At 34.4% G+C, this 57,671-nt stretch carries 50 protein-coding genes (2 of these 50 only partly in view); 7 read left to right on the plus strand and 43 right to left on the minus strand.

All coding sequences use genetic code 11. The features are described from left to right. Together lpxD and DRF67_RS03705 are read right to left on the minus strand one after the other, a co-directional pair. Positions 1–336, minus strand: partial view of a UDP-3-O-(3-hydroxymyristoyl)glucosamine N-acyltransferase gene (lpxD, locus tag DRF67_RS03700; RefSeq protein WP_115926764.1) — the 5' end (the start) only. The gene continues 696 nt to the left of window position 1, outside the view; 336 of the gene's 1,032 nt are visible here — the first part of the coding sequence; the start codon lies at positions 334–336; its stop codon lies beyond the left edge, outside the window. 83 nt (positions 337–419) lie between these two features. Beyond that, a complete protein-coding gene (locus DRF67_RS03705) occupies positions 420–1,634 on the minus strand; it encodes an HD domain-containing protein (RefSeq protein WP_115926766.1) in 1,215 nt (404 codons plus the stop codon). Positions 1,635–1,876: 242 nt separating this feature from the next. Between DRF67_RS03705 and DRF67_RS21705 the strand changes: the two genes are divergently transcribed. The 4 genes from DRF67_RS21705 to DRF67_RS03725 all read left to right on the plus strand — a co-directional run bounded on the left by DRF67_RS21705 (position 1,877) and on the right by DRF67_RS03725 (position 6,360). Beyond that, positions 1,877–3,517, plus strand: a complete 1,641-nt coding sequence (locus DRF67_RS21705; protein WP_115926768.1) for a S41 family peptidase — start codon at positions 1,877–1,879, stop codon at positions 3,515–3,517. Between the two features lie 131 nt (positions 3,518–3,648). Further along, complete coding sequence (porX, locus tag DRF67_RS03715) at positions 3,649–5,193, plus strand: T9SS response regulator signal transducer PorX (protein WP_115926770.1); 1,545 nt, start codon at positions 3,649–3,651, stop codon at positions 5,191–5,193. Between the two features lie 112 nt (positions 5,194–5,305). Further along, the gene (locus DRF67_RS03720; RefSeq protein ID WP_115926772.1) at positions 5,306–5,599 is read left to right on the plus strand and encodes a YciI family protein; all 294 of its coding nucleotides are present in this window, start codon (positions 5,306–5,308) and stop codon (positions 5,597–5,599) included. Further along, positions 5,596–6,360 (plus strand): exodeoxyribonuclease III, encoded by a 765-nt coding sequence (locus tag DRF67_RS03725; protein WP_115926774.1) that lies wholly within the window; start codon positions 5,596–5,598, stop codon positions 6,358–6,360. The genes DRF67_RS03720 and DRF67_RS03725 overlap by 4 nt, the downstream gene beginning before the upstream one ends. Positions 6,361–6,423: 63 nt before the next feature. Here the strand turns inward: DRF67_RS03725 and DRF67_RS03730 are convergent, their stop codons facing one another. The 40 genes from DRF67_RS03730 to DRF67_RS03925 all read right to left on the minus strand — a co-directional run bounded on the left by DRF67_RS03730 (position 6,424) and on the right by DRF67_RS03925 (position 53,494). Further along, the gene (locus DRF67_RS03730; protein ID WP_115926776.1) at positions 6,424–6,795 is read right to left on the minus strand and encodes a septal ring lytic transglycosylase RlpA family protein; all 372 of its coding nucleotides are present in this window, start codon (positions 6,793–6,795) and stop codon (positions 6,424–6,426) included. 950 nt (positions 6,796–7,745) lie between these two features. Then, a complete protein-coding gene (locus DRF67_RS03735) occupies positions 7,746–8,504 on the minus strand; it encodes a hypothetical protein (RefSeq protein WP_115926778.1) in 759 nt (252 codons plus the stop codon). Between the two features lie 25 nt (positions 8,505–8,529). Continuing rightward, entirely contained in the window at positions 8,530–9,147 is a 618-nt protein-coding gene (locus DRF67_RS03740; RefSeq protein ID WP_123912703.1) for a hypothetical protein, read from the minus strand. 388 nt (positions 9,148–9,535) lie between these two features. Further along, entirely contained in the window at positions 9,536–10,837 is a 1,302-nt protein-coding gene (gene rimO / locus DRF67_RS03745) for a 30S ribosomal protein S12 methylthiotransferase RimO (RefSeq protein WP_115926782.1), read from the minus strand. Between the two features lie 94 nt (positions 10,838–10,931). After that, on the minus strand, positions 10,932–11,477 hold the full coding sequence (gene rfbC, locus DRF67_RS03750; RefSeq protein WP_115926784.1) for a dTDP-4-dehydrorhamnose 3,5-epimerase: 546 nt from the start codon (positions 11,475–11,477) through the stop codon (positions 10,932–10,934). Positions 11,478–11,515: 38 nt separating this feature from the next. After that, positions 11,516–12,700: a hypothetical protein gene (locus DRF67_RS03755; protein WP_123912704.1), complete on the minus strand. Its 1,185-nt coding sequence runs from the start codon at positions 12,698–12,700 to the stop codon at positions 11,516–11,518. Between the two features lie 9 nt (positions 12,701–12,709). Next, entirely contained in the window at positions 12,710–13,651 is a 942-nt protein-coding gene (locus tag DRF67_RS03760) for a sugar transferase (RefSeq protein ID WP_115926788.1), read from the minus strand. Between the two features lie 68 nt (positions 13,652–13,719). Then, positions 13,720–14,487, minus strand: a complete 768-nt coding sequence (locus tag DRF67_RS03765) for a glycosyltransferase (protein ID WP_228435728.1) — start codon at positions 14,485–14,487, stop codon at positions 13,720–13,722. A 2-nt stretch (positions 14,488–14,489) separates the two neighbouring features. Beyond that, positions 14,490–15,389 (minus strand): hypothetical protein, encoded by a 900-nt coding sequence (locus DRF67_RS03770; protein WP_115926792.1) that lies wholly within the window; start codon positions 15,387–15,389, stop codon positions 14,490–14,492. 11 nt (positions 15,390–15,400) lie between these two features. Beyond that, the gene (locus DRF67_RS03775) at positions 15,401–16,249 is read right to left on the minus strand and encodes a glycosyltransferase (RefSeq protein WP_115926794.1); all 849 of its coding nucleotides are present in this window, start codon (positions 16,247–16,249) and stop codon (positions 15,401–15,403) included. A gap of 9 nt (positions 16,250–16,258) precedes the next feature. After that, positions 16,259–17,422, minus strand: a complete 1,164-nt coding sequence (locus DRF67_RS03780; RefSeq protein ID WP_115926796.1) for an EpsG family protein — start codon at positions 17,420–17,422, stop codon at positions 16,259–16,261. After that, positions 17,419–18,882 (minus strand): flippase, encoded by a 1,464-nt coding sequence (locus DRF67_RS03785; RefSeq protein WP_115926798.1) that lies wholly within the window; start codon positions 18,880–18,882, stop codon positions 17,419–17,421. The genes DRF67_RS03780 and DRF67_RS03785 overlap by 4 nt, the downstream gene beginning before the upstream one ends. Further along, positions 18,882–21,233: a GumC family protein gene (locus DRF67_RS03790; protein WP_115926800.1), complete on the minus strand. Its 2,352-nt coding sequence runs from the start codon at positions 21,231–21,233 to the stop codon at positions 18,882–18,884. Before DRF67_RS03790 ends, DRF67_RS03785 begins: the two co-directional genes overlap by 1 nt. Before the next feature lie 185 nt (positions 21,234–21,418). Continuing rightward, positions 21,419–21,958 (minus strand): sugar transferase, encoded by a 540-nt coding sequence (locus DRF67_RS03795; RefSeq protein WP_115927088.1) that lies wholly within the window; start codon positions 21,956–21,958, stop codon positions 21,419–21,421. A 170-nt stretch (positions 21,959–22,128) separates the two neighbouring features. Continuing rightward, positions 22,129–23,265 (minus strand): aminotransferase class I/II-fold pyridoxal phosphate-dependent enzyme, encoded by a 1,137-nt coding sequence (locus DRF67_RS03800; protein ID WP_115926802.1) that lies wholly within the window; start codon positions 23,263–23,265, stop codon positions 22,129–22,131. A gap of 11 nt (positions 23,266–23,276) precedes the next feature. Further along, positions 23,277–23,918, minus strand: coding sequence for an acetyltransferase (locus DRF67_RS03805; protein ID WP_115926804.1), 642 nt, complete (start codon positions 23,916–23,918; stop codon positions 23,277–23,279). A 3-nt stretch (positions 23,919–23,921) separates the two neighbouring features. Continuing rightward, on the minus strand, positions 23,922–24,527 hold the full coding sequence (locus DRF67_RS03810; protein ID WP_115926806.1) for a sugar transferase: 606 nt from the start codon (positions 24,525–24,527) through the stop codon (positions 23,922–23,924). A 2-nt stretch (positions 24,528–24,529) separates the two neighbouring features. Then, entirely contained in the window at positions 24,530–25,696 is a 1,167-nt protein-coding gene (locus DRF67_RS03815) for a glycosyltransferase family 4 protein (protein WP_228435732.1), read from the minus strand. Positions 25,697–25,704: 8 nt separating this feature from the next. Next, positions 25,705–27,261, minus strand: coding sequence for a pectate lyase family protein (locus DRF67_RS03820; RefSeq protein ID WP_115926808.1), 1,557 nt, complete (start codon positions 27,259–27,261; stop codon positions 25,705–25,707). After that, entirely contained in the window at positions 27,251–28,336 is a 1,086-nt protein-coding gene (locus DRF67_RS03825; protein ID WP_115926810.1) for a glycosyltransferase, read from the minus strand. Before DRF67_RS03825 ends, DRF67_RS03820 begins: the two co-directional genes overlap by 11 nt. Then, positions 28,336–29,418 (minus strand): glycosyltransferase family 4 protein, encoded by a 1,083-nt coding sequence (locus DRF67_RS03830; protein ID WP_115926812.1) that lies wholly within the window; start codon positions 29,416–29,418, stop codon positions 28,336–28,338. The genes DRF67_RS03825 and DRF67_RS03830 overlap by 1 nt, the downstream gene beginning before the upstream one ends. After that, positions 29,415–30,824, minus strand: coding sequence for an oligosaccharide repeat unit polymerase (locus DRF67_RS03835; RefSeq protein WP_123912705.1), 1,410 nt, complete (start codon positions 30,822–30,824; stop codon positions 29,415–29,417). The genes DRF67_RS03830 and DRF67_RS03835 overlap by 4 nt, the downstream gene beginning before the upstream one ends. 147 nt (positions 30,825–30,971) lie before the next feature. Further along, positions 30,972–31,841 carry a glycosyltransferase gene (locus DRF67_RS03840; RefSeq protein WP_115926816.1) on the minus strand — a complete coding sequence of 290 codons (870 nt, stop codon included), beginning with the start codon at positions 31,839–31,841 and terminating at the stop codon, positions 30,972–30,974. Beyond that, positions 31,838–32,827, minus strand: a complete 990-nt coding sequence (locus tag DRF67_RS03845) for a polysaccharide pyruvyl transferase family protein (protein ID WP_115926819.1) — start codon at positions 32,825–32,827, stop codon at positions 31,838–31,840. Before DRF67_RS03845 ends, DRF67_RS03840 begins: the two co-directional genes overlap by 4 nt. 4 nt (positions 32,828–32,831) lie before the next feature. Beyond that, positions 32,832–34,370, minus strand: coding sequence for an MATE family efflux transporter (locus tag DRF67_RS03850; protein WP_115926821.1), 1,539 nt, complete (start codon positions 34,368–34,370; stop codon positions 32,832–32,834). 42 nt (positions 34,371–34,412) lie between these two features. Continuing rightward, entirely contained in the window at positions 34,413–35,708 is a 1,296-nt protein-coding gene (locus DRF67_RS03855; RefSeq protein WP_115926823.1) for a nucleotide sugar dehydrogenase, read from the minus strand. Positions 35,709–35,736: 28 nt separating this feature from the next. Further along, positions 35,737–36,705 carry an SDR family oxidoreductase gene (locus DRF67_RS03860; RefSeq protein WP_185142045.1) on the minus strand — a complete coding sequence of 323 codons (969 nt, stop codon included), beginning with the start codon at positions 36,703–36,705 and terminating at the stop codon, positions 35,737–35,739. Between the two features lie 2 nt (positions 36,706–36,707). Next, positions 36,708–39,050 carry a GumC family protein gene (locus tag DRF67_RS03865; RefSeq protein WP_115926827.1) on the minus strand — a complete coding sequence of 781 codons (2,343 nt, stop codon included), beginning with the start codon at positions 39,048–39,050 and terminating at the stop codon, positions 36,708–36,710. Between the two features lie 8 nt (positions 39,051–39,058). Then, complete coding sequence (locus DRF67_RS03870) at positions 39,059–39,766, minus strand: polysaccharide biosynthesis/export family protein (protein ID WP_228435729.1); 708 nt, start codon at positions 39,764–39,766, stop codon at positions 39,059–39,061. Positions 39,767–39,981: 215 nt separating this feature from the next. Continuing rightward, positions 39,982–40,788: a polysaccharide biosynthesis/export family protein gene (locus DRF67_RS03875; protein ID WP_115926831.1), complete on the minus strand. Its 807-nt coding sequence runs from the start codon at positions 40,786–40,788 to the stop codon at positions 39,982–39,984. A 128-nt stretch (positions 40,789–40,916) separates the two neighbouring features. Continuing rightward, positions 40,917–42,857 (minus strand): polysaccharide biosynthesis protein, encoded by a 1,941-nt coding sequence (locus tag DRF67_RS03880; protein ID WP_115926833.1) that lies wholly within the window; start codon positions 42,855–42,857, stop codon positions 40,917–40,919. Between the two features lie 406 nt (positions 42,858–43,263). Then, a complete protein-coding gene (locus DRF67_RS03885) occupies positions 43,264–43,725 on the minus strand; it encodes a regulatory protein RecX (RefSeq protein WP_115927092.1) in 462 nt (153 codons plus the stop codon). Positions 43,726–43,781: 56 nt separating this feature from the next. After that, entirely contained in the window at positions 43,782–45,047 is a 1,266-nt protein-coding gene (gene glyA, locus DRF67_RS03890; RefSeq protein WP_115927094.1) for a serine hydroxymethyltransferase, read from the minus strand. Between the two features lie 462 nt (positions 45,048–45,509). Next, positions 45,510–46,415 carry an NAD(P)/FAD-dependent oxidoreductase gene (locus DRF67_RS03895; protein ID WP_115926835.1) on the minus strand — a complete coding sequence of 302 codons (906 nt, stop codon included), beginning with the start codon at positions 46,413–46,415 and terminating at the stop codon, positions 45,510–45,512. Between the two features lie 209 nt (positions 46,416–46,624). Beyond that, complete coding sequence (locus tag DRF67_RS03900) at positions 46,625–48,151, minus strand: glycosyltransferase family 39 protein (protein WP_115926837.1); 1,527 nt, start codon at positions 48,149–48,151, stop codon at positions 46,625–46,627. Between the two features lie 150 nt (positions 48,152–48,301). Then, a complete protein-coding gene (locus DRF67_RS03905) occupies positions 48,302–49,513 on the minus strand; it encodes an efflux RND transporter periplasmic adaptor subunit (protein WP_185142047.1) in 1,212 nt (403 codons plus the stop codon). Positions 49,514–49,635: 122 nt separating this feature from the next. Then, positions 49,636–50,907 (minus strand): ABC transporter permease, encoded by a 1,272-nt coding sequence (locus DRF67_RS03910; protein ID WP_115926841.1) that lies wholly within the window; start codon positions 50,905–50,907, stop codon positions 49,636–49,638. An 82-nt stretch (positions 50,908–50,989) separates the two neighbouring features. Next, the gene (locus tag DRF67_RS03915; protein WP_115926843.1) at positions 50,990–52,219 is read right to left on the minus strand and encodes an ABC transporter permease; all 1,230 of its coding nucleotides are present in this window, start codon (positions 52,217–52,219) and stop codon (positions 50,990–50,992) included. Between the two features lie 132 nt (positions 52,220–52,351). Next, complete coding sequence (locus DRF67_RS03920) at positions 52,352–52,708, minus strand: four helix bundle protein (protein WP_115926845.1); 357 nt, start codon at positions 52,706–52,708, stop codon at positions 52,352–52,354. Between the two features lie 96 nt (positions 52,709–52,804). Then, positions 52,805–53,494 (minus strand): ABC transporter ATP-binding protein, encoded by a 690-nt coding sequence (locus DRF67_RS03925; protein ID WP_115926847.1) that lies wholly within the window; start codon positions 53,492–53,494, stop codon positions 52,805–52,807. Positions 53,495–53,918: 424 nt separating this feature from the next. Between DRF67_RS03925 and DRF67_RS03930 the strand changes: the two genes are divergently transcribed. The 3 genes from DRF67_RS03930 to DRF67_RS03940 all read left to right on the plus strand — a co-directional run bounded on the left by DRF67_RS03930 (position 53,919) and on the right by DRF67_RS03940 (position 57,004). Next, a complete protein-coding gene (locus DRF67_RS03930; RefSeq protein WP_115926849.1) occupies positions 53,919–54,893 on the plus strand; it encodes a ribonucleotide-diphosphate reductase subunit beta in 975 nt (324 codons plus the stop codon). 106 nt (positions 54,894–54,999) lie between these two features. Then, on the plus strand, positions 55,000–55,290 hold the full coding sequence (locus DRF67_RS03935; protein ID WP_115926851.1) for a hypothetical protein: 291 nt from the start codon (positions 55,000–55,002) through the stop codon (positions 55,288–55,290). Between the two features lie 46 nt (positions 55,291–55,336). Next, a complete protein-coding gene (locus DRF67_RS03940; RefSeq protein ID WP_262511398.1) occupies positions 55,337–57,004 on the plus strand; it encodes a ribonucleoside-diphosphate reductase subunit alpha in 1,668 nt (555 codons plus the stop codon). 191 nt (positions 57,005–57,195) lie between these two features. Here DRF67_RS03940 and DRF67_RS03945 read toward each other — a convergent pair whose 3' ends face one another. Continuing rightward, on the minus strand, positions 57,196–57,671 hold the 3' end of the coding sequence (locus tag DRF67_RS03945; protein WP_115926855.1) for a TonB-dependent receptor. It continues 2,710 nt past the right edge of the window; 476 of the gene's 3,186 nt are visible here — the last part of the coding sequence; its start codon lies beyond the right edge, outside the window — the gene reads right to left on this strand; its stop codon occupies positions 57,196–57,198.

Consider the following 57,671-nt stretch of genomic DNA (forward strand, 5'->3'; position numbering starts at 1 on the left):
TACCGCCGTATCATGAATAGATGAGCCATCTTCAATCCCCTCTTTTCTTCCCCGCATTTCCTGATAAAGATTCATCAGGATCTGAAAAGAAAGATAAGCATCCTTTACAACGATTAAAGTAGTGTTATAATTATTTTTTTCCAGAAGTTTTTCCGAAACGATGATTACGGAGCATTTTGAGGTATCCAAAAAATGAGAAAATCTATCTTGTGCTATAAAAGAAAGATGTCCTGATTCCCCATTTTCAATAGGTGAAACCCCTGTAATAAGCGCATTTTCGTCACCTATTATTTTTCCGTCAATAAAACTTGCAATTTGCGAAGCTGTGAATTCCATATTCTGCAAAGATAAGAAATTCTATAATTTGCAAACATTTTTTGATTTGAGATCGTAAATTTTAATATTATTTAAGAATCTTATTACTCGATATCTCTTGGAAACATAAGGATATAGCGGGTGGTTTTATTCACCATTAATTCTGATAAAAGCTGATCTTCGGACTCATGAAGCCTGGTTCTATTCCCATTTTTATGCAACAGATAGATGGGTTGTTTTTCAGCGTGATAAGGCAAAAGTTTTCTTTTAATCTCATATACCAGCGCATCTCCATTGCTGATTCCAAAAAATTCATTGGTCTTTTTTATTTTTTCTTCAATTATTTCGGCACCGAAAGGATGTGATGAGATAATCGTTTTGGGAAGATTTCTCTGGATGACACATTTACACCAGTAGGACATTACAAAATCGTCTGAATTCTGCCATTCTTTCATTGCCTGAATGACATCATTATCGTCGAGCTGTGTAAACCGTTCTATATCTTCATCCGTTGCCATACTTTTTCCGCGGTATAAAAAATACTTGAGGTGATCAGTTGCCGGAAGGTCGGTCCCCTGTGAAATCAGGTATTTTGCTCTTTCGAGTATTTTAACCAACAGAAATTCTGCAAGGGCAGACGTTTTATGGTAATATACCTGCCAATACATAAACATTCTGGCCGTCAGGAAATTTTCAATAGAATAGATTCCTTTGGCATCAATCACCAGTTCACCTTCTTCGCAGACATTCATCATGGAAATAATTCTTTGTGTATTAATATTTCCTTCTGATACTCCGGTAAAAAAACTGTCCCGCTTAAGATAATCCAGTCTGTCGACATCAAGCTGGGATGAAATCAGCTGGTTGAAAAATTTTCTATGGTATTTTCCCTGAAACATTTCAATAGCTACAGATAGCTGTCCGCCAAATTCCTCGTTCAGTTTATTCATCAGTAACAGGGAAAGGTTTTCATGGTGCCAGTCATCCATCAGCATGCTTTCCAATGCATGGGAAAATGGTCCATGACCAATATCGTGCATAAGAATTGCCAGCATAGCTCCTTTTTCTTCTTCCTCCGAAATTTTAACTCCTTTCTGCTTCAGGGTCTCCAGGGCCGTAAACATAAGATGCATTGCCCCCAGGGCATGATGAAATCTCGTGTGGGTAGCTCCAGGAAAAATAAGATTCAAAAGACCCGTCTGCCCGATTCTTCTTAATCTTTGAAAGTAGGGATGTTCAATGATGTCAAATAAAATTTCATGTGGAATTTTGATAAATCCGTGAACAGGATCGTTAATGATTTTTAGCTTATTCTGCATTGAAATGTCAGTATTAGTAAACAAAGTTAGGCATTTTAAATTTTAGACTTTTATTAATTTACCATTAAAAAATAAGGCTGAATTTATATCCTATGAAAATTTTTCACCAATCTCAATTCAATCCGGGCCCAAAATGATTCCGGTTCTGTTGCAGATTTTCCCCCTAATTGATCGATTTACGCTAACTTTTTTGCATCTGTCGCATTAAAAAATTATCTTTGAGAGAAAACACAATAACCTTAATGACAAAGCCCCTTCTTTTTATTCTTTTACTGTTTAGTTTACCTTTTTCCACACAAGTTTTATCTGAAACTCAAAAGCTGGAATCTTTATGCAGAATATGGGGGTTCCTGAAATATTATCATCCACAGGTAGCCAATGGATCTCTTGATTGGGACGGACAGCTTTTTAAGAAGATCAGCGAACTTAAAAGCATTGAAGACAAGGCTGACTTAAACCGTTTATATTCCGACTGGATTGACGATTTGGGAAAGATAGACCAATGTAAAGACTGTTCCGGAACGGATCAGAAGATCTATTTCCTTAAAAACTTTGATCTGAGCTGGATCGATGATTCGGATCTGCTGAATAATAAGGTATCCAGAAAGCTTCGGTATATTGAAGATAACCGGCATGTAGGAGCCCATCATTATTTTGGGATAAGCGGAAGAAAAATATATTTCAGGAACGAGAACCCGTATGGGTATAAGTTTTCATCCAAAGAGATCGCATTGCTGGAATTATTCAGATACTGGAATTATGTCGAATATTTTTTTCCTTATAAATATCAGACAGATCAAAAGTGGAACGATGTTCTGTCTGAGATGATTCCCAAGTTTATGGTGATCAACAATGATGAAACGTATCACCTTAGTCTGGCAGAGCTGGTGGCAAAAACTGATGATTCCCACGCCTATCTTAATTCACCACACATCACTAAAAGTCTATATGGTAACAGAAGGCTTCCGGCAGAATATCTGTATGCAGAAGGTAAACTTGTGATTACCAAAACTCTCCGCAACCGGCTTCATGAAAAATCAGCTTTAAAAACCGGAGATGTCATTTATGACATCAACGGAAAAACCATCTCACAAATCATCAATGGTCTGGGGAAATACATTCCTGCCTCTAATTCGTGGGGCAAAGTAAATAAACTTAAAGCGAAGCTGCTCTTTACCAACAACGATTCCATTTCGGTGAAAGTAGAACGGGACGGACAAAATATAGAAATTAAAGCCAGAACTTATCTCGCCAAAGATATTATCTCAAAAAAAATACCGGCTTCTTCTAAATGGAAATTTATTGATGGTGGAAAGAAAATCGGCTACGTCAATATGGGAAGCATAGAGAAGGAAGATCTGGATGCGATGTACAAGGAACTAAAGTCAACGGAATCTATAATTTTTGATCTCAGGAATTATCCCAGACAAACAATTGTACCACTGAGCAGGCTGCTACTTCCGGCTCCGACTGTTTATTATCAGTTTATTTTTCCTGCCCCCGAATACCCAGGCAGATTTTACAGCAGAAAAAACAGCATAGGAAGAAAGAATCCTGAATACTATAAAGGAAATGTCATCGTTTTAGTGAATGAGAATACCCAGAGCCAGGCAGAAACTACTGTTATGATGCTCAAACAACATCCTAAATCAAAAGTGATAGGTAGTCATACTTCCGGGGCCAACGGTGATGTCATTAGTTTTAAACTCGCAGGACTTGATACCCGGTTCACGGGCCTGGGGGCCTACTATCCGGAAGGTAAAGAGACTCAAAGGATTGGTATTATACCTGATATCCTTGTAAAACCTACAGTGGAGGGAATTAAAGCAGAACGCGATGAACTTCTGGAAAGGGCTTTAGACTATATCCATACAGGCAACTGATGGGTACAAAAATGAAAGAACCACACCGTATTTTCATTTAACTAATATTTAACTTTTAATCTTTCGATTTTGTGAGATTTTAAAAGGATTTGGTCAACATTTTGATACAATAATCATGTAAAAAATAAATTATGTCAGAAAAGATATTATGGATCGATGATGAAATAGATTTACTCAAACCTCATATCGTATTTTTAGAAAAAAAAGGTTACCAGGTGACCCCTGTGAATAACGTGAACGAGGCTTTGGAGCTTATGGATTCGGAGAAATTTGCATTAACATTAATTGATGAAAATATGCCCGGCATTTCGGGGTTGGAGGCAATTCCTATGATCAAGGAAAAAGATAATTCCCTGAAAATAGTGATGGTCACCAAAAGTGAAGAAGAACATATCATGGAGGAAGCGATCGGTTCTCAGATTGCTGACTACATCTTAAAACCTGTAAATCCCAACCAGATACTGCTTTCATTAAAGAAAAATCTTCAGGAAGATAATTTGGTGGAGCAAAAAACGATTTTACAATACCAGCAGGAATTCAGAAACCTTTCGATGGAGCTTTCTTATTTGAGAACCTACCAGGAATGGGCCGAATACTACAAAAAGATCCTGAGCTGGGAAATTAAGTTCGATAAGGTAGCTGATAATGAATTTGCGGATCTTTTACAGTCTCAAAAAGAAGAAGCCAATATTCAGTTTGCCAAGTTTATTGAAAAAAATTATGCAGACTGGCTTACTGATTCGGACAAGCCTTTAATGAGCCACACGCTTTTCAAAGAGAAGGTAAAGCCTGAAGTGGAAAAGGAAAAGGTTCTTTTGCTGATGGTGGACAACCTTCGTTTTGACCAATGGAAAGTGATAGAACCATTGTTTACAAAATATTACAATAAAATATCGGAAGATTATTATTACAGTATTCTGCCTACTGCTACACAGTACGCAAGAAATTCTTTTTTTGCCGGATTAATGCCTTCTGAGATCGAGAAACGTTTTCCGGATAAATGGTTCAATGATAATGAAGAGGGAAACAAAAATGAATTTGAACGTGACTTCCTGGAAGACCAAATGAAGAGAATAGGTTTAGGTTCAAAATCTATGAAGTATCTTAAAGTACTGAATGCCGATTTTGAAAGAAAGATCTATGATGATTTCAACCAGCATAAAAACAATGACCTACTGGTGATCGTCTACAACTTCATTGATATTCTTTCCCACGCGAAAACAGACAACCATATCGTAGATCAGCTGATCCGTGATGACAAAACCTTCCGATCTCTTACTTTCAACTGGTTTGAAAACTCGTCTTTGCTGAAGATTATAAAAACAGCGGCAGAAAACGGCTATAAACTGGTGATTACCACAGACCATGGAACGGTGTACGTTAAAAAACCAAGCAAAGTGGTTGGTGACAGGGAAACTTCCACCAATATCCGATATAAAACAGGGAAAAGCTTAACTTATGACGACAGTGATGTATGGGCAATTACCAATCCGGAAAAACTTTTCCTTCCTAAGGGGAATCTGAGTTCGAAATATATTTTTGCTAAAAACAATATTTTCCTGGCTTATCCGAAGAACTATAATCACTTCGTAAATTACTATAAAGAAACTTACCAGCATGGAGGAATATCACTGGAAGAGTGTATTATTCCTATCAGTATTTTAGAACCCAAGTAGTTTTTTTCATAGTTTATTTAATTTTGGGTTTAAAGCGGAAAAAATCAATTGATTTTTTCCGCTTCCTTTTTTTATAGTGTGTAAGAGTTCATATCTTCGTAAAAAATAAAACATGTTTATTGTTTCACTTACCTACAAGGTTCCTCTTGACGCCATAGAACAGCACCTTTCAAAGCATAATGATTTTCTGAATACATATTACAATTCAGGATACTTTATCGCTTCAGGGAGGAAAGAACCCAGAACAGGAGGAATCATTCTCTGTAATGCAATGTCCCGGAATGAAGTGAAGCGGATCATAAAAGAAGATCCTTTTTACATCCACGGGATAGCAGATTATGATATTACAGAATTCTTACCTTCAAAATACAACGACAATTTTAAATTCTTTATAAAAGACTCATGAGATTAATTACATACAACGTCAACGGAATCAGGGCTGCTTTCACAAAGGATTTCTTAGGCTGGCTCAAAACGGCTGACCCGGATATTATCTGCATTCAGGAAAGCAAGGCCGGAAACGACCAGATTGACATTGAAAGTCTGGAGAAACTGGGATACCATAGCTTTTGGCATTCAGCGGTAAGAAAAGGCTACAGTGGTGTAGGAATTGCCTCCAAAATAAAACCTAATCATGTAGAGTACGGCTGCGGTATTGAGAGCTATGATAATGAAGGACGAATCATCCGTGCCGATTTTGATGGCTATTCGGTCATTTCCGTCTATGTACCTTCGGCTTCTAATATTGAGCGACTGGAGTTTAAAATGCAGTTCTGTCATGATTTTTTAGCGTACATCAGAACGCTTAAAAGTGAAATTCCAAATCTAGTCATCTCCGGTGACTTTAATATCTGCCATGAGGCTATTGATATTCATGATCCAGTACGCTTAAAAAATGTTTCAGGCTTCCTTCCTATGGAGAGGGAATGGATGACCAACTTCATTAATGAATGTGAGCTGATTGACAGTTTCAGATTTTTCAATAATGAACCGGACAATTATACCTGGTGGAGCTACCGGCAAAATTCAAGGGCTAAAAATAAGGGCTGGAGATTGGATTATAATTTCACCTCTTATGGTCTGAAAGAAAAGCTCACCCGAGCAGTTATTTTAAAGGAAGCGGTTCACTCGGACCACTGTCCTGCTTTAGTGGAACTGGATGTGTAAAATGATATCACAGAAACAAAAAGCCAGCTGAATCAGCTGGCTTTTTTAATTTAAATCATAAGATTAATCGACAATTTCATATTCAACCGGAATAGTACCATGACTAATTTCTCCGATCTCATCGAACGCTGCTTTAGACATGTCTAAAGATCTTGATGAATGGAAAGGCCCTCTGTCATTAATTCTCACTATTACTTCTTTACCATTCTTAAGGTTTGTTACCTTAACGTTTGTTCCAAAAGGAAGCGTTCTATTTGCTGCAGTGAACTTTGAATTATCAAAGATCTCTCCGCTGGCTGTTTTTCTACCATTAAACTTATCGTGGTAGTACGATGCATAACTTGTTTTTTTCGCATCTATGGCATTGTTCTTGAAAGAATAAATACCAAGTGTTGAAATCATCATTATGATTACGAGAATGAATCTTTTCATCATTTTGAACTTTTATTGGTTTTGACGGAGCAAAAGTATCAGGATTCTTTATAACTCCCTACTGGATATGTTAAAAACAGTTATCAAAAACTTAACAATATGTTAAAATACAGCGTAAGTGCTTATGGATAGGCTTTTTAACTCACACCGTTAAAAAACGTTAAAAAAAGAAATTAAAAGTTAATTTTTTTAACAAATCTATACATAATTCTTTGAAAACAATTATATACAAAACTAACAATCAATAAATTACGCAAAAGAACAAATTCGGGATATACACTAAAAATCAAAGGAGTTTAGTTCAAAGCTTTAAGAGATTCGACTAATGCAAAACACTTACCACAAAGGGTTTAGGCCGATTTAATATTCACTTTTCAATTATTTTAACATCATTTTTGAGTATTAAAAATGATGATTATGGAGACCACACCATAAATAATATATATTCTTGGTCAAATATCAGGAAGGCATGTATCAATTTTGTCTGGTTGCTCCACAACAACTTGCACAAATTTCTACCGTCTGTACCATTAAATTCTTAATTCTCTACCTTTTGCTCATCTTATATTTTAAATAGTTAACCTTCGCTTTTCCTCAATTCATTCAGATTTAATACAATTGACAGTACCTTCTGGCCTTTTGGTTCATAGGGTATTCATCGCTATTGACTGCAATGGCTCTGATGAATAAAAACCTCCGACCCTATTGAATATGAATAATGCGAATGAATTTCAAAGAACGTGGTTAAAGTATGGGACCCTTAAATTCCATCACATATTAATATAAAAGCCAGGCGGACTTTTATGGCTAAGAAATTAGTAGTTTAGTTCTGTTTTAATGTCAACAGATGATATATCCATATTTAAATAATTGCTGCTACGCTGCTCAATTTGATACAAAAAAGCCAACGAAACAAGTTTCGATGGCTTTACTATACTTTTTAAAGAATCGTATTATTTGATGTATTCTAATACATAATCATAATTATCGGCAGGATACACAACAGACATGCTTGGTGAACCCGTAACCGCATTATTGTTAGTTCCTACATTATAAGAATAAAGATCTCTTGAGTAGACTACTTTATTTCCTGTACCGGACGTTTTATAAATTGTAATACCATATAATGATGTCATACCTGTAGGAGAAGGAATACTAACTGTAGTAGATGTACCGCTTGCAGTAAATGTTCCTTTGATCGCGTATACTTGCTTATCAACACCAGGGCTAACATTTACAATTGTGTTGGTAATGGTCTCAGCAGTTCCAATCGTTACTTTTGGAGAAGCTCCTACAGCAATCCACTGACCGGTAGCTACTGAATTGGGAGTACCTGGATTTGAGAAATAATAGAACCCTGGAGTAACAGATTGATTTCCGATACCAGATCCAGTCCCTGGAGTGGTACCTGTTGTGGTATTATAAACAATAATACCATCAAATCTGTTAGGATTATTCCCTGCCAAATACCCTCCATTATTAGTTAGTACCAGCTTGGTTAAATCCGTTCTTGGAAATAACATCCCTTTACCTAAGGTAGTACTTGCGTTCCATGTACCCGAACTTGATGCATCTAAAAATGCAGTACTGTTATTAATGGAAGCATTTGCAATAGTCTGATTCGCTTTCATCTGAGCTTGTGTGTTAGAACCTATAGCAAACGCAAAGATTGTACAGGCCAATCCTAGTTTGGAATAAAAATAATTTTTCATAATCTGTATTTTTTTAAAATGGAACTTATTGAAGACTGTCACTGAACCAAGATATACCATCAGTAATTAAACTAATACCAGTTGCATTAACGATTACCCCTGCACCAGTTGATTTATAATCAGAGCTTGAAATGGTAGGGTTTGCGGCTCCGCTAGCCTCAAAAATCTTAACAGACTTCCCAGCCATAGCAGAAGTTGGGGCAGGTAAAGTTACCGTACTAATTGTTTGGGCATTCAGAATGACACAATTCCCAATATCACTTTCTTGAATGGCTGCCGTAGTTCCGGAAGCAATAGTTCTGAAAGTTGGAAGTGTAGGTGCAACTGATCCGCCACCTAATGTTTTCCATGTTGCAGATGGGGCATCATAGTAATAAAACCCTGCTGTGGTAACATTGGTAGTTTTAGAACTTGCAGTACCATCAATAGTAGTAACGAATGCAAGTGCTCCATTTTGGTCTGTAACATACGCATTATCCTTAGCAGTTAGCTGTGCTCTTGTCATACGAGGAACCAGTAATGCATCCGGCTTAGAAGTATTCCCTGCATCACCTACTACGTCTAAAGTGGCTGCTGGTCTGGTTGTGTTAATCCCTACACGCCCTTCCTGAGCCTGGGAAAATGCAGAAAAGCCAACAAGCATCCCTGCTGTTAATAAAATTTTTTTCATAATGTTTTTTTAAGATTTTAATTATTATTTTTCATCAATTTTCACAATAGAGATATAAATCTCAACCTGTTCTTATTATTTCAAAGAAAATACCACATTAATATGTTTTTCAATACATAACTTATTGATAGCATATCATTTGCAGTACTGCTTATGCCGCAAATTTAAGACATAATTTTTTATTTTTTATGGTTTTAAAAAAAAATTAAGCAAATCTTACTATCACAAACAACAACGCATTTAAAATCAAATACATATACCTACCTGTACAATGATGACAGGTACCAAAACTATAATTGTTCAAATCGTAATTTGAACAATTATAGTTATTTTTTATTTGATTAATAAGTATTTTGCTTATTTATACTAATTCTCCGTATAAATCGAACTCTTCAGCTGAGGTAATTTTAACGTCAGCAAATTCACCAATAGAAATATAAGTATCTTCTGCAGAGACCAGCACCGTGTTATCCACATCCGGTGAGTCGTATTCTGTTCTTCCGATAAAGTAGTTTCCTTCTTTACGGTCAAACATACACCTAAATATTTTCCCCACTTTTTCTTGGTTCTTCTCCCATGAGACCTGGGACTGGAGCTCCATGATCTCTTCTACCCTCGCCTCTTTTACTTCCTGCGGAATATCATCTTCCAGAACGTGTGCACTAGTGTTCTCTTCATGCGAGTATGTAAAGCATCCCAGTCTGTCAAATTTCTGTTCTTTTACCCAGTCTTTAAGCTCCTGGAAACGTTCTTCTGTCTCACCCGGATAGCCCACAATAAGCGTAGTCCTGATCGCCATATCCGGAACTTTTTCTCTGAATTTTCCTAGAAGAGCATTCGTTTTTTCGTGAGTGGTTCCTCTTTTCATGGATTTCAGCAAATCAGAATTAATATGCTGTAGCGGAATATCGATATAATTACAAACCTTAGGTTCTTCACGGATAATATCCAGTACATCTTCCGGGAAACCACTTGGGAAAGCGTAATGAAGACGGATCCACTCCACTCCTTCTACTTTTACCAATTCTTTTAAAAGATCTCCCAATGCGCGTTTTTTGTAAAGATCCAATCCGTAATACGTAAGGTCCTGCGCAATAAGAATCAATTCTTTTGTTCCTTTTTTAGCTAATTTCTGGGCCTCAGAAACTAATTTTTCGATAGGTGTTGAAATGTGACCACCTCGCATTAGAGGAATAGCACAGAAAGAACATGGTCTGTCACATCCTTCTGAGATTTTAAGGTATGCGTAATGCTTTGGGGTCGTTGTCAGTCTTTCCCCTACCAATTCGTGCTTGTAATCCGCTCCCAGATGTTTTAATAGGATAGGAAGATCTCTGGTTCCGAAATACTGGTCCACATCAGGAATTTCTCTTACCAAATCCGGCTTGTATCTTTCTGAAAGGCAACCTGTAACAAATACTTTTTCTACTTCGCCTCTATTTTTAGCTTCTACATAGTCAAGGATCGTATTGATAGATTCCTCTTTGGCATTATCAATAAACCCACAGGTATTGATGACCACAATGTCGCCACGGTCTTCATGAACCACTTCTTTGCCATTAGCTTTCAGCTGGCTCATTAATACTTCAGAATCATATACATTCTTGGAGCATCCAAGAGTAACTACATTGATTTTCTTCTTCCCTACAGATTTTGTACGCATCGTTTTGATTTTGAGTCTGCAAAGATACGAAATATTGAAGAGAAAGATTAAAAAATGAAAACCACTTTAAAAAAGTGGTTTTCAAGCGTGTATTCTAAAAGTTTTTTTCTTTAAAGCGTGGAGCGTTTTGGTCTTTTTCTGACAGCACTGCATCTTTTTCATCAATTTTCCAATCGACATTAAGATCCGGATCATTAAACTTAACACTTCCTTCTGATTCCTTGTTATAAAAGTTGTCACATTTATAAGAAAATACAGCTTCCGTACTCAAAACTGAGAATCCATGTCCAAATCCTCTTGGCACATACAGCTGAAGTTTATTTTCGGCGGTAAGTTCAATCCCAAACCACTTCCCAAAAGTTGGAGAATCTTCTCTAAGATCTACAGCAACATCCCAGACACTGCCTTCAAGACACGATACCAGTTTTGCCTGTGCATGCTCTCCTTTCTGAAGGTGTAATCCTCGCAATACTCCATATGAAGATTTAGAGATATTATCCTGAACGAAATGACCGTTCATTCCGGTCAATTCTTCAAATTTTTTTTCATTGTACTTTTCGAAGAAATACCCTCGCTCATCTTCAAAAATGGTAGGCTCTATAATGTAACAATCCTTTAGTGGAGTCTCTTTAATTTTCATTAACTGATTAACTATTAAATTAATATTCTGATCAAATTCTATTTTTCACGAACAAAGATAAGTATATCTCCAGGCAAAATAATATCATTATACTTCCTTTTAGAAAAAAGTGTAGTAATTTTTCCTGATTTATTCTCGACTTTTTCAAGCGAGAAATTCAGCTTATATGTAAGATTTAAGTCTTGACTTAAAGATTTATTCTGAATAATAATAAATTCTTTGGCTCCATTCGACATATAGGCAATCAGAGCATCTTGTCCTTTGGTGGAAAATGAAGAAAAATGTTTTGGTAGAGAAGTTAATTTTTTTGTACCTGCAGGAATATTGTTTCCAGTATGAAAAACAGCATCTGATTTAGCCCCTGCAAATACCCATGCCAAGCGTTGGACTTGTTCATTAATAATTTTAACAATATTGTACGTAGATGTTGGTTGGCCTTTGTCGTCAACTATTGAATAAGAGTAATTATCTTTTATCCAATTCGGATCAGATGTCATTGTCCAATATGTAAAATATTGTAATCCTTGAGCTCCATATACCAAATTGCCGAACTGCTGTAATTTTAATCCGGCCAATTCCGGTTTCAAATAGTCGAAGTGTATTGTAGAACATGCAAATGCCCAAAATGGCTTATTATATTTTTGAGATTGTCTATTTATTATTTCTAAATTTTCATAAAATTCTTTCCTTATTTTATTACCCACTAGTGGATAATGATCAAATGATACAAAAGAAAAAGGTAATTTGTTTATAGCCTGTGAGATATAATCTTCGTAATTTACACCATCAAATCTTTCTTTTGGAGCATACATTGGATTCAAATTAATATAAAACTTATGGCTATCATCGTAAGTTTTAATGATATCTATATATTTTAGAAAGTTATTAAAGTCAGATGGAAAGGGCTCATCACCAATAAAGTATCCATATAAGGCAGGGTGATTTTTAATCTTAGGAATATTTATCTGTGGCTCAGAGTGCAGTTGAGGAAAAAAAAGGATTAGCTGTATTCCCGCTTTTTGAGCTGTATCAAGTGCGTTTATAGCATTGTTAAGATTAGAAAAATTCATTAAACTAATACTAAAGCCAGCATCTTTCATCACCTTATAATTATCAACACTTATATTTTGTTCAGGTACTCCCATATATCCTATAATAGGAATTTTCTGACAATAACCAGAAACAAAAAAGAACATTAAAAAAGACATAAAAAAATTCTTCATAGCATTTTCTCAATTACTGTTCATGGTAAGAACTATTCTTACTGTTCTTAATATAATTTCAAAATCCAATAAAACAGAATAATGTTTTATATAATACAGATCAAACTCTAATTTCTTCAGATTATCTTTAGGCGTTGCTTTTGGTAAATGTACTTGCGCCCATCCGGTAAGTCCTGGTTTGATAAGATGCCTTAAATTGAAAAATGCATTTTCATTTACAGCCTCCTTCACATACTCGTAGCGTTCAGGACGTGGTCCAATTAGACTCATTTGTCCTTTAAAAACATTTGCTAATTGCGGGAGCTCATCAATTTTAGTTAACCTTAAGAACTTTCCTACCAAAGTTATTCTTTTTTCTATTGATCCATCATGATGAACAATATCCGTCATTGTTCTAATTTTATAAATAGTAAATGGATTAGAATTTTCACCTATTCTTTCCTGGGTAAAAAACACATTTCCTTTTGAAGTTAATTTTGTAAGAACCGTTCCTATTAATACAAGAGGTAAAGCAAAAGGCATACATAAAACAGCTACTACCAAATCTATGATTCTCTTGGCAATTGTTTGTGTAGGGTTTATTCCGATTGAAAATATGTCATCTACATGATATTCATTTGGATTAAATTTAACCAACGAAACCCTTCGGTTTAAAATTTCATAAAAATGCTGCACATCTAAAACTTCAAATCCTTTTATCTTCAATGTACTTAAAGTCATAATATCAGCTTCTGATAGATGATTTACTTTTGTATTATCAATAATTACAGTTTTTATATTTAGCTTTGTAACATATTCATTAATGCCTCTTAAGCTATTTTCATTAGAATAAACAATCGGTTTATAAAGTTTATTAAGCTTATATCCATTAATCAATTTGAATGAAGCCTCACTCACATTTACAAAAAGACACCTTCTTTTGTTTTTATATTTATCTATATATTTTTTCACCTTGTTTTTATCTGATTGACCTATAATATAATCATACTAATTTATTGCTTTTTTACGGTCTACACTCTTTACCAACCCCATTTTTTAAAATAAATAAATGCACCATGTAAATTGTAAAACATTAATTTAAAACTCTTGTAAGAACCTTTTCCATAATGGTGATAAACTTCTGCTTTGGGAAAATATACCGTATGGGATACCTGCAAAAATCTTCTTGTAATATCAGCATCTTCTATATACATAAAGATTCTTTCATCAAATCCACCTACTCTTTTAAGTATAGAGTTTCTGAAAAGCATAAAACACCCGGAGAAATATGGGATATCATAAATTATTTCATCATAACTATGATCTTTGTATTCATATTTATCCATTCTGTCTTTAAAATATTTTTGAAGCCCTTTTGGCATAAAACGTCTGGCAAACAGATCAAATGGGGTTGGATTTCTCTTACAAAGATACTGAATGCGATTATCGGGATATTTTATCTTAGGCATTAAATGTCCAATTTTCTCATTCTCTTCCATGAAACTGATCATTTTTGGAATTTCAGTTTTTTCAAAGTAAATGTCGGGATTTAACACTAAATGATAATTTGCATTAAGCGCCAGACTTCTTTCTATTCCTATATTATGTGCCTTTCCAAAACCCAGGTTTGCATTATTAAAAATATATTCTACTCTCTGATCATTTACAATGCTCTTCAAAGCATTAGTAGGTGAGTTATCAATAAGATACAGTACAATATCTAATTCTGTAGATAAAAAACTATCTATAGCTTTTTTAAGTATTTCCTTATTGTTTTGATATAAAACAATACATCCAGTAATTTTCATAGTCATATGATCGGATTAATTCTATTAGGCTTTTTCGAAATTAGTCTCACATCTCCAAAATAAAGTTTCCATGCGTTGAAAGAATTATCTAGGACACTGTTTCTCCCAAATTGATACACTTCTCCATTTTCCTGTACAACTGCAAGATTATAGTTGAGTTTCAGTACAAGAGTAGAGAGGTTTATTTCTCCTTTACGAATCAATAACAGCTTGTGGTCGATTCCTACACCGGGAAAACCTCCGTTTAACTTAACAACTTCTCTAAGAACATCAATGGTCGTAAGTATATAAAAACTTTGCAAATGGGGTGTAAAGTTATTCCGTACAAAGGTTTGTATAATTTTCGTACAATAGGATACTCCCAGCATCCCCACTTCAGGATGGTCCTCCATATACTTAATGTGGCTACCTAAAAAATCTTCCTGAATTGCATTAACTGAAGTATTGGAAAGAATTACATAAGCATTTTCTTTATTCTTTATCTTCTCATAAAACGAAGAGTATCCAGAAAAATCCATACCTCCATTATCTACAGAATCAATATTATCAGTATCCTTTTTTATGTAATCAATATTCGGACTCTTTTCAATGTCAGAAATTGTAATATTTATTAATAAAGGGATATTTTTTCTCGCACTATTAAATCTTTGTAATTGATACTCAAGACCACACTCAAATTGGGGAATACTACTTACAGATTTGGTTCTTTTTAAGGGATAACCTCCCCATTCATGTATATTAATGTATACTTTGTTATCATGAACTAATTTTCGCTTTTTCTTATTGGGAGAATAATCTTTTGATGAAATTTTATTTAAAAAAAAATTACAGCAAAAAAGTATTGGCAAAAAACAGAGTTCTGCAAATATTAAAGAATAAAACCGCAAAGAAGAAGTTTTCATGGGAGACTATTTTATCTGATGAGTATTTTTCTAAAGAGAAGCTTAATAAACATTATACTTTTGGTATCAAAAGTTAAACGTAATGTTCTTTTAATAATCAAAATGGAATAAAAAAAACGATCACCAAACTCATGTTCTTCAAAGTTTTTAACATCCTGTAAAAATATAGAATATCTTGAAATAAGCTTTTGTGGGTTTTTCTCAAACATAGAAAAAGCCTGATGACCAATTACATCAACAACTTCAAAATCTTTATATCTTCTTTTAAATCTTTCTATAAATTGATAATCTGCACCATCTACTCTGACTTTCTCATTATATCCACCTACTTCAAAAAAAGACTTTACGTTTACACAAAGTCCACTATTTATAGGGGCTATTTTTTTTAAATCATAAATACCAGGCTTTACAACATCCAGGAACTTCCCCCATTTCATATAACATCTAAAGGGCGACATTATTTTCCCGTTTTCTATTTTTAATATAGGAGCATACATCTTAATAGAAGGATTTCTTTGTAGACTCTCATGATATTTTTTTATTGTATCACTTGGAAAAGTCGTATCCTGATCCATCAGAAAAATATACTGAAGTTCTTTTCTTTCAGCAAACTCAGCTGCTTTATTATAAGCAATACTCAATCCTGAATTTTGAGTATCTGATACATATTCTATATTCCAAAAACTTGAATCCGGTTTATCCTGTCCTGTAGGACTATTATCATATACATATAAGTGAAGTTCTTTATCTTTAAAACCAAAGGCTTTAGCAGAACTTGTAATTGTTTGAAAACTTGAACTTTCTATCAATTTCTCATTATACAAAACAATTATAAATAAAATTTTGCTGATATTTTCCATATCGATTAGTTATTTCTTGGACCAGTTATCAAACATATATTTTTCTCTTTCATAAATTATTTTCTTATCAAAAATTGATACATATGGAAAGAAAAGTACATAATACGGATTCCCCTTATTATTAGTTGTAATTAAACGTCTCGGAACTACTGAACATATATTTAAAAAGGTAAATAAAGCTATCATACTATAAGCAAATATCTTCTCTTTCTTAAATTTAGTATCATATAAAAAATCAATAAAAACACTAGTAAAAGGAATAATGAGATAATTTAAAAATCTTTCAAACCCTACTAGTCCCAATGATAAGACTGAAAATATAATAACTGCATTGAACAACCATTTATATTCGTCATATTTTTTATTGTTATAATAGAAATACAGCGGAAAAATTAGTATTACTCTCATTATATAATTAAAAATAACACCTGCTATACTCAGTTCTATTTCATTATAATCTTCCATCTTTTTCTCCATAAGCTCCATCACTAAAAAAGGCTTTAACAAAGCAAGAAAAAACTCTTTAAAGAAAATTAGAGGAGTACATGCTAACACAATCAAGATTAAATTCTTTCTGGTAATATTAAAGATGATAAGAAGTGGAAAAAAAAATAAAATAATAGCAGAAATATGGAAGAGAAAAGAAATTGCTGCCAATATATAATAAGCTACCCATTTTCTGTTTGTTAGATTTTTAATATTAAATAGGAAAACTCCGACAGCTAGTACTTCTCTTTCAATTTCAATTGTGAGATAAAAATAATAATGTGTTATAAACAGCAGGAATAAAACTGAAAAAGGCTTGTTTGAATATTTAATAAGATATGTTAGAATTAATCCATTGATAATAATAGCATGCACAAATTGGAAAACATAAAATTCTTTTCCAATTGACTTTGCAGTTGCTATTAATAAGAGCCATAATGGCTGAAAGGCATAAAGATAATCTTTGTAGTACAATCCATAAGATCCTATATCTCTAAATGTAGGCATAAATCTGTAACTATCTTCATAAGAAAGAGCATCTCCGCCAACTCTATATCTAAAACCATACAAAAGCACAAATATTACATATAAACTGAACATGTAATATTTTTTACCTTTACTATTCCCTAGGATATCAAAATGAAATACAGCAAACAAAATAAAGATAGCAATTATCAAATAGATCATTTCATTTTATTTTTTAATAGATAAAATAAGTGACGAGTTTCATTTTCTTTTAAAAGAAAAAGAGCGACCAAATAAGCCAAACAAGATAGAATAACTCCAGAGCCGATAAACCATAGATTTTCAAAAAAGTAAACAAAAGCACATGAAATCACAAACATAAAAAAACCCGCAATAAGTATTTTCCAAAAATTACTATCAAATAATTTTGGAATAATTTTTTTATTTGCTGCATACCCGTACATAATAAATATGGCAATAAGCTCTGCAACAACTCCTACAACTGCTGCCCCGTTCTGTTTATAATAAGTAATAGCAAAATAACTAAGTAATAAGCTTAATATAGCCGAAATAAACACCGCATAAGTATAAACCTTTTCTTTATTCTGAGGATACAATACTAAAAAACCAATTAAATAAGCCAGACTAACAATAACACATAATGGCGATAAAATACGCATTGTTAGAATTGATTCGGAAAATTGTTTGCCACCTATAATATTTACGATAAATTTTGCGTTTACTAAAAAAAAGATGGTCGCTGGCAAAGATATTATAAATAAATAACTAAAGGTTTTCCTTAAAAGATTATTGTATTCCAATTTATTATTATGGTATAGCTGAGTAAGTCTTGGAAGTGCAACAACTCCAATAACAGTTAAGAAACTTATAACAAATCTAATAAGTTTATTTGCTACTGAATAGTAACCAACATAATCATCAGAAGTAAGATATCCTAATAACAAATAATCTAATTGTAAATAAATATTCACTGATAAGGTTGCAATAAATATCGTCAAAACAGGTTTAAGATGCCTTTTTAAATCAATATTAAATTTATTTTTTTTCCTTCCTCGCTTAATTAATTTAATAAGGTAATAGAAATTTAAAAAATTAGCTCCACAGCTCACTAATACAAGACACCAGGCATAAATATAATAGTCATCTACATTATTAATCATGAAAAAAATAAGACACATGACGAGCACTCTAACGACTAAATATCTTATAGTGATATACAGATGATTCTCAATTCCCTGAAAATACCATTCACAACCCGTATTCGTGAGAATAATCATCCACCCCATAATAAGTAATAGTGGCTTATATTCATCAAAAAAGTTAATATTAAATATTACAAGAAATAAAACCAGATAAGAAATAGCGGTTGTAATCAGTAATATTATTAGCAGCTCTAAAGTTATCTGTGCCCTTTTTCCCTCATCATCTTTATTTTTTGCTATTTCTCTTACTCCATACATAGGAATTCCTAAAGCGGAAAAAAGTAAAAAGTAGTTGATGATTGTATTTGCATACTCAACTTTACCTAAATAATGAGCGCCTAATATACGATTGATATATGGTGTTGTAACAAGATAAACTACAGCAGCCGAAAAAAGCCTTACTACATTAAGTATATAATTTAGTTTAAGATTATTTTTATTGTGAATTATGTATTTCATCACTTACGAAATATTTTCATCCACCATTTTTTTGCTTCTGCATTATATCCATACCCATATGTATTACCATATCCGAAATTTTGCTTATTCAAATCATTTAGTACAAAACTTGCATTTTTAATCTTACCTGTTTCCAATAAATTGTTTGCAAATAGTATATAATCTTTTTCAGAATATTCTGATCTAGTAATATAGACAGTAGCGTCAGCAAGCTGAGAAATCAATAATGAGTCTGTAACCAACATTAAAGGAGCTGTATCTAATATAATATAATCATATTTGATATTGACTTGAGAAATAAGCTCTTCATATTTGCCATTTTCTAACAAATCGGCTGGGTTTGGTGGTATTGCACCAGAGTATATAAAATCACAATTAATATGAAATCCGCTTGGATGAATTATTTCAGAGATATCATTAATTTCTCCATGTAGGAATTCAGTAAGTCCAAAAGCCATTTTCATACTTGGATTATATCTCTGTAGCTGAGGGTTTCTTATGTCAGAACCAATTACTAAAACTTTTTTTCCTGAAGATGCTAAAACTAAAGCTAAGTTTACTGATACAAATGTTTTACCTTCACCCTTCACAGAGGATGTTACCATTATTTTTTTGGAATTACCACTATTTCCCAGCAGATATTTAAGGTTAGTTACCAATATTCTAAAAGCTTCAGCCATGGGCGAGAGGTTATTTGGAGTAATCAACTCCGTATCACCACGTTGCAATCTTGGAATTTCACCTACTACAGGAATATTTGAAAACTTCTCAATGTCCTTTCTGGTTATAATTTTTTTATTAAACAATTCAGAAATGTAAATATATAAGAATGGAATAATAATTCCGAAAATAAAAGCTAATCCTACTATTATTGCTTTTTTAGGGGCAACTGGCTTTTTATCAACATAAGCTAAATCTATCACCCTCGCTTTTTCGGCTGTAATAGCCATTGTTATAGCAGCTTCTTCTCTTTTTTGTAAAAGTATTAAATATAAATTTTCCTTAATTTGCTGCTGCCTTTCTATATTTCTAAAAATCTTTTCTTGGGAAGGGATTTTACCAATCAGTGTTTGAGAACTTCCCACTTGCTCATCAACACTTTTTTTTGCTAACTGCAAGGAGGTATTATTTTTTTGTAACGATTCTAGGAGTGAGATTTTTAGTCCGGAAATCTGTTTATCCAAATCTTTTACAATAGGGTTATTAGGAGTTGCATTTTCTAAGTATTTATTTCGTTTCAAAACCATAGAATTATACTCCTGTACTGCTTTTCCTGCGCTTTCATTATCTACACCAATATTCACAGGTAAAACTTCGCCTATTTCCTTTTTGTTTAGAAAGTTTTTGAGGATATTATTAAGTTCTATTTGTGATTCCAGTTCTATTGATCTAACCTTAGCCTGTTCCTTCTGCTGAAGATTAATTTTTGCTTCTGTTGCTAAGTCAACGATATTATTACTAGTTTTATAATTAGCCTTTTGTGTTTCAACATTTCCTAATTCTTTAGAAATAATACTGATTCTCTCATCAATAAAATCTTTTGTTTTTTTAGACTCTATATTTTTATCATTTACTGCATATAAATTATATTGCTGTACTACAGCATTAAGAAAATCTTTTGCTTTATCTCTATTTTGAAAATCTACGGACAACCCTATAACAGTTCCATCCTTATCTAGAAGATCAACTTTTAATTCTTTTCGGAAATTTATGACTGTATTTTGAAAGTCCGAATAAGTGAAAAAAACATCACCCATTTTTAAATCCTTTGAAACTTTATATAGCGGATTTTTTCTAATAATAATGTTTGCGAAAGGCAGGCTTACCATTCGATTAAAAGATGTCGAAATATCCTGCTTCCAATTTTTTGAAGATAATATAATTTGCTGTCCCGTTACTTTAAGATATATAGGTTTAATTGAGGTTTCAGAATCTACTTCTTTTTCTTCTACAACATTTATGATATATGGGCTCGAACTTCCATAAAGTTCTAAATCATAAAATCTTTGCTCTGTGTATATTGGTGTTTGAAATCGATGATTTCTTACAACGTCCTCTACAATGGTTTTCGATTCAAATATTTTCAGTTCATTTTCTATGCTGTTGGTTCCCATCCCACTAAACCCGCCAAGAGATTGAAGAATTCCAAAGTCACCTGAAGCTGAGGACATTTTTTTTGCATCTTTAATCAACACAGATGTTTGAATTTTATAGACTGGTGCTGTAGACTTTATTAGATATATAGCTATAATAAACATAAAAAGGATAAAACCTAAAAAATATTTCCATTTATAAAAATATGGAGCTACTAAATCTTTTATGTTAACCTCTGTATTATAATTTTTATCCATTTTTAAGGATTATGTCGATGTTGAAAATTTATGATGTGTTTTGTTAAAAAACTCTGCAAATATATCCATATTTTGTTTAATTCTTATACTATTTCCTGTATTTAAATAAAAGCTAAAACATCTCTATTAACTTCTTTTAATGCTTTTCTAATTATTTTTTGTTGGAATCTAATTAATAGGATAATTTATTTCTTTAAAACCGATAAAGTTTTTAACAATATCCTTATATCATTTTTTAAACTAAGTCGGTTATAATACTCCAGATTCATCTTCACTTTATCAGGAAAAAGAACCTCATCATTATATTGCAATGGGTCTTCCTGTAAACACAATAGCTTTTCCTCGTTTCTGTATTTAATGCCCGCCTCACTGGTAAGTCCAGGCTTCAAAAGAAGAATGTTACGGTCGTCTCCCTGCAGTTGATCATAATAGCCAGGAATATCAGGTCTGGGACCTACTAAAGACATGTCTCCTTTTAAGATGTTGAATAGCTGGGGAAGTTCATCTAATTTGCTCTTTCTCATCCAACGTCCAAAAGATGATTTGCGATGAGTCTCAATATCCAGTGTTCTGAATTTATAAATAGTAAACGGTTTAGCGTAACGGCCAATCCGCTGTTGGGTGAATATTCCCGGGAAACCTGTATCCCAGGAAGTAAGAATGAAAAGTACAATAAATACGGGTAACAGTAGTATAACTGCAAAAAATGCGATAGTGTAGTCCATCAGCATTTTCCAAAGAGGGTATTTTTTCAAAATATTTGTATGGATGCAAATATATAAAAATGTTTGGATTCACAAGCTAATTAATGCTATAGTAAAGACAATTCCATAAAGAATTGCATTCTATGATATATAAACAAAAATCAGCTTTATTATAATAAAGCTGATTTGTATTATTTAGAAAAAACGTTCTCTATACATTTGAGTATTCTCTGTTTATCCTCTTCCTTAAGATTGGAACCAGACGGTAAACATAATCCACGTTCAAATAATGTTTCTGCAATATTCTTACCATAATAGGGGGCATCAGCAAAGACCGGCTGCATATGCATGGGCTTCCAAAGCGGTCTGGACTCAATATTATCTTCCAGTAATGCCATTCTTAGATCTTCCCGGCTCTTACCCACTACGCTTTCGTCTACAGTGATAGCAGACAGCCAGTGATTGGAATAATAATCTCCATTGGGCTCGGTAAAAACTTCTACTCCATCAATATTTCTGAATAATTCCACATAAAAGTCGTGCATTTTCCTGCGGGCGTTGACTCTGTCTTTCAAAACCTCCATTTGTCCGCGGCCAATTCCAGCAGAAATATTACTCATCCTGTAGTTGTATCCTATGTGGGAATGTTGATAGTGAGGAGCATTATCTCTCGCCTGAGTTGATAAAAATACGGTACGCTCTTTATCTGATTCTGAATGACAAACCAAGGCCCCACCTCCGGAAGTTGTAATTATTTTATTACCATTGAAGGAAAGAACCCCAAAACGTCCGAAAGTACCACATGCTTTTCCTTTATAATTTGAACCTAATGCTTCGGCAGCATCTTCAATCAATGGAATATTATATTTTTCTGCAATGGCAGAAATTTCCTCCATTTTGGCAGGCATACCATAAAGATGAACAATGATAATAGCCTTAGGTTTATTTCCTTTTGAAATGCGATCTTCTATTGCTTCCTGCAAAGCTACCGGACACATATTCCATGTATCTATTTCAGAATCTACAAAAACAGGTTTTGCTCCCTGGTACGCGATAGGATTGGCAGAAGCAGAAAATGTCATAGACTGACAGATGACTTCATCACCATATTCAACACCACATTCAATCAAAGCCAAATGCAGGGCTGCTGTTCCTGCTGATAATGCTGCTACTTTTACATCGGTCCCTAGAAAGGTTTCCAAATCCTTTTCAAACCCATCAACATTCGGGCCTAAAGGAGCTACCCAATTGGCATCAAATGCTTCATGAATATACTGTAACTCATTACCTCCCATATGAGGTGAAGAAAGCCAAATTTTATCTTGCATTGGTATAAATTTTATTCGTGAAATTTTATTGGTTTCGCAGGTATTCCTACTGCAGTACATTTTGCAGGCAGGTTTTTTGCAACAACAGCTCCGGCACCTACAATTGTATATTCTCCTATTTCTAAAAGATTAATAATTTTTGCTCCAGTTCCCACATATACCCCCTCACTAATCAGAACTTCTCCAGATATATTTACGCTTGGCATAAATGAGCAGTAGCTTTTAACCTTAGTATCATGCCCCACTGTACAGGAAAGATTAAGAATTACAAAATCTTCTATTTCAATATCTACTGTAATAATAACCCCAGCACAAATAATATTTCCTTTTCCAATATTAACATTATCGTTTCCTATAATGGCAGATGGATGAATTAGGTTGGGAAATTCAATGTTTTCATTCGTAATATTTTTTGCTATTCTTTTTTTGGTTTCAGGATCAGCTATAGAAATTGCCACGTTTAGTGGGTAATCTACCTCATTGATCTTTTCAATTTTTCCTAAATAGGGTACTCCATTGATATCACCTTCATACTCTTTATCATCATAAAAACCTATAATTTCAAACTCGGCCTCTCCTAAATTTATATTTTCAATCAGCATCTTTACTTCACGTCCAAAGCCTCCTGCTCCAACTATTGCAATCTTTTTCATATTTTAATTATTTCCTTTAAACATTTCCATTGTTGCTTGTCCTTCCTGAGAAATACCTTCCCTCACAACTACTTTTTTTACTGTAAGAAAAAGAATTTTTACATCCTGATAAAAGGACACATTATTTACATACCACACATCATAATTGAATTTTTTCTCCCATGATATGGCATTTCTTCCGTTAACCTGTGCCCAACCGGTAATCCCAGGTCTTACTTCATGCCTTTTTGCCTGATGTTCATTATACAAAGGTAAATATTGTACCAATAACGGTCTTGGTCCAATAAGCGACATATCCCCTCTTAGAACATTAATCAGTTGAGGAATTTCATCCAGTGATGTTTTACGAACGAATGCTCCTATTCCAGTTAATCTTTCGGCATCAGGCAATAATTCTCCATCCAAACCCTTCTTATCATTCATGGTTTTAAATTTAATGATTTTAAAAACCTTTTCATGTAATCCCGGACGTTTCTGAAAGAAGAATGGCTTTCCCTGATTGGCAAAGTATAGCCCTATCATTACCATTATAAAAATTGGGGATAATACAATGATACCTATAAGGGCAATTATAAAATCAATGACCCGTTTAAAAAAGTGTCTGTACATTATTATTTTTCTTTAAGCAATGTTTTATATTCATTTAATAAAGCATTCCAAATTACTGATTGCTCATATCGTGACTGAATCATAGAACGTGCGTTTTTTTTGAGACGATTATAATATTCCGAATCAATCAATATCTTTTCCATAGCCTTTTGTAATTTTTCAACGTTCTTAACAGGAACAATGGTACCATTTTCATCTTCTATAATAATTTCATTACATCCATTAATATCGGAAACAATACTTGGAAGCCCCATGGCGCCAGCCTGCATGACTACATTAGGAAACCCCTCTCTATAGCTGGGGAAAACTAAAGCATCTGAGATCGCAAAATAAGGACGTACATCTTTCTGGAAACCTGTAATGATTATATTTTTATTATTCTCAATCTCTCTTAAAGTTTCAGGATACAAAGGGTCCAATTCAGTTTCCAGAGGACCAACGAGCAATAACTTGGAGTTACGCTCTAGGTTCTTTTCTTGGTGCATTTCTGTAAATGCTTTTACTAATTCATTGATTCCTTTATCACCTACTAAACGTCCGACAAATACGAAAACCAAATCTGAATCTTCAATGTTCAGCTCTTTTTTTAGTAATTGTTTTTGATCTACATTTACCTGATCCGGAGAAAAGAAAGTGGTATTAATTCCATTTGATGATCCCTGGCCAATTACTTTGAGCTTTTCTTTGGAGGTATAATTATTTTGTAAAATAAAATCGTATAATCCTTTTGAATTGGGATAGACACCTGTTGCCGACAAATAGGTAAGCTTTTCCACAAAATCCAAAACCTTACGTTTTACTCCTGTTGCCTCCATCAAAGGTAAACCTGCTACGGTATGTAATCTGTGAGGTACTCCTGCTAATCTGGCCGCCAACATTCCTACAATACCGGCTTTAGGGGTATGGGTATGAACAATCTGAGGTCTTTCTTTTTTAAGAAATTTGTACATATTCCTTAACGATTTGATATCTTGAAGAGGAGTAATCTTACGCGACATTTCAATAGGTACAACATCTATTGCCTCATCTTGCTTTACTTCTTCCAATTCTTTACCTGCAGAAGAGACTCCTATTACTTTAAAATGATCCGACATAAATTTATGCTGTCCTCTAAGAAGTATTTTCAAAGACAACGGTACTGTTGTGATACGGATAAGTTTGATTTGCATAGAATTTCTTATTTCTTTTTCATAGTAACCTCCTTCTTCACATTTTGGAATGAATTGGCTTTCATTTGTACATTTTTCCATTGATTGTCTACAATCACTGCCTGAGAGATATATGTATCATCACTATTCTTAAAAATATTATTCTCAACAGTGAGATTTCCGCCAACATTACCATTCAGTAATATTCCAGCCTGATTTGATATTAGCTTTTTCGTGTTTGTATTACCACAATCGATTAACTGATTATCAGAAAAATTTATATTCTGCATAATTTCCCCAGAATTATTCTGAAATGCAGCAGAGGTTATTTTTTTAAAAGTATTCCCTTTAATCGTCAAATTTTCTACAAAATGGCTGTAAATAGCGGGGTATGAATATTTATTTGAACGACTTCCTATGTACTCAATCTTATTATTTAATATATCTACTTTTCCAATTATTCCCTTTACCTGCGTAAATAAAGAAACAGCTTCTACAGGGAAATCCTGATAAACTTCGTTATTATTGAGTTTAATATTGTCCATCTTAAAGCCAGGCCTTACCCAAAATTCAGCTAATCTTACAACATTTTTTCCATAGTTATTTTGATAAACAGAATTGATATGAGAAGATATGGCTGCTGCAATATTAAACATATTCTTAAAATTGGAAATCTTATTATTTTCAATAACAGAATTATCCGAATGGGATTCTATTGCGGTACTCACAGGAAGAATTCCATTTAAATTATCATTAAAAAATATATTATTTCTAACAATTAAACCATTGGCCACAACATAAATACAACTATGATCGGTCTGCATATTGTTCCCTTTTACAGCATTACCAACATTTCTGAATTCACAATTGGTGATTGTAACGTTTGCTGACTCTTTTGGAGTCTTGTTTGCTCCAACCATAACCGTCTGTCTTCCTGCATTATTCAGAAACTTAACATGATGAATATTTATGTTTTTAGCTTTTTTTGCTCCAATGGCAATATTCATTCTTTTAACAACAAAACTTCCTGTATTATTTACCCCGTTCAAATCTATTGTTAGGTTTTTAAATTTGACGTTTTCAACAAAAGATTCACTGAAAAAAACTTTTGTATCCTGATCTTTTAACATATTTTTCCCCTGAAGAAGTTTTGTATTCACATCGCCAACATATTCAATATTAGAATAAATCGGGATAAAAATGGTATTTACACTGGAATTCAATAAATAAGTTTTATTATCAAAGATTACTTTACCGATTTTCTTATCCCGGGCATATAATACAGCTTTTCTTATCGCGGGTGCATCATCTACTACTCCATTACCAATTGCACCAAAGTCTGATACTCTCACTACATCCTCATTTAGTTCTGGGTTGATTTTTCGTTTCTCTGTTTCTGTTTTGCCCTGTTTTTTTTCAAACGGCTCTACAAAATCATTCTTCACCTCTGAACCTGCATTGCTCAATACTGCATACGCTTCACGATGATTATTTTTCTTACTTTTATTTAAATAATTTCTGCCTAGTACGAAAAAAGACACTAAAATTATTATAAAACCTATCGCTAATGGTATTTTATTTTTCATAATTTCTATATATTTCTATATAACTATCGACCATTTTTTCTATGGAAAAGTCAGATGCCCTTATTATACACCTATCTTTTATTTCATTATAATAGGTATCAGAATTATATAATAACATTATTTTATCTGACAGATCCTTTACATTTCCTTGTTCAAATAGCAGACCATAGTTATCAACAATTTCAGAAACACCTATTATATTGCTTGCAATCACAGGTTTGCCGGCCGCCATTCCCTCAACAATTGCCAAACCAAATCCTTCTACTTTTGACGACAGTATTACAATATCGGATATCTTCAACAATTCCGGTATATCTTCACGGTTTCCCAGGAATATTACTCTGTTTTCTAATTTTAACTTTTGCGTATAGTCTATAAGTTCATTTTTTAGGGGACCGTCTCCAACAAGAAGTAATTTAATAGGATATGGGAGATTGATAAGTGCTGTAATCAATGTTTTCTGGTCTTTTTGTTCCCTGAAACTTGATACTTGTATTAATATTTTTGCATCTTTTTCAAAATCAATATATTGTTCCCTATCCATAGCTGAAACATTTTTGAACCTTAACAGATCAATACCGTTATTGATTTTTCTGACATTTAAGTCTTTGTTAAGATGATTTAAAAGTTCATCTTTTGTCCCTTTAGAAATGCATCCGATCGCACTAAGCTTACTGTATATAAATCTTTCAATATATTTAAGGAACGGATTATTTCTACGTCCATTGTTCGTACTGTGTTCAGTGTAAATAATAGGTGTATCGCTCCGGCCCAGCCACTTGGCTAAAACTACCCAATATAATACAGGAAACAAATGAGCATGTACCACATCGTATTGCTTAAGTAAAGGAATTAACCTAAAAATCAGCAAGGGATTATACACAGAACCCTTCGTTAAAAACACAAGCTTGCCTGATGTCTTTTTTTCAAGTTCATTCCGGAACGAAGTCTTTTCGTCTTGTAATATGACAACATCTGTGTCAATTCCTTTAGCTTGATAAAGAGGAATACTGTCCGTTACTAATCGTTCTGCTCCCCCTGTTTTTAATGATGTGATGACATGTAAAACTTTCATTACAATAATTTCTGAAAATTCTTAATCCAATTCTCTGCTATCGTTTTCCCGTCAAAACGAGATTTATTCTGTATTGCTATTCCGGACATTTTTATCCTCAGTTCTTCTTTAGTGACAAGGTCATAGATCCCGTCTGCATAAGATTCTAAATTAGCATCTTCTATCAATATTCCTGATCCACAGCCCAGAATTTCAGATGGCCCTGAATAAATATCGAACGCAATGGATGGCAAACCGAAGTTTTGAGCTTCAATAAGAACCATTGGCAGCCCTTCAAAGTAAGAGCTCATACAATAAAAACTAGCCTGCTGATATTGATCAGCAACGCTCTTACTTCCATCAATTAAAAATATTGATTTACAATTTTCAGACTCAATCTGCTGTTGTAATTTTTCTTTTTCTTCTCCATAGCCTACAATATTTAACTTCCAGTCTTGTACATTATATTTTTTATCAAAAATACTCCATGCCTTAATGAGGCGGTCAAAACCTTTTACAGGCACATAACGACCAATTGTTATCGCAGTCCTGGAAGTTTCATCGTAACGAGCAATATGATCTTGAAACGGGCTTATGTTATAGATATAAGTTACGTGAGATTTAGGTTTCAGATTCTGATTCCACATAGCCACATCTCTCTCCGTCAATGTTACAATTAACTCTGCTTTTCTGGCCGCTATTTTCCTGAAATAGTCCCGAAGTTTTTTCCCATTATTATTTTTAAAATTAAAATGTTCCCAAACTACAAATTTCGGACGTTTTTTTAAACTAAAAATTGGCAGATAACTAAATAGCAAAGACATAGACTCTACGGAAACAAAAACATCAATCTCTTTTATTTTGATGAAATTTTTTAAGTTTTTTATTAATGTAAAATACTGTGTTTTATAATTCTTTATATCCAAAGACATCATCTTAACCTTTGGAGAGATTTCAAAAGAATCAGTTTGTTCATTTTTATTCAGTACCACCAAAAAAACATTTACATTTTCATAATCTACGATTGAATTCAGCAAACTAATTGTTGCCCTTTCAACTCCACCTTTATTTTTGAGACTGGGAATAAAAAAAACTACATTCATAATCTGATCTTTTTTAAGTATAGCAAACTATATATCTTTACAAAAAATATATTAAATAAAACAGCTCCCAATACATCATTCATACTTGCTCTCGGGATAAACATAATGAAAGATGTAATAGAAAAGTAAATGACCAAGGTGTAAATATTTACCTGATTTTTATATACTTTTGATTCCATTTTTGAAAAGAAATACCCAATACCAAAAAAGATAAATAAGCTCAGAATAAATCCAAAATTAATAAGAATATCCATGATACTTGTCGTTCCAACACCATAAGTAACTCCTGATTCTAGCGTACCAATAACTGCTGTATCATAGCTTATAGGTTTTAGACTAAAAACGTTCATCAGGCCAGGAAATGTTCTGATAACACCGACCAAATAGCTCGCCCCATATAATGAAAAGTCTGTAGTATACCATTTGTAGTACAGAATAGACTGCGCGTAAACAGATCCTCCTAACTCAGCAGTAAATGGAAAGTATGACTTACTAATTACATAATTATCATTAATTTTTAAACTGCTACTAAGGATATTTTCAATTCCATAGAGTTTAAAAAGAGTTCCAAAAACAGATACTCCCAAGAATATGAGTATTACTGTAATTGAACTGATTTTTTTTCTTACAAATAGAAAAAATGCAAATACAAATGGTGTTATTGTCAAAATCACAAAAACTCTGTTATGTGCTAAGAAGAAAATAACCATAATGATTACCAGAAAAACAAGATATGGTTTATCAAATAGTTTTAAAAAGGATTTGATAGAGTTTTTCCTCGTTAAAATCTTTTCCTGATTATTATAGATTATTATGGACAAGTAAATAATGGATAGCCGAAGGAATACTCCCAAAAATGAAAACCCTATTCCTTCAAATTTTACAGTACCATGTCCGGAATCAATATATCCTTTATTAATATTTAGCAAAAAGACCAGAAAACATACTGCCATCAAAATAAACAACGGTTTAGGGCTATATTTTGTAGTCACTGACGATACTGAATCTTGAGATATAAGTGGTAAGGCCGCATTTTTTTTCAGTCGACTATAATTAACAGTAACGCCTAATAAAAATACATCTAAAACCAAGGCTGAAAACGCCACCATTTCATTGATCACCTCACTATTATAAAAGAACCTGAAATTAAGTAATTCTAGATTCCCTAAAGAGACTTCTAAAGGAATCTGGAACGAGATAATCCAACTCATTAAAAAGAACAATAAAATAATGGAGAGATTATATTTGCTTAAATAGGTCCTTTGTCTGGCAATGATAGAAATAATAAAACTAAAAAAAGTTAATCCAGCTGAAAAGCTTACCGTAAAGAAGTCAATTCTTCCATGACTACTTGATAAAAAGATAATCAGCTGTATTAAAAATATTATTAACTGTAATAAAACCATATAATTGTCTATAGATTAAATCTTATTTAAAGATATCAGGAAATTAATAGACTTCATCTTTATTTAGGATAAGTCCCATGCTAGTATTAGTATTAATGTGTACTTTCACAGATTAGGTATTATAAAAGTATCTTACCCTGTTATTTCTTAATATTTAATTTTTTTCAAATTTGATACTATTCTGATTAAAAAATCTCCCATGAAAATATATCCAATATCTAAACATTTATTATAAAAATCACGATGTACTGTATTTGTATTCCGATCCTCAATATTTTTGTTCTTCGCCATATTATCTAACACCTGCAGCCACTGCTTCTTATCTTCTGCATTAAATTCACCTTTCTTAATTACATACTGTACAAATTCATCAAGTTCTTTATTCTTCATTGTACTTACAATTGACGTGGGAGTCAAACGATATTGGAGTAATATTTTAGGAAGATTATCAATTTTGCATTGAGTACTCATTAATCGCCACAACATATAGTCCTCAAAATATTTACCGATATCTTCATTGTACCCTCCACATTGAACTGCAATTTCTTTTCTAAACATTACAGAAGGATGCTTCATTGGATTTCCTCTCGTCATCATCGCTGCTGTCAAAACTTCATGTCCGACTAAAGGAGGGTTATATAGCAAATGCTTCCCTTCATCATCTATTAATTCAATTGCTGTTCCCAACAGCCCCACCTCTGGGTGCCTAACCAAATAATTAATTTGTTCTTTAAACCTATTGGGTAAACAAATATCATCAGCATCCATCCGTGCAATATATTCACCTTTAGCTAGAGCTAAACCTCTGTTTAAAGTCTTTGCTAACCCTGCATTAGCCTGATCAACTAATACAATTCTTTCATCCTTGAAGGAATTGATTATTTCCAAAGAACGATCAGTTGAGCCATCATTAAGGATAATTAACTCAAAATCTTTATAGGTCTGGTCCAAAACACTTTGAATAGCCTCAGAAACATATTTTTCTGCATTATATACAGGAAGGATAACACTGATCATTTTGAAATCAATTTAACATTTTCAAAATCCTTTAACCATGTTTCAAAAAAGTTTTTATTTTTTCCATAGCTGTTATCAAAGATAAATACTTTTTTATTTAATAAAACGGCAAGAATAAAACCGTGAAGTCTAGTAGAATAAACAACATCATAGTGGTTGATAAACTTAATCCCTGTTTTTATCCTGCGTTCTTTATATCTCTTACCGCGAAGACCGTGAGCATCATTTACCAGAAATTTCAAAGGACTTTTAAGAAGAATTTTAGATCCCACTATTTCAGCAAAATTATATAGATTGTCTGCTTTTTGTTGAAGGGTTCCTTGTTTATAAAAGCCAGGCCAATCTTTAACTTCTATTTTAGTTTCACTTTTGTGAAGTGTTTCCAGTTGCTTCTGAAGAAGAGCTACATTTCCTAACTCCTTATCCATTCTTTCAAGCAAAAGAGTTTTATTGGTCTTAGAAGTTGAAACAAATTCTGAAAAATCATTAAAAAAAGCCATATCAGGAAGCATATATATATTATTGCTTGGGAAGTATTTTTGAGCTATTTCTAACGACACCTGATCTCTAGTACAGATAATAAGGTTAGGGTGTTTTTTATATAACTTGGAATCGTTTATGGCATTCTGCTCATTATGATAATGTAATGTTTGTGGAAAAATGATAATTTTATTGTTGGGAAAATCCGTGATTACCTGATTTCGATATTTTTGGTTCATTGACCATACATCCCCAAAGTTACCCCCACCATGCAATAAAATAATTGCATTTTTGGGCACTTTTTTAGAGTCATAAGTGAAGATATTCGAAGTATAAAGACATTTATATTTTAACTCCTCCAAATACTTCAGTTCTCCTTCCCAAATAAGGGTATCACCAATATTACTGTGATTAGGAACATCCAATAACACATAATCACCATCTATATTCTGGTTAAGAACCTTCCTTACAACGGCTCTCAGATTTTCTATCCTCTCTTTATTCATATAATTATTTATTTCCTTTGAAGTTCTTCATTAATTTATTATTCACAAAACCTTTAATCATCAAAAACTCTTCTTTACTCACTCCAGTAAATATGGCGATAGCAATTAAAATAAGTTCGGCAACACCAATCTGAAAAAATATGTTGAAATAATTATTCTCGCTATTATTTTTGAACAGATAAATCAACACAATAATGTAGATGAGTACAAAGACGATTCCCTTAAGGTAGGTTAATATTTCAGACCTTTTAAATACCAGTTTCTGATTAATATACCAAAATCTATATAGAAACGTAATAATATTAAGACACAGATTAGCAATTAACACATATGTTGGAGGCAATCCATTTTTAAGGATAATATAGGAAGCAGGAAGGCTGAGTATTAAGATACAGGAAATAACAATTTGATAATTTCTAATATTGCCAATCGCATTTACTGACATCCAGAAAGATCCCACCATAGCACTTACAATAGAATTGAGTATTATTACTTGGGTAAAACTGATCACATATGGAGGAAGATTTTTCCCCAACCAAAGATGCAATATAAACTCGGTCTGGATCAAAAAAGGAATGGCAAGAATCAGAAAAAGATATAATGAATATTTGGAAGAATTAAGTACCAAATTCTTATGTTGCTGGTGTCGTCCTCCTGCATACGATTGTACAATTTGTGGGGTGAATGCCACTTGCATATTAGAGATAAAATTATATATTGCTGCATTTACTTGATTGGCAATTCCCATAGCCGCATTAATTGTTACTCCTATAAAGATATTAAGGATCATATTGATTCCCTGTGTTGAGCTTAAAACGGCTACCTGTCCGAAAAGATTCCAACCTGAAAAAGAAATTAATTCCTTAAACAATTTTTTATCCTTCACATACCTCAGTTGGGTTTGTTCATGAAAGTTTTTACTGCAATAAACAAAATAAATAATATTGATCAGTAAATTAACTAACATCAGCAAAATCCCATATAAAATCAATAAATCATATTTCTTAAAAAACAATAATAAGAATACAATAATCAATTTCATACATGTTTCAAAAATGCCTAAAAAAGCATAGAAAGACATTTTCTCATTCGTGATAATCATAGCATTGTAAGGAATTCGCATGATATTAATAAGAGTAGTCAGTATAGACATCTGATACACTATATTTGCTGCATACATTCTATCATCCGGTATATTCAATTTATAATTTAAAAACCAAAGCCCCACCGTCTCAGATAAAATGACAACAATAATGGAAATCACAAAATGTATGTTAATGCTCATACAGAAGACTCTGTTGATACGTTCCTTTATTTTTGAAGGAATTTCATAATTCAGAAAACGCTGCGTAGCATTTGTCATGGCGTTATTTAAAAAAGAAAATAATACCACAACGCCACCAACCAGATTATAGATCCCATAATCTGTAACACCTAAAGTATTCAATATCACCCTAGAGGTATACAAGGATATTAACATATTGATAATCATCCTTATATAAAGAAAAAATGTATTTTTGGCTATTCTCTTTGAATCTGACATAAAAAAGTAAGGTTTGTTCAGCGACAAACCTATTTAAAAATTCTACAACCTCGAATCACACTCTGGTAAAATGCCTTTCACATCATAAATAATTGAATTCTCTTTTAAAAACTTGTTGAAATCCAGTTCGAGGAACTCTTTATGAGCAACGGTAAGAATTACGGCATCATACTTATCTGTAATTCTGTCTAAAGAACTCACAGAATGTATACCATACTCATGATGAACTTCTGCTTCATTTGCCCAAGGATCGTAAGTGGTAACTTCCATTGAATAATCTTCCAGAGCATTAATAACATCCACTGCTTTTGTATTACGTACGTCCGGACAGTTTTCTTTAAAGGTGATTCCCAGATTCAATATTTTGGCTCCATTTACCTTGATATTTTTTTTGATCATTGTTTTCACAACCTGAGATGCTACGTATTCTCCCATTGAATCGTTCAAACGCCTTCCTGCTAAAATAATTTCCGGATGATATCCTTTCTCCTGCGCTTTCTGAGCAAGATAATAAGGGTCAACACCAATACAATGTCCACCCACAAGTCCAGGTTTGAAAGGTAGGAAGTTCCATTTTGTTCCGGCAGCCTTTAAAACAGCATGTGTATCTATTTCTAACAGATTGAAAATCTTTGCCAATTCGTTTACAAAAGCAATATTGATATCGCGTTGTGAGTTTTCAATAACTTTTGCCGCTTCAGCTACTTTAATAGTAGGCGCCAAATGTGTACCTGCTACAATTACAGATTTATAAAGATCATCTACAATCCTACCAATTTCAGGAGTAGAACCTGATGTAACTTTTAAAATTTTCTCAACGGTATGTTCCTTATCTCCAGGGTTAATGCGTTCCGGTGAATATCCTGCATAAAAATCTTCATTAAATTTTAATCCTGATACTTTTTCCAATACCGGGATACACTCTTCTTCAGTTACCCCAGGATATACTGTAGATTCATAAATTACGATATCTCCCTTTGATAGGACTTTACCTACAGTTTCTGAAGCCTTATATAAAGGGGTAAGATCCGGGCGATTATTCTTATCTACAGGTGTAGGTACCGTGATCACATAAATACTGGCGTCGTTAATATCATCAAGGTTTGAAGAGCAATATAGTCCATTTTCTGATGTGTTAAAAGGATTTTCAGCGACCAGTACAGATTGCAAAATATCATCATCCAGTTCCAATGTATGATCTTTTCCCTGGTTGAGTTCTTCAATACGTTTTTGATTGATATCAAATCCTACTACAGAAAATTTTGTAGCAAATAAACGTGCTAAAGGCAGACCTACATAACCTAACCCAATAATTGCAATTTTATGCGTCGTATTCATTTAATATTGTATTAATTTGATTGTAAATTTATTTTAAGTTTTCCCAGTACCATTTTACGGCTTCTTTAAGCCCGTTATCAATGGTATGGGTAGGCTGGTAGCCCAGCAAGGATTTTGCTTTTTCAATAGATGCTAAAGAATGGGGAATATCACCCAATCTATTAGGACCATGGACAGGCTTGATATTCAAAATTTCAGAATCAAACTCCCCAAGATATTCTCCCAGATATTTCACCAAATCATTTAACGTTGTACGATCACCGACCGCAGTATTGTAAACGGTATTGATTGCTTCAGGATTATCCGTCAGCATAGCCAGCTCATTCATTTGAATAACATTATCTATATAAGTAAAATCACGGGAATAATTTCCTTCTCCGTTAATCTTAGGCGACTCGTGGCTCATCAATTGTTTAACAAATAATGGAATAACTGCGGCATAAGCTCCATTGGGATCCTGACGGCGCCCGAAAACATTGAAATAACGTAGTCCGATACATTCTATACCGTACGTTTTACTGAATACATCCGCGTAAAGCTCATTAACATATTTTGTAATGGCGTAGGGAGACAGGGGTCTTCCAATCACATCTTCAACTTTAGGCAGAGATTCTGAATCTCCATAGGTAGAAGATGAGGCAGCATATACGAAACGTTTAACATGCGCATCACGTGCCGCCACCAACATATTTAAGAAACCGGAGACATTAACATCATTACTGGTAATCGGATCTTTTATTGAACGAGGAACAGAACCTAATGCTGCCTGGTGCAAGACATAATCTACTCCTTCCACGGCCTTTTGGCAAACCTCAAGATCGCGAATATCTCCTTCTATCAATGTATAATCAGTATTTTCGCAGAAAGGAGCTACATTATGACGGTGTCCGGTTGCAAAATTATCAAGACATCTTACTTTATAGCCTTTATTTAGAAAGTACTCGGTTAAATTAGAGCCTATAAAACCAGCTCCACCGGTAATTAAAATTGTATTCATACTTATGATTTAAATAATTTTTGCCACCATTTTTTGTCTTTCTCAGTGGTATAGCCGTATCCATAGCCATAATTATAGCCGTAACCATAACCTCCTACATTTTTAGAAACATCATTAATAACAAAAGAAACGTTTGACAATTTCGATTCTCTTACCAGACTGTTTGCAAAATCTATTAATATATTCCTGGACACCCCCGATCTTACAACATATAATGTTGCATCAGCAGTATCTGAAAGATTAAGTGTATCTGAAACCAGCATAAGTGGTGCCGAATCTATGACAATGTAAGCGTATTTATCAACCAATTCCTTAATAAGAATCTGATATCTTCCATTCGAAAGAAGCTCTTGCGGATTTGGAGGAATAGTTCCTGCATAGATTACATCACAATTAGGATTAGTATCTGAGGTATGAATTAATTCTTCAATTTTTGTTGATTCATCATATAGATATTCCGTAAGTCCCTTTCCCTTGATAGGCTCATTATCATATCTCTGAATTTGAGGGTTTCTAATATCTGATCCAATCAGTAGAGATCTTCCGTTCTTATTTCCCAGTGTAAGTGCCAAATTAACAGAAACCAAAGTTTTACCCTCTCCTTTTACAGACGAGGTAACCATTATTACTTTGGCATTATCTTTTTTAGGTAATACAAATTTCAGATTGGATACCAATACCCTGAATGCTTCAGCCAATTCAGAAAAATCATTTCTCTGTACAAGATGGCTCTGGTCATCTTTCAAGGATGGTATATCTGACAGTACTCCCAGTGAGGTTCTTTCTGTAATATCAGTACGGCTGTATATTTTATCATCCCACATGTAGAAAAGATAAAAGAATACAAAAGGTAATAATAACCCTAATACAAGAGCCCCGAAAAAAATCATGCTTTTTTTAGGAGATATCGGAGTATCATTTGTATACGCCGGGTTTACAATCTTTGCCTTAGGAACATTTACAGATAAATTAATTGCGTTCTCTTCTCTTTTCTGCAAAAGGAAAAGAAAAAGCTGTTCTTTAAGATTTTGCTGGCGTTCTATTCCCCTATAAATTTTAGACTGTCCGGGAACTTTTTCTATCATTCCTGTGTTAGCAGAAATCTGTCCATTTATTTGAGCAATAGAAGCTTGAATCGTCGCTTTTTGTTGGCGAATATTATCACGAACAACATCTTTTAACGAGGCAATCTCCTTATTCATTTCTATAACAGCAGGGTTTTCGTTGGTAGCCTGCTTTAATGTCTTATTTCTACTGATAAGAAGGGTGTTATATTGTGAAATTGCCTGTTCTAACGACGGATTAAGACCTAAGTTAGAAGGCATAAGCTGATTATTTCCTTTGGAAGCTTCTGCCTGAAGAGAATTTAACAAGTCTAACTGTGTCTGTTGTAAAAGTAGAGACTTTGTATTATCGCTTGTATTTTGAAGCGCCAACTGTGCCTGTGCCTGAAGATCCACAATGCGGTTACGGTTTTGAAAATCCTCTTTCTCATTTTCTACACCCGAAAGATCTCGGGTAATAACCTCCAATCTTTTGTCTATAAATTCCTGAGTATTTTGTGCCTGTAAGTTTTTGTCTTTAAGACCGTCTAAATTATACTGTTTGGTTATTTCATTAAGAACAGCTTCTGATTTATCAGGAACAGCTCCCACCAGACTTATGTCCATCAACATAGCTTTCTGATCCGGGAGATTAACCTGTACGGTCTTTTCTAATTTTTTAACTTTCTCTATTGGATTCCAAAAGACAATTTTATATTTTGAGCTGAAAGTAAGTCCAGGTATTTTCTGAAAAATTACGGTTCCGAAATCCAATTTCATCGCCTTGTCAAAACTTCCCTTAAAAGTCTTTTTTTCATGATCTTCTAAAACAAAATTATTCCCCTCTACTTCTTTCACCACATACCCTGAAGATATGAATTCCTTCTGGTTTTTATAAGAAATGATTTTGGCTATAATCGGAATTTTCGAAAATAGTTCAGAATCTTTGATATCTCCGGAATTATAATACTGTACGTTCAGGTTAAGATTTTCCACCACCTTCATAAGAATAGGCCTCGAACTTACCACTGCAACTTCACTCTTCAATTCTTCTGCATTTCCTAATCCTAGTCCGAGATTATCAAGATCTGCTAACGCTCCTGTTATATCTGATTGTTTTTTATCAAATTTAAGCGTTGTAATGGATTGATATTGAGGCACAGAATACCTAAGATATATAAAAGCTCCTATTAAGAAGAGTAAAGCGGATCCAACAAACCATGGCCACTTAACTAAATATTTTCCTAAGATTTTTCTTAGATTTAGTTTTTCTTCATTTTCCTGAAAGTCTATCTGCTGCATATTTTAAATTATCTGGTTAGGGAAATGATTAGGGTAGCAACTCCCAATGCTGAAGCAAGAATCTGGAAAGTAAGAGCTCTGTTAGGATTAGAATTGGCCTGAACCTGTTTATTTTTATCCGGTTCTATATACAGCACATCATTCTGTTTCATATAATAATAAGGTGAATTGACAATATCTGATCTTGAAAGATCAAGATTAACTACCTGATCTTCTCCACTATCTCCAGTACGGATTAGTTTTACTTTTGTACGGTCTCCAAAATCGGTCATATCTCCAGCTAAACTCAAGGCCTGAAAAATATTAAGCTTTTGTGTGGTGCTTTCTTTTTGTCCTGGAGCTTTGACCTCACCTAATACACTTACATTGAAATTTTTCAAAGTAGTTGTTACTAAAGGATCTGTCAGATATCTCTTTAAACGGGATTCCAGATCATTTTTGAGTTGTACCTGGGTCATTCCTTTAACGTATACATTTCCTAAAACAGGAAAATTAATATATCCCTCCTCATTGACCAAGTATTCGCTGGGTTGTACATATTGGTTAACTCCACCGGCAGATACGCTTCCAACCTTGTTTGTCGTGTTTAAATTAAATGGTTTCACAGCTGCCTCATCCAATGCAGAAACTAAAATTAAAAGCACATCACTTTCCTGAATACGAAGTCCTTCAAATTTAGCCTTAGCAACCTCTTCTTCCATATTATGCTGCGCCATATATACCATGTTCTGTTTAGGTTTACATGATACTAGGATCACTGATAGCAGTATAAGATAATTAATAATCGTTTTTCTCATAATCGCATTATATCTGGTAAATTCATTATCTGTGATCAGTACAACTAATCCAATAACAAATTACAATTTGTGTCTAATTAATTTGCCTATAAGGCAATTTTAATGATATATTAGTCTTTAGGTTAAGTTTTATATTAATTTTTTATTAAGGCTAAGATCCCCACTGTAATAGAGGCAATTACCGATGCTACTGATATATACAACCCTGTATTTGGATCTACCCTCGAAGCTTTCTCTCTTACAGCATTGGGCTGCACATAAACAACATCATTTTGCTTCAGATAGTAAAACGGAGAATTAATAAAATTAGCACTTGTAAGATCTATTCTTTCTTTGCTGATCTGACCGTCAATATTCCGAACGACCAAAACATTATTTCTTACTCCATAAGGTGTAAGATCTCCCGCAAGTCCCAATGCACCCAATAATGTTGTAGTTCCATCAGGAATTACATAGGTTCCGGGTTTGGTAACTTCACCTAATACAGATACTTTAAAATTAATCAGCTTTACATCAACAACAGGGTCTTTTACATACACTCTGATGAGATCACTGAGTTTAGCTCTGAATGTTTCAATATTTTCATTTTTAGTACTTACCTTTCCCACTTGAGGAAATACAATATCTCCGTTTGTATCTACTGTATAGGTAGGTCCTGAAACAGGAGTAGCCTGAGGTAGATTATTACTACTTGGCAATGTATACTGAGCAACATTAGTACTTGATGAATAATTTTGATTAAAAATTTTAACTACTTCCATATCTTTAGCAGAAATAGAAATAATCAGCTGATCACCGGGTTGAAAATCAACCCTGCTATTTTTAATCGAATTCTCCAGAGCGATACCATCAATATCTTTCATATAATTGATTTCTTGCCTGGGGGTACAAGAAAATGCTGATATGCATAGTGCTCCGTAGATAAAATACTTGAAACTCATTTTAATAATTTTTTCACAAAAATAGGATAATTATTTTAAGGTGATACAGTCTATTGCGAGTAGTCACCTATAAATCTTTTATCTTCTTAATTTGATTGGTTAAAAATTTCAATACAACCTTTCATTAATCAAATAGTTTCTTTATCTAAAACCTCAAATTCTGAGTTATTACTTATAAATTCAGGAACAATAGTCTTAAGTATTTTCACTACTTCCAACCTGTCTCTTTTCACTGCCGCTAAAATAATATGCTTACTTAAATATTCGATCTGTTCAAACTCCATCAAAGGATCTTTTGAGATCAAAATCTTTTCGTGATGGGTAGGAATTGTAACCGTATTGTTACTCAGAAGTTCTTCATACAACTTTTCTCCCGGTCTTAGCCCTATAAATGTGATTTTCATATCTACATCAGGGGTGTAACCTGATAACCTGATCATTCTTTTTGCCAAATCGAGGATTTTTACGGGTTCCCCCATATCAAATACATAAATTTCACCACCATTCCCCATTGTTCCGGCCTGAAGTACCAGCTCACAAGCTTCCGGAATCGTCATAAAATAACGAATGATGTCAGGATGCGTGATGGTGACAGGCCCTCCTTTTTCAATCTGTTTTCTGAAATGTGGAATTACCGATCCGTTTGATCCTAACACATTTCCAAAACGGGTAGTGATGAATTTTGTAGGATGGCCCGGGGTATTCTGTAATGATTGGACAAACAGCTCTGCAGCCCTTTTTGAAGCTCCCATAACATTTGTAGGGTTTACAGCCTTATCGGTAGAAACCATTACAAATCGGTTAACTTTATATTTTTTAGATAATAAGGCTACATTTTTAGTTCCTAAAACATTTACAAAAATAGCTTCATGAGGATTATCTTCAATCAATGGTACATGTTTGTACGCTGCCGCATGATACACCATAGAGAAATGATAATCTTCAAATAATTTTTCTAGTCTATATCTGTTAGAGATATCAGCCAATACAAATTTAAACTTCTGACCAGGGAATTTTTCCAACAGTTCCAATTCCAACTCGTACAATGGAGATTCCGCCTGATCAAGCACCACAATAAGCGAAGGATTAAACTGTGAAACCTGTCTTACAATTTCACTTCCGATGGAACCGGCTCCTCCCGTAACCAAAACATTTTTACCAAAATGCCTTCTCATCACCTCTTCACTTTCTATGCTGATCGGTTTACGGTTCAACAAATCTTCAATCTGAAGATTACTGATTCCTCCCACCAGATCACTATCTCTCATTTTACTAAGAGTAGGTGCTTTTAAAACCTTCAGGTTTTTGTCCAGAGCCAAAGTCATCCATTCTTCAATTTCCTGCTTTGTCATGATTTCTTTTATCAAAAGAACAGCATCAAATTTTTTGACGAGCTTCTCACTGATAAGAAATTCATTTTTATTGTAGATTTTGTGCCCCAAAAGTAAAGCTTTATTAGAATCCGATCTCCCGGTAAGGAAACCTTCAAGCCTGTAAGGATAATTGGGATTGTGCATAATAGCTCTTGCTACGGCTACAGAAGCTTCTCCTACTCCTACAACAGCAACTTTTACTTTAGATGATGCTCCCTGAATATCTACAATAATATTAAAAAACTGTTTCGTCACCATCCTGAAAAAGAACATTATCGAAACAGAAATAAGGAAATATAGAAAAAGGTTAGGATACAGGAATAACGATTGTCCCATCGTTACTTCTGTCATATAACTAATGATCAAAAGGCAGATAAGTGTACTTCCTGATGACAGGATAATTTTGAAGAAATCAAAAAAAGTGGAATGTCTTATAATTCCAGCATATGTTTTGAAAACATACATAAACAGAATATTAAGTCCTATCAGGATTAATCTTTTCTGAAGAGTATACTCCGGAAAATGAACCTCCACATCTAAATTTTTTAAAAATAAACGCGAAAGAAAAATAGAAAATAAGATAATTAAAATATCGATTACGATAACCAACCACCTTGGCATATATCTTAATTTCGTAATTTTCACAATGTTATCACCATTGTAAAGAGCACGAAATGCATCTTGCAATTTTTTCATTCAAGGTAAAGTGATTTATTAATGGGTAGGAGTAAGGATAGTATTCATAATTAAGTGACCTCTGGGCTTTCTTTTGGTTATTATGCCGCTCACGAAGTATTACAGCTATTATTATTACAGAAGTCTTGAATAATTAATCTTTTTCTACGTAATATATACGGTACAGTCATTTTTTTAAGGTAAAAATCTCCAAAGTAGAGACCTTTATAAGAAAAAGCATTTTTCATGCCATTTTAACGTTTTGAATAGTAAAATTTAATTTTTTTTTAATTAAATAATGTAAACTATTACAAATAAAAGCATTATACCACTCTAATACAAACTTAGGATTCTCAAAAATTATTATATTTTTTCTCATGGGTTATCCGTATTCTACCTTAATGAAATAGCCTACTTATTTTATAGATTAATCATTAATAACCTGTAATATTGATTCATATTCAAAGCCTCTGCTCATCAGATATTTTATAGTCTTAGATTTTCGCTGATATTCCTGAAGTCCGCTTTGTCTTGAAAAATAATCTTCGTAGATCTTTCTGATTATTTTAATATAATCATCTTCAAATATCTCATCTAAGCATATCTTAATAAGTTTCTCAGAAACCTGTTTTTGCTTAAGATTCGTTTTTATTTTATTCCGTCCCCAATGTTTGATATAAAATTTTCCTCTGATATAGCTTCTCGTATATCTTTCTTCATTAAGGAAGTTCTCTTTCATAAGATACAGCAGGATTTCTTCTTTTGCTTCATTGATCAGCAAAAACTCTTTCATTTTCTGCTCTACCTCTGTATGACAACGGTCCTGGTAAACACAATAATTAACCAGCTTCTGTTTAATTTCTTCAAAAGTAAAAGACTTCTTTTCCATCGGATAAAAAAAGAATGAGCTTCCGCCCATTCTTTATTATGATATTATAATCAATATTAATAGTTGAATAGGGCCTTACCTTCCATTAATTCATTAACGTTTTTTCTTACTGAAGCAAGAACTTCTTCGTTTTTGATATTATCCACCACATCAGAAATAAGTCCTGCAATGGTATCCATATCATTTTCTTTAAGGCCTCTTGTGGTAATAGCAGCGGTTCCTAATCTGATTCCGGAAGTTGTAAAAGGAGATTTATCATCGAAAGGCACCATGTTTTTATTACATGTAATATCGGCAAGCACTAATGCTTTCTCAGTTTCTTTACCGTTAACTCCTTTATTTCGAAGATCAACCAACATCAGGTGATTATCTGTACCTCCACTTACGATATCAAAACCTCTTTCAATCATTGCTTTTGATAATGCCTGTGCATTAGATCTCACCTGTTTTGCATAGGTTTCGAACTTACCATCCAAAGCTTCACCAAATGCTATTGCTTTACCAGCGATCACGTGTTCTAATGGTCCGCCCTGAATTCCTGGGAACACAGCTCCATCCAGCACCTGGCTCATCATTTTGGTTTCTCCTTTTGGAGTTTTATGTCCGTACGTATTTTCGAAGTCTTTCCCCATCATGATCATTCCTCCTCTCGGACCTCTCAAAGTTTTGTGAGTGGTGGTGGTCACTACGTGACAATGTTCGAATGGTGAATTTAATAAGCCTTTAGCTACTAAGCCTGCAGGGTGAGCAATGTCAGCCCATAGGGTAGCTCCTATTTCGTCAGCAATTTCTCTATATTTAGCATAATCAAGATCTCTTGAATACGCTGAGAATCCAGCAATCATCATTTTCGGTCTTTCCCTCAGAGCAACCTCTCTCATCTGGTTGTAATCGATAAGCCCTGTTTCTTTTTCTACTCCATAAGAAACCACTTCATACTGAATTCCAGAAAAGTTCACAGCAGAACCGTGAGTAAGGTGTCCTCCCATAGAAAGGTCCATTCCCATTATTTTGTCACCAGGTTTCAAAACGGCAAGATAAATGGCAGCGTTCGCCTGAGAACCGGAATGTGGCTGTACATTGACATAATCCACTCCAAAAAGTTCTTTTGCTCTGTTGATCGCTAATGTTTCAACCTCATCTACAACTTCGCATCCCCCGTAATATCTTTTTCCAGGGTATCCTTCAGCATATTTGTTTGTCAGTACACTACCCATTGCTTTCATCACATTTTCAGAAACAAAATTTTCTGAAGCAATAAGCTCTAACCCATGGGTCTGTCTTTCTCTTTCTTTTTCAATCAGGTCGAAAATAATATCCATTTTACTTTTAGTTTTTGAAATTTTCCACCCCAAATGTACGGATTTTTCATCTAGATTTTAGCATCAAAAAACATGATTTTAACCTTAAAATTTTCATAAAACTATATAAATATTGAATAATTTACAGGTTTTCTTTAGTCTGTCACTCACAGTATGTTAAAATCAGAACACACTCATTTTTGAATACAAACTATACCTGCTGTAATCTGTTAGTTGCCGTAGTACTATGAAAGACACCTGTAAAAAGTATCAGATTTTATGGTGAATAAAGCCAATTTTTCTGATAAGGAAGTATTTTACAGCGTCGGAGAGCTTAAAAGCGAAATAAAGGAATAGTATCTAACTACAACAATGGCAGCACAATAGAAAAGAGCCCGGTATAATAGCCGGACTCTTTCTTTCAAAATATTGTTTATTTTTTATCTACACTCTTGGAATTGTTCAAAGGATACTATTTACTGGTTAAAACGCTTCATCTGCAAGATCCTTGTTCACAACAGCGCCGGCAAAATTACCTTGGGCCACTGCATTGGCAACAGACCTCATCATTGTTACATTATCTCCACATGCGATAACACCGGGAACTGTTGTTTTTTGCATAGAATCAACTTTGATAAATCCATGCTCAGTCAATTCACAGCCCAGATCTCCAGCAGCGTTGATATTTTGCTCAAATGGAATTTTGGCATACAAAGCTTTCAATGGAACTGAGTTTCCATTTTTAAAAGTAAGTTTCCGGATATTCCCGCTCTCGTGTTCTATAGTATCAATTTCCCCTTCATTAACTTTTATTCCATTCTTACGCATCTTTTCAATTTGCTCGGGATTTAGTTTGGTCTTTCCATTTGTAAACAGTGTCAGTTCTTTTGTCAGATTAAATACAAGCTTTGAAAATTCGAAGGCCATATCTCCATCAGCAAGAATTCCTGTCACTTCATTTTTAACTTCGTAACCATGGCAGTAGGGACAATGGATAACCGAAATTCCCCAACATTCTGCAAAACCGGGAATATCCGGCATCACATCTTTGACGCCGGAAGCCAGGATAAGCTTTTTGGCATACAACTTTTCATAGGAAGAGGTTTCCACCTCAAAACCGTCAGAGTGTTTGACCATCTTAATAACAGTTGCCGTGTAGAATGTAACTGTTTTATATTTTGCAATATCTTCTTTTGCCAGAGCTGCAATTTCCCCGGGGGTTTTACCATCGTGCGTTATAAAATTATGCGAATGGGGAGTCTGCCTGTTACAGGGCGTTCCGTTATCAATAATTAAAACGTTTCTCAGAGATCGTCCTAAAGCCATTCCCGCTGATAATCCTGCATAGCTTCCTCCGATTATAATCACATCAAAGTTCTTGTTTTCCATAGTTCAGTTGATAGTTGATAGTTGATAGTTGATAGTTGATAGTTGATAGTTGATAGTTGATAGTTGATAGTTGATAGTTGATAGTTGATAGTTGATAGTTGATAGTGCAAAGTTAACATAAAATCCATTAACGCAATAAAGTTGCAATAATATTTATCTATTAACTTTATCCTGTCTACAAATCATCATTTTTTATTCTTATCCACAAACTATTTCCACTCATTTTTGACTTCAGTAATTTCGTCCTGAATCCGTTTATTGATGTCTATTTTAGCTCCCTGCAAACTGAAAATTGCCGTCCCCTTTTCTCTGGCATAGGGATTGGTAATGGAATCTTTTAATTCGGCAACTTCAAAGAAAGAACCGGATTCATTCAGTTCTTTTGGTGCTTCAGAAGCATCTTTTACTCTTATAACATTTTTATATTTTTTACTTAAATCTATCCAATTGATATAGTCTGCATGAAATGACATTGCTTTCACTCCAATTTTTGAATAATAATTAATAGCTCCTGTCTGTCCATAATTATCACATAATACCATGGTATTTCCGGACTTTGACAGTTCAGAATATTGTTTATCAACTTTTTGAGCAAGCTCTTTCCAGCCTTGCATATCGGCAAAATCCTGTGGTAGGGCATGATCTTTTCCATCTTCCCAACGAAGCAATCCGAATTTCCTGTACTCTTCCTGATGACCGATGATATATTCGGCACTTTTATTGGGGAAAGTTACATGATATAAAGGAAGAAATAGCAATACCGGAATCAATATACAGACAGGCCTTAAGAGTTTCTTCCAACCTTTATCAAATAAATTCTCCAAAAAAACAGAACCAAAAGCAATATAAACCGGATACACACCAATCGCGTAGTAATCTTTTGCCTTAAAGAATAAAAACAATGCAATGGTGATGAGATAGCTCCATAAAAAGAATTTGAATTTACTGAAAGGCTTGTAGAATATTAATGACACCCATCCAGCGGCTATTACTATGAAAGAACCAATAAAAAATAGAATCTGGGATTTCAGAAAATCCAATCTGTCCACATTAACCAGCTGCTTTTCAGAAAGCTCCTTCATGTGATGGATCATCGGAAATTGATTTTTATATTGCCAGAAAAGATTGGGAGAAATAATGAGTAACACCAGAAGTCCGGCCCAATATAAATGAAGGCTCATGAAAATACGTCTCTGTTTGGTCAGCAGCAATGCAGGAATAAGCCCTATGACAGAAAAGGCAATATTATATTTATTTAAAAAACCCAGGCCAAAAATAACAGCAGCAGTATATATCCATTTTGGCTGAAGAGAATTAAAGTATTTGATCAAGACATAATATAATGATACCCACAGAAAAATTTCCATTGAGGTAGGTTGAAAAAGCATATTCACACGAAGCAGAACTGAAAGCAAAATTCCAATGGCAGCCAGAGTTTTCGCAAACAGACTACCCCTTAATTCTTCAACAATTAGCCATACAACAATTATCGTCATTGTCCCCAGTAAAGCAGGAAAAAACTTCACCCAAAAGACTGAGTTCCCCAACATATTGATCCACCACGCCAGCCATGAATTAACAGGTGGAACGGAAAGATATCCCCAGGCCAGATGCTGCCCCTGATCCAAATGCAGGTATTCATCTCTATGCAGTTCGTATTCCGGGCTTATGATTGAGTATTGAAGAACGAACTTCACAATGATAAAAAGAAAAAGAATCCAGTAACTTTTCTTCATAGATATTGTTTTAATAAATAAGACATTTTATTCATTCCCTGTATTACATCCGGCTCGGACACCCCTCCTCAAGCCTTCATTTTATTGATCAAAAATCCCGGAGAAATATCTCCGGGATCCAACAGTTTACATGTTTATAGTGTAAGTTTATTATTTTTTCTTAGCTTTTTCTTTCAACTCTTCTTTGTCTTTATCGGACGGGTTCCATACTTTTATTTCAGAATCTTTTGTAATTTCAGACCCCGGAAGAATCTGAACATTGATTCCGTCGCTGGCACCAAGTTTTACATATACCTTTTTAAATTTTCCATCTTTTTGCTTAGCTTCAACAAAAGGAACGTCCTTCCCTTGTTTTTTCTCATACTGAACTAAAGACTCATCCAGCAATAAAGCATTTTTCTGAGAGCTCAATACAATTTCGCCGTTTGCAGAGAAGCCGGCTCTGATGTATTCATTATTAGGATTATCTACATTTCCTTCTACGGGGAATTTAATGGTTCCTGCATTATCTTTTCCTTTAGGAGCGATCATTGTCAGTTTTCCAGGGAAAGTCTTATTCTGTAATGCACCGATAACGATATTCATATCCATTCCCTGGCTCAGTTTTCCTGCCTGGGCTTCGTCTATTTCTCCTTTAAAGATCAGTGAGTTCAGGTCTGCTACAGAACAGATGGTTGTCCCGGCATTGAAGTTGTTTGCTTCAATCACCTGGCTTCCAGCTTTTACAGGAACTTCAAGTACGGTACCTGAAGCCTTGGAACGGATTTCCGTGGTTGCTAAACCTTGTCCCTTAAGTTCAGGAGTTGCTCCTGTTTTAGCGATTTGTAATCTTTTCTGAGCAGTATTCAATTGCTGCTGAGAATTTTTAAGAGTTTGCTGTTGAGAAAACAGTTGTTGCTGAGAGTTCAGGAACTCCTGTTTAGAAGCGACTCCCTGTTTGTAAAGCCTCTCCTGCATCTCAAACTGCTTCTGCATATTTCCGACATTCATCTGAGCATTGCTGATCTGAATCTGTGCATTCTGAACTTCTTGCTGAGCAGCATTTACTTCAGAGATACTTGGAACAATTTTCACGGTAGCAATCAATTGCCCTGCTTCAACCTTGTCTCCTTCCTTTACTAAGATTTTATCAATAATTCCGGCGATATTAGGCTTAATTTCGATTTCTTCTTTAGGAACAATTTTTCCGGTCGCCATCACTTTATCATCCATGTTCTGAACGCTGGGTTTCCGGGTAAGGAAGGCTTCGCCCTCCTGAGAGTTAGATTTAATAAGATAGCCAATCCCTGAGAACAATGCCACTGCAAATAAAAGCCCCAACAAGATATAAATGGCTTTTTTCCAAGTGAATTTCTTTTTCATATGTATAGTTTATTTTTTATTAAAAGGTTGAAAGATTAAAAATTAAAAAGCCCACCAGTACTCATCATGATTAACAGCCTATGTCATTTTTAAATTTTCAAATTGTTTTATTTTCAAATTAATTACTCTGTTCTAAGGGCTTCAATCGGCCTGATTTTTACGGCTCTTTGTGCCGGGATCATTCCGATAATCAATCCTAAAATCACCATCACTGCCATCGCAGCAAATACATTTCCATAGTTAACGGTCGGGTTATAAAAAGGAAAAGAATCCTGGCCTTGCGTAACGGCGTTTAATATCATCAGTACAAAGATTCCAAACATAAAGCCTAATAATCCGGAAGAGAGGGTGATGACAACACTTTCTAGCAAAATCTGATTTCGTACTTCAGCCGGCTTTGCTCCCAGCGCTCTTCTGATCCCAATCTCCTTGGTTCTTTCCTTCACCGTAATCAGCAGTATATTTGAAATGGCAATGACTCCCGCAAGGATCGTTAATGTTCCTACAATAATGGTTAACAGTTGCATTCCGGTAAGAAAACCTGTCAGTTTTTTAAATTCTTTACCCAGATTAAAGCTTCCGAAAGCATTGGTATCTTCGGGGGAAACTTTATTCTTGGTTTTCAATACCTTCTTGACATCCTCTTCTACCGTATTGACATTTGCATTGGGCTTGCTGACAATAGCAAACATATCGATCTGATCTCCGGCATTATACATTTTGGTATAGGTGGAAAGCGGGATAAAAGCAGTCTGGTCGTTTTCAAAACCACCTCCTTTTTTCACTCTGAAAACACCAATAACATTAAAAAACAATCCTTTTATATTGATTGATTTTCCGATAGGATCTTCTTTTTTCTTGGAGTCAAAAAAGTTCTTATAGATTTCTTCTCCGATGACTACTACGCTTTTATTTCCTGAAACATCGGCATCGTTGATATAGCGTCCAAAAATAAGTTTCTTTTCTGAAATTTTATTCCCTACAGAATAGTCTCCGGTAAGAGAATAGGTACCGTTTTTACCATTTCTGGACATCGCCTCACCCGGTGTTCCCGTAAAGCTTCCCCTGGCATTCTGTGGTGAGATATAATCTACTGAGGTTACCTTTCTTTTCAGCATTTCCATATCAGACAAATTCAGGTGAACTTCTCTACCTTTCGGAAATCCTTCGTACGGAATAGATGTTTTCTGCGCCCATAGAAAGATTGAATTGGTGGCAAAACCTGAAAACAATTTATCAAAACCGTTCTCCATCCCTTTTGCGGCTCCAAGAAGGCTTACATATAAAAACATCCCCCATCCTACGCCAATCATGGTAAGAAATGTTCGGAGTTTATTATTCCTTAACGAATAATAGATCTCCTGCCAAGTATCTTTTTTAAATATGATATTCACCTTTTTGAATTATATGTTATAAATTATGGATCCCATTAATTTCTGGTCTGTCTTTTATTCTTTCGCCTTTTCAGCGTATAAATTACTCTGTCCTCAATGCTTCAATCGGTTTGATTCTTGAGGCTCTGTACGCCGGAACAAATCCTGCAATTAATCCTGAAAAAATCAGCGCAATGAATGCCATTAAAATAGCTCCCCATCCTACACTTGGGCTTTTGATGAAGAACTCTTCAAGGCTGTTGCCAATAAGACTTAATGTAAGAACTCCAACACCTACTCCAATAAGTCCTGATACAACTGTTATCACAACGCTTTCCTGAACAATCAGGCCTACGATTCCGCTTGGTTTGGCACCAATCGCTTTTCGTACACCGATCTCCTTGGTTCTTTCTTTCACAATATATACCATGATGTTGCTGATTCCGATAATTCCGGCCAATAAGGTGCCCATACCAATAAATCCAACAATCGCTGTAAGTACCGCCATAAAGGTGAAGGTATCGTTCATGTTTTTGGCATTATTCCATACACGGACTCCATTTTCATCATCAGGAGATACATTTTTCCTCGATTTCAGTTTATCCTTCAGCTCATCTCCATATTTTATGGCTTCCTGAGGGGTAAGCTTATCACTATATGAAATATAAGCAATATTCACAGTATCGGAGCCCTTTTTCATCTGTTGTAAAGTGGTAATAGGCACGGTGATATGTCTTTCATCCCAATCTCCGCCATCATCTGAAAACACTCCTATTACTTTAAACATTGTTCCATTGATGTCCATTTCTTTACCTACAGGACTTCCGTTCTTAATCAAATCCCGCTGAACCATTCTCCCGATAACGGCAACATTTTGTTTTCCTTCCAAATCTCTTGGCGTAATATATCTGCCATCAATCATTTTCCGGTTTTCAATGATCTGTTCACCCGGTTCTGCTCCATGGACCTGATAAATTCCGCTCTCCTTTCCGTACTTTACCATTAAACTGGCATTATACCGTGGACTCGAAGCGCCTACATTTTTCTTATCCGTATTGATGAGAAAATCATAGTCATTGTTGTTCATTGTAACAGTTCGGTCCGACTGCAATCCTTTATAGGCCAATGTGGTTTTCCCTGTGCTAATGGTAATCAGGTTTTTGGCATCTCCGGAGAAACCTTCAGAAAAGGCATTCTGAAGTCCTTTTCCAATTCCAAAAAGCACAATAAAGATAAACAGCCCTAAAGCTACCGTAAACCCCGAAAGTACCGTCCGAAGCACATTACTCCGGATAGAACTGAATATTTCCTGCCAGCGATCTAGGTCAAACATAGTTTTTATTTTTTTACTTTGTAAAAAAGTCAATTAGCTGCGCTCTCAATTTTCTTCGAAGTCAATTAACTTTGTTGTCAATATCATTCTTCTCTAGATTTCAATCACGAACCAAAATTCATTTTCACATTTCTAATCTTTTTTCAACATTTTACTTAGTAAAATAAATGTCGTTTTTATTAAATTTTCAATTTTTGTTAATTCGTCTCTTCTGATATAATTACAATCTATAACAATATCAAAACAAGAATCTAACTCAATAACCGAACCTCTGGCTATTTCAAAATACCGCTTTCTTTCCAGTTCAGATTTTCTTGAACATCCTTCAGTAATATTTAGCACCACTGAAGTAGAAGCCCTCCATATCTGGTCGATTATATTAAACTTTTCATTATCTGGAATCTCAGATAAAGTTTTATAACATTCTATTCTTAATTCTCTGGCTGATTGATAAACATCAAGCTTATAATGGTTCAGATTTAAAAACATTTTTACTTTTTTTCAAATTCATTTGTGTGTGTTTAATTATATACCTTCAATTTAAAAATTCACTTGCGAAGCAAAATTGACCATTCATCATTCACCTTATAAAACAATCTGCTTAATAAACTCATCACTTTCAATAATCCCGTCTTTCAGCACTACATTTCTTTTGGTCTGTGCAGCAACATCGGGTTCGTGGGTTACCACGATGATTGTCTTTCCTTCGTTATTGATATCCTGAAGAAGCTTCATAATATCATGAGTCGTTTTGGAGTCCAGTGCTCCCGTAGGCTCATCTGCCAGGACTACTTTAGGATCTGTAATCAAAGCCCTCGCAATAGCTACTCTCTGCTTCTGTCCTCCGGAAAGCTCACTGGGAAGGTGATTGGCCCATTGTGCCAGTCCTACTTTTTCCAGATACTCCATCGCTTTCTGATTTCGTTCCTTTCTCGGTACATTCTGATAGTACAGGGGAAGTGCTACATTTTCCAAAGCCGTTTTATAATTGATAAGATTAAAAGACTGAAAAATGAATCCTAAGAATTTACTTCTGTATTCCGCTGCTTTTATTTCAGACAAGTGCTCAATAGGAACTCCATCCAGTTCATAGGTTCCTGAATCTTTTTCATCCAGAATACCAATAATATTAAGAAGGGTAGATTTTCCGGAACCGGAACTTCCCATAATGGAAACAAACTCGCCCTCAGCAATATTCAGATTAATCCCTTTTAGGACGTGGAGCTTGCTTTTTCCTGTATCGTATGACTTATTTAAATCCTGAATTACTAACATTAAGTGATGTATGTTTTATACCCAATAAGTAGGTGTTATTTTCAAATTGTTACAAGAATGAAAATTTATTCAAATATTTTTTTGTTTAACACTTAAAGCCTCTATTAGTAATAGTTTATTAAAAAATGTTTAACTGTAACTTAGGTTTTCCATTCATTTACCCTTCATATTGCTGTGTAAGCTATTATTCGAGGCCGTTTCATGTAAATGTGGAAAACTTTTACCGTTAAAAGTCAATCAATTAGTATTTACCCCTTTCAAAATCAGTTCTTTTTTTCGAACTTTGTCATTAGTTCTTTACAAGAAATCCACACTTAGCGATGTGAATAAGTTTCACCCGCAATCCTCAGGGAAACAAAAAGTTACAGATTTCACGAACATTATCCACAAGGATCTAAATTATTTAATTATAAAGATATTTAATATGGGAATTTTTGATAAAAGAGTAAGCTATAAGCCATTTGAATACCCGGAGGTTCTTCAGTTTGTAGAGGCCATCAACAAATCGTTTTGGGTACATTCGGAAGTGGACTTTACTGCAGATGTTCAGGATTTTCATTCGCAGTTGGAACCACACGAAAAGCATGCTGTGAAAAATGCGCTTTTAGCCATTGCACAGATCGAAGTGTCTGTAAAGACATTCTGGGGAAATCTATACAACCACCTTCCGAAACCGGAATTCAATGGATTAGGATCTACTTTTGCAGAATGCGAATTCCGTCATTCTGAAGCTTATTCCCGTTTATTAGAGGTATTAGGATACAATGATGAGTTTCTTAGCGTCATCGAAATCCCTGCCGTAAAAGGAAGAATCGAATTTTTAGGAAATGCTTTAAAACACGCTAATTCTGCGACTCCTAAAGAGTACGTTTCAGCACTTCTTTTATTCAGCATCCTGGTAGAAAACGTTTCCCTTTTCTCACAGTTTGCCATCATCCTTTCTTTCACAAGATTCAAAGGATTCATGAAGAATGTTTCCAACATTATTGCCTGGACTTCCGTAGATGAGCAGATTCATGCCAACGCTGGAATCTACCTGATCAACAAAATCCGTGAGGAACAACCTGATCTGTTAACAGACAGCGACATTGAGGACATTTATACTTTAGTAGATGAATCTATCGCAAGAGAAGGTGATATCCTTAGCTGGATCTTTGAGCTGGGTGAAATTGACAATGTATCTAAAGAAGATTTATTGAACTTCATGAAGTATCGTGTAGATGACAGCTTGAAGAAAATCAATATGAAGACAAGATACAACATCACACCTGAGCAGTACAGACCGATGGTTTGGTTTGAAGAAGAAGTTTTTGCTAATTCATTAGATGATTTCTTTGCCAAAAGACCTGTAGACTATACCAAGCACGATAAGAGTATTACAGCCAACGATTTGTTTTAAAAACAAAGGCGCGAGCGAAGCGAGCGTCAAAGCAGATTGGATTTAGAATGTATCATTCGGTAATAAGCAGACCATCCCACCAATCATAAAGCACAAAAAATAAAAGATGATCAATGTAATAGTAACCTACACGGTAAACCCCGGATTCGTTCAAGCCAATAAGGCTAATATCCAAAAGTTTCTGGATGATTTTAAAAATTTAGATCAATCCACCTTTGAGTATAAGGTTTTTATAAAAGAAGACGGCGTTACTTTCTTACATTATTCAAACTACATCAATGAAGAAGTTCAGCATGAAGTATTGAATGTACCATCTTTTAAAGAATTTCAGAGATTAAGAGATGAAAGCGGGCTGAACGGTTCCCACAAAGTAGAAATTTTACAATCAATAATATAAAAAAACAAAATTCCGGACTGATATTTTCACTCCGGAATTCGAAAATATAACATCTATGGAAGAACAAAATTCAAATATATGGTGGCTCAACGAAGAGTCTGAGCAGATGCTTAACAGAGGATATCTGTTGAAAGGTGAAACAGTAGACGGAGCAATCGACAGAATTACCACTGCAGCTGCAAAAAGGTTATATAAACCTGAACTGCAACCCGCATTCAAGGAAATGATCACAAAAGGATGGATCAGTTTCTCATCTCCTGTATGGGCGAATATGGGAACACAGAGAGGACTTCCGATCTCATGTTTCAATACTCATATTCCTGACAGTATCGAAGGAATTACTCACAAAATGGGTGAAGTGATCATGCAGACCAAAATCGGAGGTGGTACTTCAGGGTATTTTGGAGAACTTAGAAACAGAGGGACTGCGGTAACGGATAATGGAAAGTCTTCAGGGGCTGTTTCATTCATGAAGTTATTTGATACGGCTATGGATGTTGTTTCTCAAGGGGGCGTAAGAAGAGGTGCTTTTGCTGCTTATCTTGATATTGACCACGGAGATATTGAAGAATTTTTATCCATTAAAGATATTGGTAGCCCTATTCAGAACCTGTTTACCGGAGTATGTGTTCCGGATTACTGGATGCAGGATATGATTGACGGTGATATGGAAAAGCGTAAAGTTTGGGCAAGAGTATTGGAAAGCCGCCAGCAAAAAGGCCTTCCGTACATTTTCTTCACAGACAACGTAAACAGAAACAAGCCTCAGGTATACAAAGATCTGGGAATGACGGTAAACGCAAGTAACCTTTGTTCTGAAATCATGCTTCCATCGACCATGGAAGAATCTTTTATCTGCTGCTTATCTTCCATGAACCTTGAATTGTATGATGAGTGGAAAGATACAGATGCTGTAAAATTAGCAGTCTATTTCCTTGATGCTGTTTTATCAGAATTTATTGACAAAACTGAAGGCAACTATTACCTGCAGGGAGCAAGAAACTTTGCGATGCGTCACAGGGCTCTTGGACTGGGAGTTTTAGGGTATCATTCTTATTTACAGAAAAACATGATTCCTTTTGAAAGCTTTGAGGCGACACAATTCAACGCAAGGGCTTTCAGACATATCAAAGATCAGGCTGAACAAGCTTCAAGAGAATTGGCCAACATCTACGGAGAGCCGGAAGTACTGAAAGGTTATGGGTTAAGAAACACCACAACGATGGCTATTGCCCCTACCACTTCAAGCTCTGCAATCCTTGGACAAACTTCACCAGGAATTGAGCCTTTCTCTTCTAACTATTATAAAGCCGGTCTTGCTAAAGGAAACTTTATGCGTAAGAATAAGTACCTGGCGAAATTATTGGAAGAAAAAGGATTGGATAATGAGGAAACGTGGAGAACGATTATGCTGAACCATGGTTCTGTACAGCACCTTACTGAGCTTACTCAGGAAGAAAAAGCGGTATTCAAAACGTTTAAGGAAATTTCTCCGATGGAAATTATTTCCCAGGCAGCACAGAGACAGCAATATATCGATCAGGCACAGTCACTGAATCTACAAATTCCGTCCACAATGCCTGTAAAAGATGTCAACTATCTGTATATCGAAGCCTGGAAAAAAGGTGTAAAAACACTTTATTACCAAAGAAGCTCATCCGTTTCAAAAGAAATGATGGTCAACTTTGTATCATGCTCCAGCTGTGAGGCTTAAGATCAAGTAATAAACACGCTATATTTATTATTAACAAAAGCATACCTTCCGGGTATGCTTTTGTCGTTCTGAGTACGGGCTGCAATACATTTTATTGTCCAAGAGTACCACCTTTCAACTTTATGAAAAAGGCCCGGAAAGAAAATCCGGACCTCTGAAAAGAATTGTATTGAAAGTAAAATAAATAGTCATTAAAAATTATACCTGATTCCCAGCTGTGCCTGGAATCTTGAGGCAAACTGATCGATGGTATATGGGAGGCCCGGTGTTCTGAAATTATAGGTAGGATCACCAGCTGAAGGCTGCCCTGAAGCGATATTTCCAGCTTTTGTAAGCCCAACACTGGCCGTAGAGTTGAAGGTATTGGGAACAAAATAGACTTTCCCCCAGTCCTTGTTCAGCAAGTTGGTAAAATTGATAATGCTCAGTGAAATCTGTATATTGTTTTTAGATTTTTCGCTCAGTCTTATTTCATCCATAATTCTGATGTCAGCCTGAACATTCCATGGGGTGAATGCGCCATTTCTTTCCGTAAATGTTCCTCTTCTTGATTTTAAATACTCATTGCTGTTGATAAAGCTTTCATAATCTGCAATCTGCTGCTGGGCGGATATCAGTATATTTCCGGAAGCATCTTTTACAGGTACAATATATTTCGCAGCTTCAG

Origin of the sequence: Chryseobacterium pennipullorum (genome assembly GCF_003384725.1) — a bacterium.
Classification (GTDB): domain Bacteria; phylum Bacteroidota; class Bacteroidia; order Flavobacteriales; family Weeksellaceae; genus Chryseobacterium; species Chryseobacterium pennipullorum.

Excerpts from the sequence above, each read along its gene's own strand:
- DRF67_RS03885 (WP_115927092.1), bottom strand. The coding sequence starts at position 43,725 with ATGGAAAAGAAGTCTTTTACTTTTGAAGAAATTAAACAGAAGCTGGTT.
- glyA (WP_115927094.1), bottom strand. The coding sequence starts at position 45,047 with ATGGATATTATTTTCGACCTGATTGAAAAAGAAAGAGAAAGACAGACC.
- DRF67_RS03850 (WP_115926821.1), bottom strand. The coding sequence starts at position 34,370 with ATGTCAGATTCAAAGAGAATAGCCAAAAATACATTTTTTCTTTATATA.
- DRF67_RS03925 (WP_115926847.1), bottom strand. The coding sequence starts at position 53,494 with ATGTTAGTAATTCAGGATTTAAATAAGTCATACGATACAGGAAAAAGC.
- DRF67_RS03815 (WP_228435732.1), bottom strand. The coding sequence starts at position 25,696 with ATGCAAATCAAACTTATCCGTATCACAACAGTACCGTTGTCTTTGAAA.
- DRF67_RS03755 (WP_123912704.1), bottom strand. The coding sequence starts at position 12,700 with ATGAAGAATTTTTTTATGTCTTTTTTAATGTTCTTTTTTGTTTCTGGT.
- DRF67_RS03720 (WP_115926772.1), top strand. The coding sequence starts at position 5,306 with ATGTTTATTGTTTCACTTACCTACAAGGTTCCTCTTGACGCCATAGAA.
- DRF67_RS03865 (WP_115926827.1), bottom strand. The coding sequence starts at position 39,050 with ATGCAGCAGATAGACTTTCAGGAAAATGAAGAAAAACTAAATCTAAGA.
- DRF67_RS03915 (WP_115926843.1), bottom strand. The coding sequence starts at position 52,219 with ATGTTTGACCTAGATCGCTGGCAGGAAATATTCAGTTCTATCCGGAGT.
- DRF67_RS03895 (WP_115926835.1), bottom strand. The coding sequence starts at position 46,415 with ATGGAAAACAAGAACTTTGATGTGATTATAATCGGAGGAAGCTATGCA.
- DRF67_RS03810 (WP_115926806.1), bottom strand. The coding sequence starts at position 24,527 with ATGTACAGACACTTTTTTAAACGGGTCATTGATTTTATAATTGCCCTT.
- DRF67_RS03840 (WP_115926816.1), bottom strand. The coding sequence starts at position 31,841 with ATGATCAGTGTTATCCTTCCTGTATATAATGCAGAAAAATATGTTTCT.
- rimO (WP_115926782.1), bottom strand. The coding sequence starts at position 10,837 with ATGCGTACAAAATCTGTAGGGAAGAAGAAAATCAATGTAGTTACTCTT.
- DRF67_RS03735 (WP_115926778.1), bottom strand. The coding sequence starts at position 8,504 with ATGAAAAATTATTTTTATTCCAAACTAGGATTGGCCTGTACAATCTTT.
- DRF67_RS03780 (WP_115926796.1), bottom strand. The coding sequence starts at position 17,422 with ATGATCTATTTGATAATTGCTATCTTTATTTTGTTTGCTGTATTTCAT.
- DRF67_RS03935 (WP_115926851.1), top strand. The coding sequence starts at position 55,000 with ATGATCAATGTAATAGTAACCTACACGGTAAACCCCGGATTCGTTCAA.
- DRF67_RS03880 (WP_115926833.1), bottom strand. The coding sequence starts at position 42,857 with ATGAAAAAATTGCAAGATGCATTTCGTGCTCTTTACAATGGTGATAAC.
- DRF67_RS03905 (WP_185142047.1), bottom strand. The coding sequence starts at position 49,513 with ATGAAAAAGAAATTCACTTGGAAAAAAGCCATTTATATCTTGTTGGGG.
- DRF67_RS03835 (WP_123912705.1), bottom strand. The coding sequence starts at position 30,824 with ATGGTTTTATTACAGTTAATAATATTTTTAATACAGCTGATTATCTTT.
- DRF67_RS03830 (WP_115926812.1), bottom strand. The coding sequence starts at position 29,418 with ATGAATGTAGTTTTTTTTATTCCCAGTCTCAAAAATAAAGGTGGAGTT.
- DRF67_RS03860 (WP_185142045.1), bottom strand. The coding sequence starts at position 36,705 with ATGAATACAATTTTAATTACCGGTGGAGCTGGTTTTATAGGCTCTAAT.
- DRF67_RS03725 (WP_115926774.1), top strand. The coding sequence starts at position 5,596 with ATGAGATTAATTACATACAACGTCAACGGAATCAGGGCTGCTTTCACA.
- DRF67_RS03730 (WP_115926776.1), bottom strand. The coding sequence starts at position 6,795 with ATGATGAAAAGATTCATTCTCGTAATCATAATGATGATTTCAACACTT.
- DRF67_RS03920 (WP_115926845.1), bottom strand. The coding sequence starts at position 52,708 with ATGTTTTTAAATCTGAACCATTATAAGCTTGATGTTTATCAATCAGCC.
- DRF67_RS03855 (WP_115926823.1), bottom strand. The coding sequence starts at position 35,708 with ATGAATACGACGCATAAAATTGCAATTATTGGGTTAGGTTATGTAGGT.
- DRF67_RS03825 (WP_115926810.1), bottom strand. The coding sequence starts at position 28,336 with ATGAAAGTTTTACATGTCATCACATCATTAAAAACAGGGGGAGCAGAA.
- DRF67_RS03740 (WP_123912703.1), bottom strand. The coding sequence starts at position 9,147 with ATGCTTGTTGGCTTTTCTGCATTTTCCCAGGCTCAGGAAGGGCGTGTA.
- DRF67_RS03770 (WP_115926792.1), bottom strand. The coding sequence starts at position 15,389 with ATGAAAACTTCTTCTTTGCGGTTTTATTCTTTAATATTTGCAGAACTC.
- DRF67_RS03775 (WP_115926794.1), bottom strand. The coding sequence starts at position 16,249 with ATGGAAAATATCAGCAAAATTTTATTTATAATTGTTTTGTATAATGAG.
- DRF67_RS03870 (WP_228435729.1), bottom strand. The coding sequence starts at position 39,766 with ATGGCGCAGCATAATATGGAAGAAGAGGTTGCTAAGGCTAAATTTGAA.
- DRF67_RS03705 (WP_115926766.1), bottom strand. The coding sequence starts at position 1,634 with ATGCAGAATAAGCTAAAAATCATTAACGATCCTGTTCACGGATTTATC.
- DRF67_RS03805 (WP_115926804.1), bottom strand. The coding sequence starts at position 23,918 with ATGAAAAAGATTGCAATAGTTGGAGCAGGAGGCTTTGGACGTGAAGTA.
- DRF67_RS03820 (WP_115926808.1), bottom strand. The coding sequence starts at position 27,261 with ATGAAAAATAAAATACCATTAGCGATAGGTTTTATAATAATTTTAGTG.
- DRF67_RS03800 (WP_115926802.1), bottom strand. The coding sequence starts at position 23,265 with ATGCAAGATAAAATTTGGCTTTCTTCACCTCATATGGGAGGTAATGAG.
- DRF67_RS03930 (WP_115926849.1), top strand. The coding sequence starts at position 53,919 with ATGGGAATTTTTGATAAAAGAGTAAGCTATAAGCCATTTGAATACCCG.
- DRF67_RS03790 (WP_115926800.1), bottom strand. The coding sequence starts at position 21,233 with ATGGATAAAAATTATAATACAGAGGTTAACATAAAAGATTTAGTAGCT.
- DRF67_RS03795 (WP_115927088.1), bottom strand. The coding sequence starts at position 21,958 with ATGGACTACACTATCGCATTTTTTGCAGTTATACTACTGTTACCCGTA.
- porX (WP_115926770.1), top strand. The coding sequence starts at position 3,649 with ATGTCAGAAAAGATATTATGGATCGATGATGAAATAGATTTACTCAAA.
- DRF67_RS21705 (WP_115926768.1), top strand. The coding sequence starts at position 1,877 with ATGACAAAGCCCCTTCTTTTTATTCTTTTACTGTTTAGTTTACCTTTT.
- DRF67_RS03875 (WP_115926831.1), bottom strand. The coding sequence starts at position 40,788 with ATGAGTTTCAAGTATTTTATCTACGGAGCACTATGCATATCAGCATTT.
- DRF67_RS03765 (WP_228435728.1), bottom strand. The coding sequence starts at position 14,487 with ATGAAAATTACTGGATGTATTGTTTTATATCAAAACAATAAGGAAATA.
- DRF67_RS03785 (WP_115926798.1), bottom strand. The coding sequence starts at position 18,882 with ATGAAATACATAATTCACAATAAAAATAATCTTAAACTAAATTATATA.
- DRF67_RS03845 (WP_115926819.1), bottom strand. The coding sequence starts at position 32,827 with ATGAATAAAGAGAGGATAGAAAATCTGAGAGCCGTTGTAAGGAAGGTT.
- rfbC (WP_115926784.1), bottom strand. The coding sequence starts at position 11,477 with ATGAAAATTAAAGAGACTCCACTAAAGGATTGTTACATTATAGAGCCT.
- DRF67_RS03900 (WP_115926837.1), bottom strand. The coding sequence starts at position 48,151 with ATGAAGAAAAGTTACTGGATTCTTTTTCTTTTTATCATTGTGAAGTTC.